At 63.8% G+C, this 56,334-nt stretch carries 53 protein-coding genes and 1 pseudogene (1 of these 54 running past the window's edge); 30 read left to right on the top strand and 24 right to left on the bottom strand.

What is annotated here, in order from left to right; translation table 11 throughout:
• The 16 genes and pseudogenes from J3474_RS10510 to J3474_RS10440 form a co-directional block, all read left to right on the top strand.
• A protein-coding gene (locus J3474_RS10510; RefSeq protein ID WP_242528339.1) for a hypothetical protein crosses the window boundary here: on the top strand, positions 1 to 386 show its 3' portion. Its footprint begins 127 nt before the window's first position; the window shows 386 of its 513 coding nt (coding positions 128–513); its start codon lies off the left edge, out of view; its stop codon occupies positions 384 to 386.
• Positions 383 to 736: a hypothetical protein gene (locus J3474_RS10505; protein WP_207094125.1), complete on the top strand. Its 354-nt coding sequence runs from the start codon at positions 383 to 385 to the stop codon at positions 734 to 736. The genes J3474_RS10510 and J3474_RS10505 overlap by 4 nt, the downstream gene beginning before the upstream one ends.
• A gap of 53 nt (positions 737 to 789) precedes the next feature.
• Positions 790 to 1,248 carry a hypothetical protein gene (locus J3474_RS10500; RefSeq protein WP_207094124.1) on the top strand — a complete coding sequence of 153 codons (459 nt, stop codon included), beginning with the start codon at positions 790 to 792 and terminating at the stop codon, positions 1,246 to 1,248.
• A pseudogene (locus J3474_RS23010) lies at positions 1,241 to 1,750 on the top strand (DNA cytosine methyltransferase); the annotation flags it as partial. The gene J3474_RS10500 and the pseudogene J3474_RS23010, both read left to right, overlap by 8 nt.
• Before the next feature lie 46 nt (positions 1,751 to 1,796).
• The gene (locus J3474_RS22710) at positions 1,797 to 2,300 is read left to right on the top strand and encodes a hypothetical protein (RefSeq protein WP_242528338.1); all 504 of its coding nucleotides are present in this window, start codon (positions 1,797 to 1,799) and stop codon (positions 2,298 to 2,300) included.
• A complete protein-coding gene (locus tag J3474_RS10490) occupies positions 2,297 to 2,662 on the top strand; it encodes a hypothetical protein (protein WP_207094122.1) in 366 nt (121 codons plus the stop codon). Before J3474_RS22710 ends, J3474_RS10490 begins: the two co-directional genes overlap by 4 nt.
• Positions 2,659 to 3,009, top strand: a complete 351-nt coding sequence (locus J3474_RS10485; RefSeq protein ID WP_207094121.1) for a hypothetical protein — start codon at positions 2,659 to 2,661, stop codon at positions 3,007 to 3,009. Before J3474_RS10490 ends, J3474_RS10485 begins: the two co-directional genes overlap by 4 nt.
• Positions 3,006 to 4,250: a DNA methyltransferase gene (locus J3474_RS10480; RefSeq protein ID WP_207094120.1), complete on the top strand. Its 1,245-nt coding sequence runs from the start codon at positions 3,006 to 3,008 to the stop codon at positions 4,248 to 4,250. Before J3474_RS10485 ends, J3474_RS10480 begins: the two co-directional genes overlap by 4 nt.
• Positions 4,247 to 4,468: a hypothetical protein gene (locus J3474_RS10475; protein WP_207094119.1), complete on the top strand. Its 222-nt coding sequence runs from the start codon at positions 4,247 to 4,249 to the stop codon at positions 4,466 to 4,468. The genes J3474_RS10480 and J3474_RS10475 overlap by 4 nt, the downstream gene beginning before the upstream one ends.
• Entirely contained in the window at positions 4,468 to 5,235 is a 768-nt protein-coding gene (locus tag J3474_RS10470) for a hypothetical protein (RefSeq protein ID WP_207094118.1), read from the top strand. Before J3474_RS10475 ends, J3474_RS10470 begins: the two co-directional genes overlap by 1 nt.
• The gene (locus J3474_RS10465) at positions 5,232 to 5,414 is read left to right on the top strand and encodes a hypothetical protein (protein ID WP_207094117.1); all 183 of its coding nucleotides are present in this window, start codon (positions 5,232 to 5,234) and stop codon (positions 5,412 to 5,414) included. Before J3474_RS10470 ends, J3474_RS10465 begins: the two co-directional genes overlap by 4 nt.
• Positions 5,411 to 5,989: a sulfotransferase gene (locus J3474_RS10460; RefSeq protein ID WP_207094116.1), complete on the top strand. Its 579-nt coding sequence runs from the start codon at positions 5,411 to 5,413 to the stop codon at positions 5,987 to 5,989. The genes J3474_RS10465 and J3474_RS10460 overlap by 4 nt, the downstream gene beginning before the upstream one ends.
• Positions 5,986 to 6,855 carry an MmcB family DNA repair protein gene (locus J3474_RS10455; protein ID WP_207094115.1) on the top strand — a complete coding sequence of 290 codons (870 nt, stop codon included), beginning with the start codon at positions 5,986 to 5,988 and terminating at the stop codon, positions 6,853 to 6,855. The genes J3474_RS10460 and J3474_RS10455 overlap by 4 nt, the downstream gene beginning before the upstream one ends.
• Positions 6,852 to 7,085: a hypothetical protein gene (locus tag J3474_RS10450; RefSeq protein ID WP_207094114.1), complete on the top strand. Its 234-nt coding sequence runs from the start codon at positions 6,852 to 6,854 to the stop codon at positions 7,083 to 7,085. The genes J3474_RS10455 and J3474_RS10450 overlap by 4 nt, the downstream gene beginning before the upstream one ends.
• Complete coding sequence (locus J3474_RS10445) at positions 7,069 to 8,094, top strand: site-specific integrase (protein WP_207094113.1); 1,026 nt, start codon at positions 7,069 to 7,071, stop codon at positions 8,092 to 8,094. The genes J3474_RS10450 and J3474_RS10445 overlap by 17 nt, the downstream gene beginning before the upstream one ends.
• 136 nt (positions 8,095 to 8,230) lie before the next feature.
• Positions 8,231 to 9,211, top strand: a complete 981-nt coding sequence (locus J3474_RS10440; RefSeq protein ID WP_207094112.1) for a GGDEF domain-containing protein — start codon at positions 8,231 to 8,233, stop codon at positions 9,209 to 9,211.
• Between the two features lie 21 nt (positions 9,212 to 9,232).
• On the opposite strand, the gene J3474_RS10435 is transcribed toward J3474_RS10440, so the two are convergent.
• The 9 genes from J3474_RS10435 to J3474_RS10395 all read right to left on the bottom strand — a co-directional run bounded on the left by J3474_RS10435 (position 9,233) and on the right by J3474_RS10395 (position 19,126).
• Positions 9,233 to 10,267, bottom strand: coding sequence for an oxidoreductase (locus J3474_RS10435; RefSeq protein ID WP_207094111.1), 1,035 nt, complete (start codon positions 10,265 to 10,267; stop codon positions 9,233 to 9,235).
• Between the two features lie 82 nt (positions 10,268 to 10,349).
• Positions 10,350 to 10,874 (bottom strand): hypothetical protein, encoded by a 525-nt coding sequence (locus tag J3474_RS10430; protein ID WP_207094110.1) that lies wholly within the window; start codon positions 10,872 to 10,874, stop codon positions 10,350 to 10,352.
• A 309-nt stretch (positions 10,875 to 11,183) separates the two neighbouring features.
• A complete protein-coding gene (katG, locus tag J3474_RS10425; RefSeq protein WP_207094109.1) occupies positions 11,184 to 13,400 on the bottom strand; it encodes a catalase/peroxidase HPI in 2,217 nt (738 codons plus the stop codon).
• Positions 13,401 to 13,494: 94 nt separating this feature from the next.
• Positions 13,495 to 14,226 (bottom strand): urea ABC transporter ATP-binding subunit UrtE, encoded by a 732-nt coding sequence (urtE, locus tag J3474_RS10420; protein WP_207094108.1) that lies wholly within the window; start codon positions 14,224 to 14,226, stop codon positions 13,495 to 13,497.
• Positions 14,226 to 14,966 (bottom strand): urea ABC transporter ATP-binding protein UrtD, encoded by a 741-nt coding sequence (gene urtD / locus J3474_RS10415; protein WP_207094107.1) that lies wholly within the window; start codon positions 14,964 to 14,966, stop codon positions 14,226 to 14,228. The genes urtE and urtD overlap by 1 nt, the downstream gene beginning before the upstream one ends.
• Entirely contained in the window at positions 14,963 to 16,111 is a 1,149-nt protein-coding gene (gene urtC, locus J3474_RS10410; protein WP_376706525.1) for an urea ABC transporter permease subunit UrtC, read from the bottom strand. Before urtC ends, urtD begins: the two co-directional genes overlap by 4 nt.
• Positions 16,101 to 16,994 (bottom strand): urea ABC transporter permease subunit UrtB, encoded by an 894-nt coding sequence (gene urtB, locus J3474_RS10405; RefSeq protein WP_007014517.1) that lies wholly within the window; start codon positions 16,992 to 16,994, stop codon positions 16,101 to 16,103. Before urtB ends, urtC begins: the two co-directional genes overlap by 11 nt.
• Before the next feature lie 126 nt (positions 16,995 to 17,120).
• Entirely contained in the window at positions 17,121 to 18,344 is a 1,224-nt protein-coding gene (urtA, locus tag J3474_RS10400; RefSeq protein ID WP_242528337.1) for an urea ABC transporter substrate-binding protein, read from the bottom strand.
• A 62-nt stretch (positions 18,345 to 18,406) separates the two neighbouring features.
• Entirely contained in the window at positions 18,407 to 19,126 is a 720-nt protein-coding gene (locus tag J3474_RS10395) for a TorF family putative porin (protein WP_207094106.1), read from the bottom strand.
• 275 nt (positions 19,127 to 19,401) lie between these two features.
• Between J3474_RS10395 and J3474_RS10390 the strand changes: the two genes are divergently transcribed.
• The 10 genes from J3474_RS10390 to J3474_RS10345 are packed head-to-tail and all read left to right on the top strand — an operon-like array spanning position 19,402 to position 29,113.
• Positions 19,402 to 20,271 carry an urease accessory protein UreD gene (locus tag J3474_RS10390; RefSeq protein ID WP_207094105.1) on the top strand — a complete coding sequence of 290 codons (870 nt, stop codon included), beginning with the start codon at positions 19,402 to 19,404 and terminating at the stop codon, positions 20,269 to 20,271.
• A gap of 1 nt (position 20,272) precedes the next feature.
• Positions 20,273 to 20,575, top strand: a complete 303-nt coding sequence (locus J3474_RS10385) for an urease subunit gamma (protein WP_007014513.1) — start codon at positions 20,273 to 20,275, stop codon at positions 20,573 to 20,575.
• Positions 20,559 to 20,900, top strand: a complete 342-nt coding sequence (locus J3474_RS10380; protein ID WP_013837125.1) for an urease subunit beta — start codon at positions 20,559 to 20,561, stop codon at positions 20,898 to 20,900. Before J3474_RS10385 ends, J3474_RS10380 begins: the two co-directional genes overlap by 17 nt.
• A complete protein-coding gene (gene ureC, locus J3474_RS10375; protein ID WP_207094104.1) occupies positions 20,900 to 22,609 on the top strand; it encodes an urease subunit alpha in 1,710 nt (569 codons plus the stop codon). Before J3474_RS10380 ends, ureC begins: the two co-directional genes overlap by 1 nt.
• Before the next feature lie 8 nt (positions 22,610 to 22,617).
• Positions 22,618 to 23,169 (top strand): urease accessory protein UreE, encoded by a 552-nt coding sequence (locus J3474_RS10370; protein WP_207094103.1) that lies wholly within the window; start codon positions 22,618 to 22,620, stop codon positions 23,167 to 23,169.
• The gene (locus tag J3474_RS10365) at positions 23,111 to 23,857 is read left to right on the top strand and encodes an urease accessory protein UreF (RefSeq protein ID WP_242528336.1); all 747 of its coding nucleotides are present in this window, start codon (positions 23,111 to 23,113) and stop codon (positions 23,855 to 23,857) included. Before J3474_RS10370 ends, J3474_RS10365 begins: the two co-directional genes overlap by 59 nt.
• A gap of 5 nt (positions 23,858 to 23,862) precedes the next feature.
• On the top strand, positions 23,863 to 24,501 hold the full coding sequence (gene ureG / locus J3474_RS10360) for an urease accessory protein UreG (RefSeq protein WP_376706524.1): 639 nt from the start codon (positions 23,863 to 23,865) through the stop codon (positions 24,499 to 24,501).
• Positions 24,498 to 25,064, top strand: coding sequence for a HupE/UreJ family protein (locus tag J3474_RS10355; RefSeq protein WP_207094101.1), 567 nt, complete (start codon positions 24,498 to 24,500; stop codon positions 25,062 to 25,064). Before ureG ends, J3474_RS10355 begins: the two co-directional genes overlap by 4 nt.
• A gap of 15 nt (positions 25,065 to 25,079) precedes the next feature.
• The gene (locus J3474_RS10350) at positions 25,080 to 28,238 is read left to right on the top strand and encodes an ATP-binding protein (RefSeq protein WP_242528335.1); all 3,159 of its coding nucleotides are present in this window, start codon (positions 25,080 to 25,082) and stop codon (positions 28,236 to 28,238) included.
• Positions 28,235 to 29,113, top strand: a complete 879-nt coding sequence (locus tag J3474_RS10345; RefSeq protein ID WP_207094100.1) for a response regulator — start codon at positions 28,235 to 28,237, stop codon at positions 29,111 to 29,113. The genes J3474_RS10350 and J3474_RS10345 overlap by 4 nt, the downstream gene beginning before the upstream one ends.
• 6 nt (positions 29,114 to 29,119) lie before the next feature.
• Here the strand turns inward: J3474_RS10345 and J3474_RS10340 are convergent, their stop codons facing one another.
• From J3474_RS10340 to J3474_RS10305, 8 genes are read right to left on the bottom strand one after another with little or no spacing between them, the layout of a single operon-like run.
• Entirely contained in the window at positions 29,120 to 31,468 is a 2,349-nt protein-coding gene (locus tag J3474_RS10340) for a TonB-dependent receptor (protein ID WP_207094099.1), read from the bottom strand.
• The gene (locus J3474_RS10335; protein WP_242528334.1) at positions 31,380 to 32,357 is read right to left on the bottom strand and encodes a FecR domain-containing protein; all 978 of its coding nucleotides are present in this window, start codon (positions 32,355 to 32,357) and stop codon (positions 31,380 to 31,382) included. The genes J3474_RS10340 and J3474_RS10335 overlap by 89 nt, the downstream gene beginning before the upstream one ends.
• Complete coding sequence (locus J3474_RS10330) at positions 32,354 to 32,998, bottom strand: RNA polymerase sigma factor (protein ID WP_242528333.1); 645 nt, start codon at positions 32,996 to 32,998, stop codon at positions 32,354 to 32,356. Before J3474_RS10330 ends, J3474_RS10335 begins: the two co-directional genes overlap by 4 nt.
• Positions 32,995 to 33,612 carry a class I SAM-dependent methyltransferase gene (locus tag J3474_RS10325; RefSeq protein ID WP_207094098.1) on the bottom strand — a complete coding sequence of 206 codons (618 nt, stop codon included), beginning with the start codon at positions 33,610 to 33,612 and terminating at the stop codon, positions 32,995 to 32,997. The genes J3474_RS10330 and J3474_RS10325 overlap by 4 nt, the downstream gene beginning before the upstream one ends.
• A gap of 20 nt (positions 33,613 to 33,632) precedes the next feature.
• The gene (locus J3474_RS10320; protein WP_041558441.1) at positions 33,633 to 34,277 is read right to left on the bottom strand and encodes a TRAP transporter TatT component family protein; all 645 of its coding nucleotides are present in this window, start codon (positions 34,275 to 34,277) and stop codon (positions 33,633 to 33,635) included.
• 38 nt (positions 34,278 to 34,315) lie between these two features.
• A complete protein-coding gene (locus J3474_RS10315) occupies positions 34,316 to 35,071 on the bottom strand; it encodes an SDR family NAD(P)-dependent oxidoreductase (RefSeq protein ID WP_013837138.1) in 756 nt (251 codons plus the stop codon).
• Positions 35,058 to 37,094: an AMP-binding protein gene (locus J3474_RS10310; RefSeq protein WP_207094097.1), complete on the bottom strand. Its 2,037-nt coding sequence runs from the start codon at positions 37,092 to 37,094 to the stop codon at positions 35,058 to 35,060. The genes J3474_RS10315 and J3474_RS10310 overlap by 14 nt, the downstream gene beginning before the upstream one ends.
• Positions 37,091 to 37,636 (bottom strand): thermostable hemolysin, encoded by a 546-nt coding sequence (locus J3474_RS10305; RefSeq protein WP_207094096.1) that lies wholly within the window; start codon positions 37,634 to 37,636, stop codon positions 37,091 to 37,093. Before J3474_RS10305 ends, J3474_RS10310 begins: the two co-directional genes overlap by 4 nt.
• 374 nt (positions 37,637 to 38,010) lie before the next feature.
• On the opposite strand from J3474_RS10305, the gene J3474_RS10300 reads away from it, so the two are divergent.
• The 3 genes from J3474_RS10300 (at position 38,011) to J3474_RS10290 (ending at position 42,316) form a co-directional block, all read left to right on the top strand.
• Positions 38,011 to 38,607, top strand: a complete 597-nt coding sequence (locus J3474_RS10300) for a (2Fe-2S)-binding protein (protein WP_207094095.1) — start codon at positions 38,011 to 38,013, stop codon at positions 38,605 to 38,607.
• Positions 38,607 to 40,886, top strand: coding sequence for a molybdopterin cofactor-binding domain-containing protein (locus tag J3474_RS10295; RefSeq protein WP_242528332.1), 2,280 nt, complete (start codon positions 38,607 to 38,609; stop codon positions 40,884 to 40,886). The genes J3474_RS10300 and J3474_RS10295 overlap by 1 nt, the downstream gene beginning before the upstream one ends.
• Positions 40,887 to 40,966: 80 nt before the next feature.
• Entirely contained in the window at positions 40,967 to 42,316 is a 1,350-nt protein-coding gene (locus tag J3474_RS10290) for a cytochrome c (RefSeq protein WP_242528331.1), read from the top strand.
• An 80-nt stretch (positions 42,317 to 42,396) separates the two neighbouring features.
• Here J3474_RS10290 and J3474_RS10285 read toward each other — a convergent pair whose 3' ends face one another.
• From J3474_RS10285 to J3474_RS10260, 6 genes are all read right to left on the bottom strand, one after another.
• Positions 42,397 to 45,612: an autotransporter outer membrane beta-barrel domain-containing protein gene (locus tag J3474_RS10285; RefSeq protein WP_207094094.1), complete on the bottom strand. Its 3,216-nt coding sequence runs from the start codon at positions 45,610 to 45,612 to the stop codon at positions 42,397 to 42,399.
• A 69-nt stretch (positions 45,613 to 45,681) separates the two neighbouring features.
• On the bottom strand, positions 45,682 to 48,030 hold the full coding sequence (locus J3474_RS10280; protein ID WP_207094093.1) for a TonB-dependent receptor: 2,349 nt from the start codon (positions 48,028 to 48,030) through the stop codon (positions 45,682 to 45,684).
• A 2-nt stretch (positions 48,031 to 48,032) separates the two neighbouring features.
• Positions 48,033 to 48,980, bottom strand: a complete 948-nt coding sequence (locus tag J3474_RS10275) for a FecR domain-containing protein (protein WP_207094092.1) — start codon at positions 48,978 to 48,980, stop codon at positions 48,033 to 48,035.
• 38 nt (positions 48,981 to 49,018) lie between these two features.
• Positions 49,019 to 49,537 carry an RNA polymerase sigma factor gene (locus J3474_RS10270; RefSeq protein WP_207094091.1) on the bottom strand — a complete coding sequence of 173 codons (519 nt, stop codon included), beginning with the start codon at positions 49,535 to 49,537 and terminating at the stop codon, positions 49,019 to 49,021.
• 170 nt (positions 49,538 to 49,707) lie between these two features.
• Positions 49,708 to 51,951, bottom strand: coding sequence for an arylsulfatase (locus J3474_RS10265; protein ID WP_207094273.1), 2,244 nt, complete (start codon positions 51,949 to 51,951; stop codon positions 49,708 to 49,710).
• A 242-nt stretch (positions 51,952 to 52,193) separates the two neighbouring features.
• Positions 52,194 to 54,647 carry a TonB-dependent receptor gene (locus tag J3474_RS10260; RefSeq protein ID WP_207094090.1) on the bottom strand — a complete coding sequence of 818 codons (2,454 nt, stop codon included), beginning with the start codon at positions 54,645 to 54,647 and terminating at the stop codon, positions 52,194 to 52,196.
• A gap of 179 nt (positions 54,648 to 54,826) precedes the next feature.
• On the opposite strand from J3474_RS10260, the gene J3474_RS10255 reads away from it, so the two are divergent.
• Complete coding sequence (locus J3474_RS10255; protein WP_013837150.1) at positions 54,827 to 55,501, top strand: TetR/AcrR family transcriptional regulator; 675 nt, start codon at positions 54,827 to 54,829, stop codon at positions 55,499 to 55,501.
• Between the two features lie 45 nt (positions 55,502 to 55,546).
• Here the strand turns inward: J3474_RS10255 and J3474_RS10250 are convergent, their stop codons facing one another.
• Positions 55,547 to 56,248 carry a methyltransferase domain-containing protein gene (locus J3474_RS10250; protein WP_207094089.1) on the bottom strand — a complete coding sequence of 234 codons (702 nt, stop codon included), beginning with the start codon at positions 56,246 to 56,248 and terminating at the stop codon, positions 55,547 to 55,549.
• Between the last annotated feature and the right edge of the window lie 86 nt (positions 56,249 to 56,334).

The following is a 56,334-nucleotide window of genomic DNA, read 5'->3' as shown; positions in this document are numbered from 1 at the left end:
TGAACGTCTACCTGCACGAGATCCGCAAGAGCGACGACGACCGCGCGTTGCACGATCATCCGTGGGCGAACACCAGCTACCTGATCTCGGGCCGCTACATCGAGCACACGCCCCAGGGCGCGACCGTCCGCAATGCCGGTGACTTCGTCGAGCGCAGTGCGATGGCGCTGCACCGCCTTGAGGTCATCCCGGGCGAACGCGCGATCTCGCTGTTCATCACGGGCCCGAAGGTCCGCGAGTGGGGCTTCGCCTGCGGCCATGGCTGGGTGCACTATCTCGATTTCGTCAACGAGGATGATCCGGGCCAGCCGGGCCGCGGCTGCGGTGAGTATGGCGACCTGTCCCCGGTCACCGAGGAAGGCCAGCCGCGCGGGGTGATGGCATGAGCGGGCACACTCCGGGGCCTTGGGATGTTGTCGAAGCAACCGAGCATCATGGCTTCTATGTCATCAGCGAGTTTGGCAACACCATTGCCGATCTTTACACGATGTCCAATCCAGACATGATTGCCACGGCGAACGGTGGGCTGAGCAAGCCGGTGCCGTTTATGCATGAAATGGATGGCCCAAACGCGCGCCTAATCGCCGCCGCGCCTGAATTGCTCGACCTCCTCGCCGAAGCTGACCGCCGCATTGCGTGGGAGAGCGTGGGGCTCACGAACACCTTCTCTGATCGTGTCGAAGCCGCCCTCGCCAAGGCGCGGGGTGAATCTCTCCCAGCCGGTTCGGAGGCCTGACGTGTGGCTCTACGTACCCGGAATATCCTCTCCCTGTGTGCAGGAGAAGCCCAATGACGAAAGCAACTGGAATCGGTCGCGGTCGATACGCGGCGAACAGCCTTCCGAAGGGGCTAAAGCAATATCCGCAAGCGATAGTGGATCGAGTGAGGACCCTCTACCTGTCGGGGCTCTCGCAGAAGGAGGTCTCCGCCGAGATGGGGATCGGCTTCAAAGTCGTCCAGCGGGTAATGATCAATCACGGAATTCCACGCAGGGCACAGGCGAAGAGGAATCAGATCGGTCCAGCGAATACCGCATGGAAGGGCGATCAGGCTCAATACCAAGCGCTCCATCTTCGTGTGGCTACGCTCAGGGGAAAACCGAGCAACTGCGAGCAATGCGGGACGAAGACTGCGAGCCGATACGAGTGGGCAAACCTGACGGGCAACTATCACGATGTGAACGACTATCGGCGGATGTGTGTCCCCTGCCACCGAACGTACGACAATCAGAGGAAGCGCGATGCGTAACATCCTCAGCTTGTGTGCGGGCGTGGGCGGATTGGAACTCGGAATCCTGCTCGGTCTTGACGCCATGGGAATGCAGGGCCGCGGCATTTGTTACGTGGAGAGGGAAGCCGCAGCAGCGGCAAGTCTGGTCGCGTCGATGGAAGCGGGGTGGCTTCATCAGGCTCCTGTCTGGTCTGACATGCTCACCTTCGATGCTCGAGCATGGCGTGGCCTCGTTCATATCCTCGCTTCGGGAGATCCCTGCCAGGACAACTCTGTCGCCGGAAAGCGGGCAGGATCGGACGGCGAACGGTTTCTCGCTCCCGAAGTCTGCCGTGTTGCCGAAGAGTGCAGGCCTGAGATTATCGTGCGTGAGAACGTCCCGGGGAACGCGGACGGACAGCTCGAAGCCATCGTCCCAGCATTGGAAGGGCTGGGCTACCGCGTTGCGGCAGGAATATTCAGCTCGGCCGAAACCGGCAACACCATGCGGCGCGAGCGACTGTTCATCATGGCCGAGCGCGCGGACCTCCGACACGAACGGGGCGGGCGAGCATGGCGACGGGGGCATGGACCTGCGGACGGCAGCGGCGGAATGGAAAGCGCCGCGGGTGGCGCGGGGCGGATATACCCGGGATCAAGGCGACCCGGACAAGGAACGGCTGACGTTGGAGGGCCAAGCTCAAGCGATGAACTGGGCCGGCCCGGCAGCGCAGAACCACAAGGGCAGCAGCGAGGGCAGCATCACACGGGCGGACGGCAAGTCAAGGGAGGACATTCTCTCGTATCAGGCCGAGCAGTTCTTCCGCCCGCCGTCATACCCGGACCAACCGATAGCCGGTGGATCGATGTCCTCGACCGATTCCCCGAACTCCAACCAGCCCTCAGTGAAGAGGAAGCTCAATCCCATCTTCGTCGAGGCGTTGATGCGCTGGCCCACCGGGTTGAGCGGCTTCGAGCGACAGGAAATGGCGTTGACCCTGTGGTGGCTGCGTATGGCTTCCTTTCTCTCGGAGCTTTGCACGGACTGTGGGGAGCCTGACCAGATGGACCTATTCGGAGCAGCAGCATGAGCGACAAGATCCTCCACATCCTGCAGCACAGCCTGGGCGTCGACCAGTTCGGGCGCGGCGAGCAGTACCGCAACCACTTCGTCACCGGCGAGGGCTCCATTGATCACCCGATCTGCATGGAAGCCGTTGAGCGCGGGCTGATGGTGATCCGCCGCGCCAAATACGAGTTGTATGGTGGCGATGACGTGTTCGCCGTGACACCCGAGGGCAAGCTGTGGATGGCCATGAACAGCCCGGCACCGCCCAAGCTCACCCGAAGCCAGCGCCGCTATAGGGCGTACCTCGATGCTGACTGGTTCGCCGGTAGCTTTCGCGAGTGGATCGACTACTGGCGCGACCAGCCGCGGGAGCGGGCGGCATGAGCGAGTATTATATCGTCGATGTGCGTCAGGAATGGCGGCACAAGCCCTACATCACCGTATGGCGTCCTGATGATGCCGGTTATGCCTATCCGCTCTCTTGGGCTGGTAGGTACAGCAAGGACCGGATCGACGCGAACCCGACCTATTACCACAAGCACCGCTGGCCTTCGCAGCGGGCGCTGGAACGCTTTCCAGTTGCCTGCGAGATCGTCGAGCGCATGGGCATTGCCCCGAACCCGCGGGAGATCGATGGCGATGCAGGCCCGGTAATCCCCAACACTGGCGCAAACCGGATAGCGCTGCGGCGCGCTCGCTACAGGCCATCCGTGCGGGAGCAGGCAGCATGACCGCTCGTGTCATCCACGGCGATTGCACTGTCGTGCTGCGCGAGATGGCGCGGGACTGCGTGCTGGTCGATTCCGTCTGCACGGATGCGCCCTATCACCTTGCCAGCATCGTTGCCCGCCTCGGCCAGCCGGACAGCGCTCCGATCCAGTCGGGCACAACTGGCGTCTATGCTCGATCCTCGCAGGGCTTCATGGGCCAGCAGTGGGACGGCGGCGATGTCGCCTTTCGTGTCGATACCTGGCGCCGCGTCTATGACGTGATGAAGCCGGGCGCCTATCTCGTCGGGTTCGCCGCGACCAAGGGCTATCACCGCATGGCCTGCGCGATCGAGGATGCCGGCTTCGAGATCCGCGACATGCTGTCTTGGCTCTACGGCACCGGGTTCCCGAAGTCGCACAACCTCGAAGGCGAGCATGATGGCTGGGGTACCGCGCTGAAACCGGCCGTCGAGCCGATCGTGTTTGCGCAGAAGCCGATCAGCGAGAGCAGTGTCGCCGCGAACGTCGCGCGCTGGGGTGTTGGTGCCATCAACATCGATGCGTGCCGGATCCATGCCGAGGACGCGCAGGGAGGAAGCTATACCGTGAAGCGCTTTGCTCCGGGTGCCGACGTCAACAAGAGCGGCGCATGGAAGCAGGAAGCGGAATTCACCGGTGAGATGAAGCCCGGCCGCTGGCCTGCGAACGTCCTGCATGACGGGAGCGAGGAAGTGCTCGAAGCATTCGCGGCCTACGGTGAGCGTGGTGCACTGGCTCCCGTCGGCATGCGTGGCGGCGACAAATGCCGAAATGTCTTTGGAGCCTTCAAGGGCAACGGCGACGATGGTGCCACCTTCCAAGGCGACACCGGTACCGCCGCGCGGTTCTTCTACTCGTCCAAAGCCACCCAGGGCGAGCGCATCTTCGAATGCCGGGAATGCGGTGCGCACACGATCGGAAAGCCCGCGTGCGGCCACGATGACATGCGCACGCACCCGACGGTCAAACCGATCTCTCTCATGCGCTGGCTGGTCGAGCTGGTCACGCCGCCGGGCGGGCTGGTCCTCGATCCGTTCGCCGGTACCGGAACGACGGCCGCAGCGGCGCGCGAGGCCGGAATGCAATCTCTCTCGATCGAGGATGACGAAAACCATGTCCGAGATATCGCGGTGCGGCTTGGCCTCGACCTCTCCCAGATCACAACCGCCGAGGTGGCTGCACTGCCAGCCGAGCACGGCAATCAAATGGATATGTTCGCATGACCGACAAGAAGCCATCGTTCTTCATCGTCTGGAACCCGGATGGACTCCGGCCACCGAAGCAACGGCATGATGAATTGTACAAAGCCCAAGCCGAGGCGTCGCGCCTGGCCATCGAGAACTCACCGCAGGAATTCTTCGTAATGGAAGCCAAGCTTGTCGCACGCGTGCGCAAGCCAGTCGAGATTGAGGAATTCTCTTCTGACGAGATTCCGTTCTGATGAGCGACAAGGGAATCATCTTCAGCGCGCCCATGATCCGCGCTCTCCTGGACGGACGGAAGACGCAGACTCGGCGGTTGCTGACCAACGCCCGAGTGTTCGCCACCCCGGAAAGCCGCGCCTTCACGCTCAAGAAGGCGGAATTGACGCGCGCACTACAGGGTGCGGATCGTTGGAGGCATCTGGGCGGAACAGGCTGGTTCTGGGAATCGGATGCTTTTGACTATCAATCACCAGCGACCAGAACCGGTTGGATGGCCCACTTACCCTACGCCCCCGGCGACCAGCTCTATGTGCGAGAGAACTTCCAGCTCCTGAGCTTCGGCGATTATCTTCCTACGAAGCAACGTCCGGCTGACGTGAGATTCGCAGCGACTGATCCGCTTGCAGATCTATCGCCTGAAGACAGAGGTTACCCCTGGCGCCCATGTATCCACATGCCCCGCTGGGCCTCGCGCATGTTCCTCACAGTCACCGATGTTCGCGTGCAACGCTTGCAGGAGATCAGCGAGGATGATGCGCGGGCTGAGGGATTGACGCCGGTTCTCAAGTCCATGCCACCTTTGCAGGGTTGTGATGGGGCGCTCCGATCACGAGAAGTCTTTGAGTGGGAAAAGGGCTGGTCTGTCAACGCCGTGCCTGCGTTCGAAGCACTCTGGAACAGCCTCCACACCGCAGAAGGTGAGCGATGGGAAGACAACCCGTGGATCGTCGCCGTCAGCTTCGACGTGCATCACGGCAACATCGATGCGGAGAAGGCGGCATGACCCACCCCACCGACGAAGCCCTCCTGCGCCACGCGGTGAAGATCGCCAAGCCGCGCAGGTCACGCGGGTACCAGCCGCGCTGGGTCGCAGTGATGGACACGTTCGGCGTGGGCTGCACCGTCGCGCAAGAGCTGTGCGTCCGCTTCGACCTCAACCCTGATGAGATGGTGCGCCAATGACCACCCCCACAATCATCGTCGCCGGCTTGGGGCGCTGCGGAACCACTATGCTGATGCGAATGCTGGACGCGGCCGGCATGCCCACGATTGGCGAAGCTCCCGACTGGGAAGACATGGGTAACACCGAACTGTGCGAGCGCGATCCGAAAGCATGGGGTGATACAGTGCAAGGCAGGGCCGTGAAGCTGCTCGATGCGCACCGCTTCAACCTTCCCGACCTCTCAGGCGCAAAGCTGATCTGGCTTGCCCGCAATCCTAACGAGCAGGCCAAGTCTATGCTCAAGCTCGTCGGCTTCATGTTCAGCACGGTGACAATCGACCGGCGGTCAGTTCGTGCGATGAAGAAGAGCATCTGTCGCGACACGACTGCGGCGGTCCGCGCGCTCGACAAAGCTGTCGGCAGCGGCGTGGGAATCGCCCTGACGTTCGAGGACATTCTCAAGGATCCAGCCGGCGCGGCGAAAGTCCTGTGCGAATACCTCGACCTGCCGACTGCAGCCACTGAAGCAATGGCTGCGCAGGTCACGCCACGAAGTGCGGCTTGCCTTCCCTATCTTGCGGAGTTTTCGGCATGAGCGACCACGGTTGGAAGCACGACGACCTCGCTGCCGATCTGGCGCAGCATTTGCTTTCGGACAAGCGCATGGTCTGGACCGACATGCAACTCGGGCCGAGCGGATCGGCGCGGCCGGACGTGTACACGCTCGAACGGTCCTACAGCCGGCCACTTCCGACTGCCTACGAGTGCAAGATCAGCCGGTCTGACCTGCGTTCCGATACGACATCGGGCAAGTGGCAGAAGTATCTGCAATTCGCGGGTGCGGTCATCTTTGCGGTCCCCGAAGGACTCTGCACCCCAGCCGAGCTTCCAACCGGATGCGGGTTGATCGTGCGGAAGGATAAGGTCTGGCGGCACATCCGGAAGGCAACGCGCCAGCCGGTCACGCTCCCGATGGACGCCTGCATGAAGCTCCTGATCGATGGCGTGTCTCGCTCTGTGCAGCGGACAATACCGCAGCCGCGTGAGATCAAGTTGTGGACCGAGCACGAAGCCGTTCGGAAGAAGTTCGGATCCGCCGTGGCGAAGGCTGCTCGCGACCTCACTGCCGCGCAGACCGAGGTAACTAACTACGAGGACCAGCGGCGGGCCATGTGGCAGCGCATCGATATCGAGACATCGGCGAGGAGGAAGTCGCTCATCGACCAAGCCATGCGCGACGCTGGCGAGTACGAGCAGGCCAAGCGCGACCTTATGGAGTGGCTCGGCTTGGAAGAGCCCGAGAGCGTCTATGGCATCCGCCGCCGCATCGCTGAATTGCAGGCCGAATGCCGGGCTGACGCGCGTGTCGAGAAGGTCGAGAGCGCGCTGTCGAATGCGCTGCGTTCCGCCCAGCAGGCAGCACGGACGCTTGAAGCCATCGCGCAGGAGAAGGCCGAATGACCCGCTGGCCCGCTATGATGAAGCGCAAGACGGCCGCAGAATACTGCGACATGACCGAGGCCGCGTTCGAGCGCGAGATCATCGCCGGTCGCTTGCCAGCCGGAATCATGTTCGGCGGGCGCGAGCACTGGCGTAAGAGTGCCCTCGATGCGGCATTCGAACGGCTGACAGGCGACGTCATGCCGGAATATCGCCGCAGATTGAGAGGCGACAATGCCCAGGCTGCCTAAGCTCGAACACGTCAAATACGTGAAGTCGAAGGGGAAGGTCTACGCCTACTTCAACACGGGCGCCAAGAAGGACGGCCGGACGATCTATGCGCGCCTCCCGCACCCCAGCGACACCGGCTTCTATGAGAGCTACGCCGGGATGTGCCGCGCCCGCAAGCGGCGCGGTGGCACGGCCTACACGGTGGCCCAGCTTGTCGCCGACTATGAGACGGCGATGGAGAGACGCATCGACCTGGCTGAGGGTAGCAAGACGCTATACCGGAAGATCAACAAGAAGGTCGTCACCTTCCTCGGGGACTTCCCCGTCAACGATCTCCAGCCCGACGATGTGCAATTCGTGCTGGACGAGAAGATCAACGGGGTAGGAGCCTACAACTCGTTCCTCTCGATGATCAGCATCCTCTACAAGCACGCGCGCAAGGCAGGCAAGACGAAGCTGGAACCGACAAAGGACATGGCGAAGCTCAAGACGGGCGAGCATGAGCCGTGGCCGGAACCCATCCTGCAGGCCGGCCTGTCCGCGAAGGACGACCAACTGCGCCTCGCTATCAGCCTGCTCTACTACACCGGGCAGCGTATCAGCGACGTGGTCAAGATGCGCTGGTCGGACATTGCAGACGGCGAGATCTTCGTCCTGCAGAAGAAGACCAGCAAGGACGTCTGCCCGCCACTGCACAGCGCGCTCGCCGCCGAACTGGCGCGCACGCCCAAGCGCGGCATGACGATTCTGTGTGACGAGATCGGGAAGCCGATGGAGGACCGGGTGATCCGCGCTCAGATCAAAGCCTTCACCAAGAAACTCGGCAAAGAGTGCATCCCGCATGGCCTGCGCAAGAATGCCGTGATCGCGCTTCTGGAAGCAGGCTGCACGGTCGCCGAAGTGTCGGCCATCACCGGCCAAACGTTCCAGGTCGTCGAGAAATACGCCAACCGCGTGAATCGCAGGCGGCTCGGTCGGGCAGCCATTCTCAAGCTGGAGAACAGTTCGGGAACAGGAAAACCCTCGTAAAAACTTTTTGGGAAATGACGGTGAAACAGTACGTTAAAGGCCATGTAAGTAAACGCGCTCTTTACTTCTTCGCCTTACGGTCTGCTTTCACCCCGCTTGCGGGACTGACAGCCTATCGTGTGCAAGATCGGGGTCGATGATTCACTTCCACGCCAACGCCGCCATCAAGGATAGCTCAAAGGTCATCAACGATGATGGCCCGGATTCGCTGAAGCTCTACGAGCGGGCGGCGGCGCTGGTCCCGATGGGGGCATGGTCATGCAATTTGCCCGGCAATGAACTGGACTGGACGGAGGGGGTTTACGATCTCTTCGGACTATCCGCGCGAAATATCCCCGATCGCCGCACGGTGCTGGAAATGTACGACGAGGAATCGCGCGAACTCCTGGAGTACAAGCGTTCGAAGGCGGTCGAGGCGTGCTCCCGCTTCACACTCGACGCCCGCATCGTCCGGCCTGACGGCATGGAGCGCTGGATCAGGATTACCGCCGCCACGCGAGCCTGCAATGGGCGAGCCGAGGCGCTCTATGGCATGAAGCAGGACATCACCGAGGACCATGCGCGCTGGGAACATCTGCGTCAGCAGGCCGAGTGCGATCCGTTGACCGGCGTCGCCAATCGCTCGCGCTTCCAGCAATTCCTCGAGCAGCCCGACACTTGTGCACTGCGCGGGCGCGTGGGCGCCTTGCTCCTGTTCGACCTCGACGGCTTCAAGAAGATCAACGACTGGTGGGGCCATGCGGCAGGCGATGCCTGCCTCGCTGCTTTCGCCGAGCGGCTTCGCAGGGCTTTTCCGCAGGCGCATCTGATCTCGCGCATCGGCGGCGATGAGTTCGCGGTCCTGCTTCCCCCGGCGCCCCTGAACTTGGCTATCGAGGGCGAAGTGCATTGCGTGATCGGCCATCTCCTGTCACCGGTGGCGTGGAACGGCGATCTGCTGCCCCTTGGCGTTTCGGTCGGCTTGGCCCATGCACCGACAGCGGCTTCGCTCAGCGCTTGCGGTGAGATCAAGCTCGATCCGCAAGCCCTGTTCATCGCTGCCGACAAGGCGCTCTACGAGGCCAAGGCAAATCCCGCGCTCGCGCTCGTCAGCGCTTCAAACCGAGACTACTCCTGAGCTTATCGCTCAACCGGACTGTTAGCGCGGGTCTGGAAGAATCGGAATTTCCCGTCTTTCTTGCGCACTCTCCTGAGCCGCCCGGAGAACTTCCATGACCGCGATCGCATGCCGGGTGGGAACGGCTGGGCTTGCGCCACCACGCAGGCAATCGCGCACGTTATCATAGAACGCCTGATAGCAGCCGCGTTTGTTCGCAATCGGCCGGGCCCCACCGTCGACGCCGGTTAGTATTCCTTCGTCGGGGTCGATCCCCCAGGCAGCTTCGCGGGGCGTCATGCCGCTACTGCCTTGCTCTTCCTGCACGTCGAGGCCGCGCTTGATGTAGCTTGCCCTGGTGCCATGCACGGCAAAACGCAGGCCATGATCGGGGACGAGCTGCGAGATGTGCAATATCGCGCGCGTTCTGGCATAGCGCAGCACGACATGCGCGAAGTCCGGCGCGTGACCTTCCCGTTTCTGGATTGCGATATCCGCCCAGACGGCCTCGGGCATGCCGAAAAGGCTCAAGGCCTGGTCGATCAGGTGCGGTCCTAGATCCTGCCAGACACCGCCAAATCGCTTGTCCTTCCAGCGCTGTCCCGCCTCGAGGCGCAGGCGGTCGAAGTGGCTTTCGAAATGCATCACCTCGCCCAGTTCGCCCGCTTCCACCAGCGACTGCAGAGTCAGGAAGTCGGCATCCCAGCGGCGGTTATGGAAGACGAAAACGTGCCGATCGCAATGCTCGGCGGTTCCGGCAATTCTGCGCGCGTCGGCGATGGTGACGGCGAAGGGCTTGTCGATGACGACATGCTTGCCTGCTGCAAGAGCCGACAGCGCCTGCGGCGCGTGCAGGTGATCCGGCGTCGCCAGGACGACAAGCTCTATCGTGGGATCTGCCAGGACGGCGTCGATCTGCGTTTCAACCTGCAGGTCGGGCCAGTCGGCATGCACTTTGGCCGGATCGCTCGACACCACTGCCGCCAGTTCCACTCCTTCGGTGACCTGGAGCAGGGGAGCGTGAAAGACCTTGCCTGCCAGACCGTAGCCGATGAGGGCAGCTCGGATGCATTCCACGGTTACTGTCCTTCTCTAGCGCATGCGATGGGGGCTGAACTAAGGCCTAAGCGCGCATGGCCTTTGATGAAAGGGGGAAGGATCAGTTGAGCGCGAGCTGGCCTTGCCGATTGTCGCGCAAGGAGCGGGATTCCCGCCGGCTCATCAGGCATCGTGCGCGCCCGGTCAGGGTATAGACGACGTGACGCTGCGCTCCGCGATTGTGGTGGTCGACCCGAAAGCCCTGATAGTGGCGGCGGATCAGCCCTTCCTTCACCAGCTCGGACACAGCCCTGCTGAGGTTGGTCTTGCCCGAGGTGCGCACACGGTCGCGCACTTCCTCGTCGATCATTGCAAGGGCCGCTTCGGGTTTGCTGGGCAGCTTGCCGGAGCGTTCCAGATCGGCGCGGATCCTTTCGGTGAGAGCCTGCCGCTTCGGATCGCGTGTTCCCATTGGAGTCAGGGCGTCGCAGAGCCAGTCGCGCAGCAGGATTGATCGTCCGTCGAAGGAAACGAACGGTCCGGCGCTTCCGTCCGGCCTGGCGATTTCGGCAATCAGCGACAGGACCATGAAGGCATAGCGCGGCCGGGAACTGGCATGGGCGACCTGGTCCAGCAGGGCGGCCATGTCACTGACCGAGGCACGCGGTGCGGATGGGGGCGGCGCAACAAACATAACGGGAAGAAATAGAGCACAAACACTGAATCATGAGAATCCCCTTTCTCAAGAGGACAACATTTTGTCGCGAATGACACTTTACCGGCGGGTAAAGTGTCGCGCGTGGCATTTGGCCGGGTCTGGATTGATCCGCCGCCCAGGATGGGGAAGCACAAGCCGTTCAATGAAAAAGCCGGCAACCCTGTCACGGGTGCCGGCTTTCAATGCAGCTTGCATCTGGACTAGAGGGAGGCTTGCCTTGCCCCCTTGTGTGGAGCCTCAGACCAGGTCGTAACGATCTGCGTTCATAACCTTGGTCCAGGCTGCAACGAAATCGTCCGCCAACTTCTTGGGGCCATCGCTCGAGGCATAGACTTCGGACAAGGCCCGAAGCTGCGAGTTCGAGCCGAAGACCAGATCGGTCCGCGTCGCCTTCCACTTTTCCTGGCCCGTCTTGCGGCAGGTTCCGACGAAGGTTTCGTCACCGCTGTCGTCAACCTGCTTCCACGCCGTTCCCATGTCGAGCAGGTTGACGAAGAAGTCATTGGTCAAGACACCGGGCCTGTCGGTCAGGACGCCGTGCATCCTGTTACCATGGTTTGCGCCAAGGACCCGCAGGCCGCCGACCAGTGCAGTCATTTCGGGGGCGCTCAACCCGAGCAGCTGGGCGCGATCGACCAGCAATTCTTCAGTCGGGACCGAAAAGCGCGTTTCCAGGTAATTGCGGAAACCGTCTGCCCGCGGTTCGAGGACGGCGAAGCCTTCAACGTCCGTCTGCTCCTGGCTGGCATCGGTGCGGCCCGGGACGAAGGGGACCTTGACCGAAGTGCCAGCAGCGGAGGCGGCCTTCTCGATCGCAGCGCAGCCGCCCAGCACGATGAGGTCGGCAAGGCTGACCTTCTTCCCGCCCGACGCAGAGCCATCGAAATCGGTCTTTATCGCCTCGAGCTTGCCAAGCACCTTGGCGAGCTGGTCGGGCTGGTTGACAGCCCAGTCCTTTTGCGGGGCAAGTCGGATCCGCGCGCCATTGGCGCCGCCACGATGGTCCGAGCCGCGCCAGGTCGAAGCCGAAGCCCAGGCCGTCGTCACCAGTTCGGCGATCGAGAGACCCGAGCCCAGGATCCTGTCCTTGAGCGAGGCAATGTCGGCATCGTCGACGAGCGCATGGTCGAGCGCTGGTATCGGGTCCTGCCAGATCAGGTCTTCGGCAGGGACTTCGGGGCCGAGGTAGCGTGCCTTGGGTCCCATGTCGCGGTGGCACAGCTTGAACCATGCGCGGGCAAAAGCATCACTGAACTTCTCAGGATTGTCGCGGAAGTACTCGGAAATCTTGCGATATTCCGGGTCCATCTTCATCGCCATGTCGGCGGTGGTCATCATCGTCGGAAGCCGCTTGTCCGGGCTGTGCGCGCCGGGCGCCATGTCTTCCGGCCTCTGATCGATCGGTTGCCACTGGTGGGCGCCGGCCGGGCTCTTGACCAGTTCGTACTCGTAGTCGAGCAGCATGTGGAAGTAGCCCATGTCCCAGGTCGTCGGGCGAGGCGTCCAGGCGCCTTCGAGGCCGCTGGTGATCGTATCGTCGCCCATTCCGCTGGCATGCGTGCTGGTCCAGCCAAGGCCCTGTTGGGCGATGTCCGCACCCTCCGGTTCCGCGCCGACCAGCGCGGCATCGCCCGCCCCGTGACATTTGCCGAAGGTGTGGCCGCCAGCGGTGAGCGCGACGGTTTCCTCGTCATTCATGCCCATGCGGGCGAAAGTCTCGCGAATGTCGCGTCCCGACTGGACCGGGTCCGGATTGCCGCCGGGCCCTTCCGGGTTGACGTAGATGAGCCCCATCTGGATCGCGGCGAGCGGGTCTTCGAGATCGAGTTGCTTGTCCGGATCGATGCGGGTCTGACCGAGCCATTCCTCCTCGGTGCCCCAGTAGACGTCCTTTTCCGGCTCGAACACGTCCGCGCGTCCACCGCCGAAACCAAAGACCGGTCCGCCCATCGATTCAATGGCGACATTGCCGGCAAGGATCAACAGGTCCGCCCAGCTCAGGTTGGCGCCGTACTTCTGCTTGATTGGCCAGAGCAGGCGGCGCGCCTTGTCGAGGTTCGCGTTGTCCGGCCAGGAATTGAGCGGGGCAAACCGCTGCTGGCCCGAATTCGCCCCGCCGCGCCCGTCGCCGGTGCGATAGGTGCCGGCACTGTGCCAGGCCATGCGGATGAAGAAGGGACCATAGTGACCATAGTCGGCCGGCCACCAGGGCTGGCTGTCGGTCATGAGCGCATGGAGATCCTTCTTCACCGCATCGTAATCGAGCGCCTTGAAGGCCTTTGCGTAATCGAAATCCGGGCCGAGCGGGCTGGGCGATCTGCCGCCCTGGTGCAGGATGTCGAGGGAGAGCTGGTTGGGCCACCAGTCCCGGTTCGTCCGACCGAGCAGCGAGCGAAGATCTCCATGCTTCACGGGGCAGCCCCCGCTTACCGTTTCACCTGTCTTGGCGTCCATGATGCTCTCCTGGTCCTGATCTTGCTCCCCGCTCCCGAGTGGATCAGACCATGCCAGTGCTACGATTGCAAGACGCTCCAATCATGGCGAAAGGTCAGACATGGATCAGCGCGGCGACCTCGTCGGGCGGGGCCGTTTCAGTGCGGCCTTCCTTCACGATCCTGCCGCGCTGCATCACGAAGAAGCGGTCGGCGAAAGACCATGCAAAGTCGAGGTTCTGTTCGACGATCAGGATCGCCACGCCCAGTTCCTTGCGCACCCGCAGCAAGGCGTCCTCGATCTGCTGGACGATGTTGGGCTGGATGCCTTCGGTCGGCTCGTCGAGCAGGAGCAGCTCCGGTTGGCCGGCCAGGGCGCGCCCGATGGCAAGCTGCTGCTGCTCACCGCCGGAAAGGACTCCGGCCTTGCGGTCCGCGATCTGGGTCAGTTTGGGGAACAGCTCGAAGACCATTTCCGGCACTTTCTTCGCACCTGAAATGCCCTTGCGTGTCAGGGCGGACAGGCCGACCTCCAGGTTTTCGCGAACGCTGAGGTGGGGGAAGACGTGGCGACCCTGCGGAACGAAGCCGATCCCCGCGCGCGAACGTTGGTGAGCCTGCATCTCGGTCACTTCATGGCCGTGCCAATAGATATGGCCGCCTGTACACGGGATCTGGCCCATGATCGTCTTGAGCAGGGTGGTCTTGCCCACGCCGTTGCGGCCCAGCACGGTCGCGCAATCGCCTTTCCTGAGGTCGAACGCGACATCCCAGAGCACCTGGCTCTTGCCGTAAGCGGAGCTGACTGTGCGCAAGTTGAGCAGCTGGTCTGCGTCTTCGATCGCCATCAGGCCCTCCCGAGATAGATTGCCGCGACTTCCTCGTCGGCGCGGATTTGCTCCAGCGTGCCTTCGCGCAGAAGCTGGCCCTCGTGAAGCACGACGACGTGGCCGCCCAGTTGCGAGACGAAGTCGATATCATGGTCGATGACCAGAACCGCGTGCTTGCCGACCAGGGCTTTCACGATCTCTGCCGTCTGGGTGCTTTCCGCCGCGCCCATACCCGCAGTCGGCTCGTCGAGCAGGAGCAGTTCGGCATCGGTGGCAACGACCATGCCGATCTCCAGCCATTGCTTCTCGCCATGGGAGAGATTGCCGGCGAGCGCATCGCGGCGCGGTGACAGGCCGACCGTCTCAAGGATTTCCTCGGCTCTGCTGCGGGCTTCGGCTTCGCCCTTGCGGCCGAACTTGGTCCACCACCGGCGGTCGCGGGTGGCCGCGATCGTCAGGTTATCGATCACCGAGAGCGCGACCAGCACGCCGGGCGTCTGGAACTTGCGGCAGATCCCCAGGCCGACGATGGAATGCTCTGCTTCGGCCTGGATTTCCCTGCCGTGGAACAGGACCTTCCCCGAGGTCGGCCGCACCCGGCCGATGATGGAATCGCACATGGTCGACTTGCCCGCGCCATTGGGGCCGATGACCACCGTCATCGAGCCGCTTTCGATGGAGAGCGAGAGGTCGTTGATGGCCTTGAAGCCATCGAAATCGACGATGACATTGCGCATTTCGAGCATGGGAGCGGTCATGCGGGGATCTCCTTCGCGTTCGGGGCGCTGGCGGTTCCGGCGGCATTGGCCTCGGCGCGATCCTTGCGCCAGCGGGCGAAGAGGTCGCCCTTGCGCGAAGCCCGGAACGGGCGATCCTCTCCGAACAGCCCGGCAAGGCCGCGCGGCAGGACGGTGACGGCAAGAATGAACATGAGGCCCAGGAAGTAGAGCCACATTTCGGGCAGGGCGGTGGAGATCTTGTCCTTGGCGAAGTTCACCAGCAAGGCCCCGGCAAGCGCACCGGCGACGCTGTGGCGGCCACCGATTGCGGCCCAGATCACCATTTCGATCGAAGGCACAACGCCCACGAGGGCCGGCGAGATCACGCCGGAATGCAGCGTGAACAGTGCACCCGAAAGACTGGCGAGCAGGGCGCCCACGGCAAAGGCGATCACCTTGTAGGGCGTTGGGTCGTAGCCCAGGAAGCGCAGGCGATTGGTCCCGTCGCGGCTCGCCCGCAGGAGCTTGCCGAACCGCGAGGCGATCAGCCAGCGCAGGCCGAAGAAGGCCGCGGCGACGGTTGCGAGCGTGACGAAGTAGATGCCCGTCGCGGTTTGGGGAAGGTTGAGGTTGAAGCCCAGCAGCGTGCTGTAATTGGTGAGGCCGTTGAAGCCCCCTGTCATGTCCTGCTTGCTGATCAGGAGCGTGGCGAAGGCAAGCGCGAGGGCCTGCGTGATGAGGGCGAAATAGACGCCGCCGATCCTGCGGCGAAAGATCGCCCAGCCCACGAGACCCGCCAGCGCGGGGGCGACGACGAAGACCGCGATGACAGCGAACAGGGCGCTGCCGAACGGTGCCCACCACCAGGGCAGTTTCTCGATCCCGCTCCAGACCATGAAGTCGGGCACTTCGCCGCTGCCCAGTTCGACGAGCTTGAGGTGCATGGCGATGGCATAGCCGCCGATACCGAAGAACACCCCTTGGCCGAGGCTGAGGATACCGCCTTCGCCCCACAGCAGCACCAGTCCCATGGCCGTCAGCGACAGGGCGAGGAAACGCCCGAGCAGGTTGAGGTCGTAGCCGCTCAACACCCACGGGGCGGCCAGTGCGAGTAGAAAGGCCGCCAGTCCGGAGGCCAGTGGCAGGGAAAGTCTTGCGGGCATCGCCTCGCTCCTATTCTGCATCGAGTGCGCGGGACTTGACGGCAATCACGCCCTGCGGCCGGAACTGGAGGAAAAGGATGACGAAAAGCAGGGTAAGGACCTGCGCAAAGCTGACATCGACGAAAATCTGCGAGAGGGCGGTGATCAGGCCGATTATCAGCGCGGCAACGGTGGTGCCGACGATCGATCCCAGACCGCCGAGAATGACGACGAGGAAGGCCGTGACGATGTAGCCCTGGCCCACATTCGGGGTGACCGGACCCAGCAGGGCCAGCACGACGCCGCCGAGGCCTGCGACACCTGCGCCCAGCGCGAAGATGAAGCAATCGACGAGGCGCACATTGACGCCCATGGCTGCGGCCGTTGGGCGGTCCTGGTTGACCGCGCGCACGAGCAGGCCGATGCGCGTGAAACTGAGGATCGCGGCGAGGCCCAGCAGCACGGCGACGGCCACTATGAGGATGAAGATCCGCAGGGTCGGAAGCTGCAGCCCGGCGATGGTGAGGCCGCCATCGAGCCAGGCGGGCGCCGTCACCGAAACACCGGTCGCGCCGAACAGGTCGCGCGCGGCCTGCTGCATGATGAGGCTGACGCCCCAGGTGGCAAGCAGTGTGTCGAGCGGCCGCGCCGTCAGCCGGCTGACCAGAGCCACCTCCAGAAAACCGCCGAAGATGCCCGCGCCAAGCAGGGCGAAGGCAAGCGCAACGAGCAGGCCGAGCGGCCCCGGCACGATCGTCATCGCCATCCAGGCGAGATAGCCGCCCAGCATCAGGATTTCGCCGTGGGCCATGTTGATGACCCGCATCAGCCCGAAGCTGAGCGCAAGGCCGAGCGCCGCCAGCACGTAGAGTGAGGCGACGGAGAAGCCGTTGAAGAGCTGGCCGGTCAGAAATACCGCGTCCATGTCCTGCCTCCTTTCGCTTGTTGGACTGTCTGCGTTATTCCGGCCCCTGTCCCGGGCAGGGGATCGTTGCCCGGGACAGGGTGGGCGGTGAGGGCCGCCCAGCGGAAAACGGCAGAAGTCAGGTCATCAGATCTTGCAGGACTTGCCCGGGAAGGTGACCGGGTCATACGGGTCCGGGTCGATCGGGGCGGGCGATTTCCAGAGGATCTTGAACTGGCCGTCCGGTTGCGACTGGCCGATGTAGGCGGTCTGGATCAGGCTGTTGTTGTTCATGAACTTCGCATCGCCGAGCGGGGTCGGGATCGTGTCGAGCGTGACGGCGGCAGCGCGCACCTTTTCGGGATCGGTGCTCTTCGCCTTTTCGACCGCAGCCTTCCAGACATAGACATCTAGATAGCCATGGATCATCGGATCGGTGATCACCGCGTCGGCGCCGTACTTCGCCTTGTAGGCTTCGATGAACTTCTTGTTGATGTCATTGTCGAGGCTCTGGAAGTAGTTCCAGGCTGCGTATCCACCCTCGACCAGCGATGGCCCCATCGCCATGGCTTCCTGCTCGCCGATCGAGAAGGACATGACCGGAATGACCTTGGGGCCCATGCCCGCCGCGGCCATCTGCTTGAAGAACGCGACGTTGCTGTCGCCGTTCAGGGTGTTGATGATGATGTCGGGCTTGGCAGCCTTGATCTTGCCCACCACGCCCGAGAACTCGGTTCCACCCAGCGGCTGATATTCCTCGCCGGAGAGTGTGAGCCCGTCCTTCGCGATGTGCTTCTTGAGGATCAGGTTGGCAGTGCGGGGATAGACGTAGTCCGAACCGACGAGGAAGAACTTCTTGTAGCCCTGCTCCTTGGCCCAGTCGTAGGCAGGCAGTGCCTGCTGGTTGGGCTGCGCGCCCGAGTACATGATGTTGGGCGAACATTCGTTGCCTTCGAACTGGACCGGGTACCAAAGCAGGCTGTGGTCCTTTTCGAAGACGGGAAGCATGGCCTTGCGGCTTGCCGAGGTCCAGCCGCCGAAAACGGTGGTCACGCCGTCGCCCTCGATCAACTTGGAAGCCTTCTGCGCGAAGATGGCCGGGTCCGAGGCGCCGTCTTCGACTACGGGCAGGATCTGCTTGCCCATGACCCCACCGGCGGCGTTGATCTCGTCGATCGCTAGCTGGGTGGCGTTCTTCACGGTCACTTCGCTGATCGCCATGGTGCCGGAAAGCGAGTGCAGCACGCCGACCTTGATTGCGTCCGCATCGGCTGCAGACGCGCCCTCGTCGGCGCCCTTGCTGCAGGCGCCGAGCATGGCGGTGCAGGCCAGTGCAGTGGCAAGGAAAGCTCTCTTTTTCATGAATGCCATTGTCTATCCCCTTGGATGCCGGCCTGCGCACCAGGCCGGTCGTCTGCGAATGAATGGAAAGGTCAGAAGCGCGCGCCGATGTATCCGACGACGGTCGCGCCGGCGCGGTTGTCGCCGTTGGACGCGGCGGAGAACTTGTTGGTATCGATGTAGTCGGCGCCGATCAGAAAGTGTCCACGGGCATAGCTGACGCCCAGCTGCCAGTTGACCTTGTCGTTCCACCTCGTGCCGTCTTCGTATCCGACGAGGCCCTTCACGGCGAAACCGGTATTGTCGATCGGCAGCGTGGCGCTGGTGTAGGTGTAGGTGCTGTGCCCGGTGAAATGGTATTCGTCATGGATGACGCCCGCACCCAGCGTGACGGGCCCGACCGGCCCGCTGACGCCTACTTCGTACTGGTCGAAATCGATGTTCTCGGCGTCGTGGAAGACGAGGCGCAGGTAGCGGGCCCGGACCTTCACCCCGGAGATCGTGCCCTGCATGCCGGCATAGAGGTCGGTTTCCATCGCACCAGCGCCTGCATCCTTGTCGAGGCTCGAGGCCCAGACGCCCGCAAATGCGCTGACGTTCTCGGCAATCGGCACACCTGCCTCGACCGAGCCCTGGATGACCGGCTTGGTATCGCTCAGCGACGCACCGCGCAGGCGATAGTCGTTCAGGAACGTGACCCCGCCGTTGAAGGTGAACGGCAACTCGTCGTCGGCCATGGCCGGACTGGCAAAGGCTGCCGAAGCCGCGGTGAGGGTAAGGGCGCCAAGCGCAGCCTGCTTCCATCGTGTCATTCTAGATTTCCCTCCACATTGAACCCTGACGCCGGACCCTGAAGCCCTGACGCAGCTGGAGGTTGTGCAGTGCAGCACGAACGCGCCATGGGGTATTTGACGTATGCGCCGGACCGGCTGACGCGGCGCTGCGGCCCTTGGCCGAGTCCATACGTCAAATGCCCCATATGATCGGGCCCGCCATGCGCCGATTGTGCACTTGCAAACAGACGGGCGCGACCAACTCGCCGCTCCATCGACGAAGGACACTGCCAAGCGTGCACCGGGCATTTGCCATGAGTGACGATCAGACTATCCCGCCCACGGCGGCTTGCGCGCCCGCGCGGGCGGATGCGGTTCCCGCCAGCCTGCGCAGCGTCGGTGAGATCGACCTTGCCTTCATCGACAGGTCTGGGGTCGCCGCCGTTTCGCGCGCCTTTCAGTCGGGTTGCCTGCGCATGCGCATGCCGCGCACTTCGGGTGAGGAGCCCTGCGCGGTGCTTATCAACACCGCGGGCGGCCTTGCCGAGGGCGATCGCCTCGTCCAGGGCGTGACATGGGCACAGGGCGTGCGATCTGCCGTGGCGACCCAGGCGGCAGAGAAAGTCTACCGGGCCCTTGACCAAGGTTCGCAAATAGCAACGCGCCTGCACGTGGAACAAGGCGCCCAGGCAGAATGGCTGCCGCAGGAAACCATCCTGTTCGACGAGGCCCGATTGGTGCGCGATACGCAGATCGCGCTGGCGCAGGATTCAAGTTTTCTGGGCGTGGAAGCACTTGTGCTGGGCCGCGAGGCGATGGGTGAGAGCGTCACGCGGGGAGCCTTGCGCGACCGCCTGCGGATCTGGCGGGGCGGCAAACTGATCTATGCCGATACCCTGGCGCTTGAGGGCGATATCGCGGACCTCATGGCTCATGCCGCAGTGGGCGGCCGAGCGCGAGCCATGGCAGTCATCGTCCATGTGGCGAATGAAGCCGCCGACTTGCTCGAACCGGTGCGCAGCGCGCTGGAGACTGCCCGGGGACAGGCAGCCGCGAGCGCCTGGAATGGCATCCTGGCGGTTCGCCTGATTGCGTCCGATGGAGAAATCCTGCGCCGCGACATCGCGGCCGCACTTGAAGTCATGCGCAAGGGGCGTGCCTTGCCCCGCGTCTGGAGATGCTGAAATGAACCTCACACCTCGCGAGAAGGACAAGCTGATGCTCTCGCTGGCCGCCATGGTGGCGCGCCGCCGGCTCGAGCGCGGCGTGTCGCTGAATTACCCCGAGGCCATCGCGCTGATTTCCGACTTCGTTCTCGAAGGTGCGCGCGACGGCCGCTCGGTGGCCGATCTGATGGAGGCGGGGGCTCATGTCATCACACGCGAGCAGGTCATGCCCGGTGTCGCCGACATGATCCACGACGTGCAGGTCGAGGCCACCTTTCCCGATGGCACCAAGCTGGTGAGCGTTCATGACCCGATCCGCTGATCCGTTCATTCCCGGAGAGATCCTTGCCGCGCCGGGAGAGCACGAGCTCAATGCCGGGCAGCCGGTCACAGCGATCCGCGTCGCCAACAGCGGCGACCGGCCGGTGCAGGTAGGCAGCCACTACCACTTCGCCGAAGCAAACGACGGTCTCGTGTTCGATCGCGATGCGGCACTTGGCAAGCGGCTCGATATTCCTGCCGGCACCGCTGTGCGCTTCGAACCCGGTCAGGCGCGCGAGGTCTCGCTCGTTCCGCTGCGGGGAGATCGGCAGGTCTTCGGTTTCCAGGGCAAGGTCATGGGCCCGCTCGAAGCGGGAGACGCCTGATGGCCTATCGCATGTCCCGCGCCGCCTATGCCGACATGTTCGGGCCAACCACCGGGGACCGGATGCGCCTCGGCGACACCAATATCCTCATCCGCATCGAGAGCGACGCCACGATCCTGGGGGAAGAAGTCAAGTTCGGCGGCGGCAAGGTGATCCGCGACGGCATGGGGCAGAGCCAGCGCACCAATGCGCAAGGCGCTGCAGATACCGTCATCACCAATGCCGTTATCCTGGACTGGACCGGCATCTACAAGGCGGACATCGCGCTCAGGGCCGGGCGCATCGCTGCCATCGGCAAGGCGGGCAACCCCGATATCCAGCCCGGTGTCGAGATCGTGATCGGCCCGGGGACCGAGATTATCGCAGGCGAAGGCAAGATCGTCACCGCCGGCGGCATCGACGCGCATATCCATTACATCTGCCCCCAGCAGGTGGAGGAGGCGCTGGCGAGCGGGGTGACCACCTTTGCAGGCGGTGGCACCGGCCCTTCGACCGGAACAAATGCGACCACCTGCACGCCGGGCCCGTGGCACATCAAGCGCATGCTCATGGCGGCCGAGGGGTTGCCGGTGAACCTGGCATTCGCGGGCAAGGGCAATGCCAGCGACCCGGCTGCTCTGGAGGAAATGGTCCGCGCCGGCGCCGCCGCTCTCAAGCTGCACGAGGACTGGGGCACGACCCCGGCTGCCATCGACTGCTGCCTGTCGGTAGCCGACCGGATGGACGTGCAGGTCATGATCCATACCGACACGCTCAACGAAAGCGGGTTCGTCGAGGATACGATCGCTGCCTTCAAGGGCCGCACGATACACGCCTTCCATACCGAGGGTGCGGGCGGCGGACATGCGCCCGACATCCTCAAGCTGGCAGGCTTTGCCAATGTCATCCCGTCCTCGACCAATCCGACGATGCCTTTCACCGTGAACACGATCGAGGAGCACCTCGACATGCTTATGGTGTGCCACCACCTCGATCCATCGATACCCGAGGACCTGGCCTTCGCCGAAAGCCGGATCCGCAAGGAGACCATTGCGGCCGAGGACATCCTGCATGACATGGGCGCGCTCTCGATCATTTCCTCGGACAGCCAGGCGATGGGCCGTGTGGGCGAAGTCATTTCCCGCACCTGGCAGACCGCCCACAAGATGAAGGCCCAGCGCGGCGCCCTGGAAGGTGACTGCGCCGAGGCAGACAACGAGCGCGCCAAGCGCTATGTCGCCAAGTACACGATCAACCCGGCCATCGCGCAGGGCATGGCCCGCGAGATCGGCTCGATCGAGGTCGGCAAGCTGGCCGATCTGGTCATCTGGGACCCGGCGTTCTTTGGCGCAAAGCCCGATCTCGTGCTCAAGGGCGGCATGATCGTGTGTGCCATGATGGGTGACCCCAATGCCTCGATCCCGACGCCGCAGCCGGTCCATTCGCGCCCGATGTTCGGCCAGTTCGGCAAGGCCATGGCGGCAAGCTGCATAACCTTTGTCAGCAATGCGGCCTATGAGGCTGATATTACGGGAGAGCTTGGTCTCGCCCGCACTGTGATGCCGGTCAGTCAGACGCGCGGCATCGGCAAGGCGCAGATGAAGTGCAACGACGCGCTGCCCGATATTCGCATCGATCCCGAGACTTACGAAGTCCACGCCGACGGGGAATTGCTTGCCTGCGAGCCGGCCACCGAGCTGCCACTGGCGCAGCGCTATTTCATGTACTGAGGATTACCATGAGAAGAATTATCAGGATCGAGAGTGAAGCGGTTGAAAAAGCTGCAGATGCGGTCCGCCTGGATTTCGACCAGCGTAATCGCCGCCGGATCGTCTTCACCACGAATGGCGGGGCTTCGATCCTGCTGGACATGGCACGCCCGGTACACTTGCGCGACGGTGACATGCTGCGCCTCGACGATGACAGCATGGTGCGCGTGGAGGCTCTTTGCGAGCCACTGATCGAGATCGCTGCGCATTCGAGCGCCGAGCTGGTCCGCATTTCCTGGCATCTGGGCAACCGTCATCTGCCGACGCAACTTCTGCCCGGCGATAGCGGCGGAACCCTGCGCATTCGCCACGATCACGTGATTGCCGAAATGGTGGTCGGACTGGGCGGCCACTGCCAGCCCGTCCTTGCGCCTTTCGACCCCGAGGGCGGGGCCTATTCGGGCACTGGCGGACATCACCACGGACACGGTCATGACCATGAGCATGAGCATGAGCATGAGCATGGCCAAGCGCACAATCACGCTCACAGCCACGGACAAGAGCATCACGCCCATGGCTGACGCCGAGCTCTTCGACCTGATGAGCTGGATGTCGCCGGCTTGGCCGATCGGTGCCTTTGCCCATTCCAGCGGACTGGAATGGGCGGTGGAGGCCGGCCACGTCACCGATCGCAGCAGCACCCGGGACTGGATCGTCGCGCTTGTCGAGCATGGCGCGATCCACAATGACCTCGTGCTGTTCACGCACGCCTGGCGGGCGTCCCGCCTCGGCGATGCGGGGCGCTTCGACGAAGTGGCGCAGCTCGCGCTGGCCAGTCAGATCGGTCACGAACGCTATGTCGAGAGCACCGCGCAGGGCAGCGCTTTCGTACGCATTTCGCGCGCGGCCTCGGGCGTCGCCGATTTTACGAAGCAACTTGCCGGTCTCGAGCGCACGGACATCGCCTATCCCGTTGCGGCGGCGGCACTTTTCGCGCTTCGCGGCATTGCACTGGAACGCGCGCTGACGGCCTGGCTGCACGGCGCGGTGTCCAATCTCGTCTCGGCAGCGCAGCGCCTCGTGCCGCTCGGGCAGACAGACGGCCAGCTCGTCCTTCATGACTGCCGCGAGGTCGTCATGGCCGCGGTCAAGCACATGGCCAGCCTGCCGGACGGCGATCCTTTCGATGCCCTGGGCGGCTGCACGCTCGTCGCCGACCTCGGCTGCATGGCTCACGAAACCCAATACACAAGGCTATTCAGGACATGAACCAGATGGCAACTCCCCTCCCGGCTTCGGGCCCCTTGCGCGTCGGCATCGGCGGCCCCGTAGGCTCGGGCAAGACCGCGCTCATGGACGCACTTTGCAAATACCTGCGTGAGAGCTACCAGATCGCCGCGATCACCAACGACATTTACACGCGCGAGGACGCCGAGTTCCTCACCCGTGCCGGTTCGCTCGATCCTGACCGGATCCTGGGCGTCGAGACCGGTGGCTGCCCGCATACCGCGATCCGCGAGGATGCCTCGATGAATCTCGCTGCGGTCGATGTGCTGGAGCAGCGCTTCCCGGGCCTCGACCTCATCCTGATCGAAAGCGGCGGCGACAATCTGGCGGCCACCTTCAGCCCGGAACTGGCCGACATCACCATCTATGTCATCGACGTTTCGGCAGGCGACAAGATCCCGCGCAAGGGCGGGCCGGGCATCACCCGAAGCGATCTGCTGGTGATCAACAAGATCGATCTTGCGCCGCTCGTCGGCGCCAGCCTTGAAGTCATGGACCGCGACGCGAAGAAGATGCGCGGCGCGCGGCCGTTCGAATTCGCCAACATGCGCGCCGGCAAGGGTCTCGAAGAGATCGCCGGCTTCATCATCAAGGCAGGCGGACTGCCGGAAAGGATTGCTGCATGAAGCGGCTCGTCTCCACTCTTGCCCTTGCAGGCCTTAGCCTCGCTCCCGAATTGGCCCTGGCCCACCCCGGACACGGCAACGGCGCATTCGCATCGGGTCTGCTCCATCCCCTGACCGGCGCCGACCACCTCGCCGCAATGCTGCTGGTGGGCCTTGGCGCTGCAGTGTTCCTGAAGCGGTCGGGCTGGGTACTTCCGCTCGCTTTCCTGGGCGGTCTGACCTTCGGATTCGTGACCGGAACCTGGCTGCCCGGTTCGGCCGCGGAAGCCGGGATCATGGCCTCGCTCGTCGTGCTTGGCCTTGCTGCGGCATTCCAGGTCCGCACGCCGGCTGCCATCGCGGCCTTTCTCGTCGCCGCTTTCGGTTATGCGCATGGCGCCAGCCATGGCATCGAGATGCCGCACGATGCCTCTCCGCCACTGTTTGCCGGTGGGTTTCTGGCGACCAGTGCCTTGCTCCACTTCGGCGGTTATGCTCTTGCCCGGGTGTTGCCGAACCCGGCTTTGCGCCTGATCGGGGCTGGCAGCGCGGGTTTCGGCCTCGTTCTGGCCGGGATTTCATGATGGAGCGCAACCGGATTGGCAAAATCGGAACCTGATCGGGCGCGGGCGGGCACTGTGTCGGACGTCGCGGTCAAGCGCCAGGTCATCGTCGGCACGCGCCGGCGCTACAACCAGTGGGTCAACAACCAGACGCTGGAAGACTATGCCCTGCGCTTCACCGCGACGCGCGCGCGCAGGAGCTCGCCTGCCTGGGTTGCCAATACTGCACTCGGTTCGATCGCTTTCCTTGCCTGCGAGGCGCTGGGCGCGACGGTCACCATCGGTTACGGCTTCGAAAGCATGGCCTGGGCGCTGGGCGTGGCGGCGGCGATTTTCCTGATTTCCGGCATACCGATCTGCTATTACGGCGCCCGCTATGGCGTCGACATGGACCTGCTCACGCGCGGATCGGGCTTCGGCTATCTTGGCTCGACGATCACTTCGGCGGTCTACGCCTCCTTCACCTTCATCCTGTTCTCGATCGAAGCGGTGATCCTGTCGGCAGCGCTTCAGTTGTGTTTCGGCATACCACTGCCGATCGGGCACATGATCAGCGCAATGGTGGTCATTCCCATCGTCGCCTACGGCTTTCACCGCATCAGCCAGTGGCAGAACTGGACGCAGCCGATCTGGTTCATCCTGCAGGTTGCGCCTATCCTGTTCCTCGTCGAGCAGGGCAGCGATGGGCTTGCCCTTTGGACCGGTTTCGAAGGCGCAGAGAAAGTCGGCTCGATGGCGAGTTTTGCGGTTGCGCTCGCCGTCTTCCTCTCACTGCTGCCGCAGATCGGAGAGCAGGTCGATTACCTGCGTTTCCTGCCCGAGCAGGAGAAAGTCGGCAAGCTGCGCTGGTGGTCGGCGTTGCTGGCGACCGGCCCGGGCTGGATTCTCGTGGGCGGCGTCAAGATTGCCCTGGGGTCCTTCCTTGCCGTCATCGCGCTGTCCTCCGGCATGAGCGCGAATGATGCGGCCAATCCGGCCATGCTCTATTTCATGACCTTCGGCGGCCTCGTCGCCAACCCGACGGGCGCAGTGATACTGACCACGGTCTTCGTTGCGCTGTGTCAGATCAAGATCAACGTCACCAATGCCTATGCCGGCTCCATAGCGTCCTCGAATTTCTTCTCGCGCCTGACCCACCGGCATCCCGGCCGCGTCGTATGGCTCGTGTTCAATACCCTGATCGCGCTGATGCTGATGGAGGGCGGCATCCAGACCGTCGTCGAGCGGGTGCTGACGCTCTATTCCAACTTCGCGGTCGCGTGGTTCGGTGCGGTGATCGCCGACCTCATGATCAACAAGCCGCTCGGCCTCAGCCCGCCGGGCATCGAGTTTCGCCGCGCCTACCTTTATGACCTCAACCCGGTCGGGGTCGGCGCCATGGCAATCTCGATCCTGTGTTCGACACTTTGCTTCGCAGGGCTTCTGGGAGAGGTGGCGCAGATGCTCTCCCCGGTAATCGGGCTGAGCGTATCGTTCATCTTCGCCCCGATCATCGCTGCCGCCACCCGGGGGCGCTATTACATTGCCCGTCCGCAGGACAAATTCGAAACCGCCGAATGCACCTGCAAGGTCTGCGAGAACACCTTCGAAGCACCGGACATGGCGGTCTGCCCGGTTTACGACGGCGCGGTCTGTTCACTGTGCTGTACGCTGGAGGCACGCTGCCACGATGCCTGCAAGGTCAGGCCGGAGGCCGGGGTCAACCTCTCCGCATTGCTCGAGCGCCTCCTGCCGGGCTCGATCACCGACGTGACCTATGCGCGCATCGCCCGCTTCCTCGTGGCCTACTGCGTCTGCCTTGCCATCGCCGGCGTGGTGCTGCTGTTGATCTTCTATCAGCGTGAAGTTGCCGGGGACGACCCGCTGGTCCTTGCCAGCATTCTCAAGACCGTTTTCGTCGGTTTCATGGCGATTTCAGGTTTCGGCGCCTGGTATTTCGTTCTCTCGCGGGAAAGCCAGCGGGCGGCAGAGCAGGAAACGGAACGCCAGACCGTGTCACTCATGGAAGAAATCGAGGCGCACGCGCGTACCGATGCCGAACTGCAGCGGGCCAAGACGGCGGCGGAGAATGCCAACCTTGCCAAGAGCCGCTACATCATCGGTATGAGCCACGAGATCCGCACGCCGCTCAACGCAATCTCTGGCTATGCACAGTTGCTGGAGCGCGACGAAAGCGTACCGGTCGCCGACGCTGTGCGCGTCATCCGGCGCAGCGCCACCCACTTGTCCGATCTCGTCGACGGTCTCGTCGATGTATCACGGATCGAGAACGGTTCGGTCCGGATCGCCCGCGAGCGTGTGAACCTCGTCGATCTGCTCAACCAGATCGTGGACATGTTCCGTATTCAGGCCGCCGCGCGGGGAATCCAGTTCGACCATAGCCGGCCGAACCATTTGCCGCACTGGATCTATGCCGACCAGAAGCGGCTGCGGCAGGTGCTCATCAATCTCATTTCCAACGCGATCAAGTATACGCCTGCCGGGTCCGCGGCGCTCAACGTCTATTGGCGCAATCCGGTCGCCGAATTCGAAGTGGTCGATACCGGAGTCGGTATCGAAGCAAGCAGTCTGGAACGCATCTTCGAACCATTCGAGCGGATCGGCACGGTCCGCGGACAGCAGGGCGTAGGCCTGGGCCTGACGATCGCACGCATGCTTGTCGATGTCATGGGCGGGCAGCTTACCGTGAAGAGTACGCCGGGCCTGGGCAGCACCTTTACCGTGAAGATGTTCTTCTCCGAGGCGCCCGTGCCGGAAAAAGGGCCGTCGGAGCCTGCTCCCCAACTGTCCTTTGCCGGGCCGCAGCGGCGCATTCTGGTCGTCGACGACGATTCCGCGCACCTCGAACTGACCCGGGACCTTTTGACCCCGATTGGATTCGATCTCGAGTTTGCCGAGAACGGGCGCGCTGCGATCGAGGCCTATCGCCGCAAACGGCCCGATCTCGTCATCATGGATGTCGCCATGCCCGAGATGAGCGGATGGCAAGCTGCGCATGCGATCAGGGAGCTCGATGGCGACAGCGTTCCGATCCTGATGGTCTCTGCCAATGTCCACGAGTTCCAGCGGCCGCGCAGGCCCGACGATCCGCATGACGATTACATCGCCAAGCCCTACGAACTCGACGTTCTGATCGATCGGATCTCGGTCCTGCTCGACCTCGAACCCGCCGAACGACCGGAGTCCGCGCGATGACGGCCCGCATCCTCGTCGTCGATGACGATCCCGAAACGCGCGGGATGATCGAAGCATTTCTGCGCAGCGAAGGGCACGATCCGATCCTTGCTGCCGATGGTGCGATCGCGCTTGGGCTGCTGGACGAGGCGCGACCGGACCTCGTGCTGCTCGACGCGGTGATGCCGGGGCTGGACGGATTCGAGACATGCCGCCTGCTCAAGTCCGACCCGCGCGCCAGCGATGTGCCCGTCATATTCATGACCGGGCTCTCCGATAGCGACCATGTCGTGCGTGGACTGGAAGCGGGCGGGGTGGACTATGTAACCAAACCCGTGGTTCTGAACGTGTTGAGTGCGCGCATCCGCGTCCATCTCGGCAATTCCAGCGGCGCGCGCAAGGCGATGACCGGGCTTGATGGGATGGGCGCGCAGTTGGTCAGCTGCGATGCGCGCGGCCACATTGGCTGGACTACACCTGCCGCGCAGCGCGTGCTTGACGGATTTTCACCGGACAAGCGAACCGCATTGCAATCGCTTCTCGCTGAACTGATCGTTGAAGCCTCGCAGCGCACAGTCACTGTCGTCCTGGGGGCGGAACGGTTCGATGTCACCCTGGTCGGCGAAGCAGGCAGCGCCGAGCACATGTTCCGCATCGCTCTCTCGCGCGAGGGGCGCGAGGGCGACATGCTGCGCGATGCCTTCGGCCTGACCCCGCGCGAAGCGGACGTCCTCTTGTGGACCGCGCGCGGCAAGTCGAACAAGGACATGAGCGAGATCCTCAACATCAGCGCGCGTACGGTGAACAAGCACCTCGAACAGATCTTCGTGAAGATCGGCGTCGAAAACCGCGCTTCCGCTGCCGCTGCCGCGACGCGGGTGATCTACGAGACCTGACGCAGTCTAGAAATGGACCGACCCGTTCAGGGAAAGCGTCGTGGGCTGCTGCGGCGTGAATTGCGGCATGGAGCGGTAGCGAAGGGCATTGCCGAAGGCGAAGACGTCGCCCTTGTCAGCGAACAGGTTCTGCACGTTCAGGCCCACTTGCCAGATGCCGTCGCTGACCTGAACTTCGAAATCGCTCTCGATCAGGTCGCCCATCCTGCGGTCAAGGTCAGGATCGAAGCTCATGCGGGCCGGGCCGACATAACGCAGGCTCAGCTTGGCGCGCGCATTCAGTTGTCCTAGTGTGAAATCGCGGCGCAGGCCGGCGCGTACGGTATATTCGGGAACGACCGGCAAGTGCCTGTCTTCAAGTTCGAAACCCAGATCATTGCGGATCAGGCGCGCATCGGTGAAATTGCCGCCGGCCTCTGCCTGCCAGCCTTCGCCCAGCGGCAGTTCGAGGCTGCCTTCGATGCCGAAGATGCGGGCGTTTCCGGCATTGACCGTCTCGACCAGGCCATTGTCCTCCAGCACGTCGGATTGCAGGTCGTGCCAGTTGGAGAACCATGCGCCCAGATCGAGCTTGCCCCCGCCGGACAGCCGCTGGCGCCAGCCCAGTTCGATGGAGGCCAGTTCATCGCTGCCCAGCGTGTCGATGCTGCCGCTGGACGTAATATCCGATCCGCCTTGCCTGAAGGCCGATCCGTAGCGCACGTAGACGAGGCTGGACGAGCCGGGCTGCCAGGACAAAGCGACACTGGGTGTTACGCCGGACTTGTCACGCTCACGCGAGACGGGGCCGGCCTGCAACATGCGCGTCTCGCGGATCGACGAGCGGAAAAGCCGCGCCCCGGCATCGATCGAGATCGTGCCGGATACCGGAACAGTCGCGTCGAAATAAGCGGCATTGTCGTGACTGGTCCGGCGATCGTCGTCGAGCGTCGCCATGGCGCCTGCACTATCTTCAAGCGAAGTCGCCAGTCTCTGGCGCGCCACAAGGCGCGAGATGCCCGCAAGCCAGGTTACACCGCCAAGGTGACCGCGCAGGCGCAGCTCGGAATCCCATATGCGGAAATGGCGCTTGTCGAGCAGGCTCTTCGGATTGGCGAGCCCGAAGCCATCCGCGCCGAGCGATGCATCGAGCGTGTTGTCGACATCGTGCCAGGTCATGGCGCTGGCGAACGTCACATCGATGCTGCCGGCCGTGCCGTTCAGCCGTCCGGCGAAGTGGATGAGGTCGTTGTCGTGCGGCTCGGGCGATTGTGTGTCGCGTGAATAGCTGCGCGGGGTATAGACATAGCGCGTGTCGCTCGAGCGCAACCACTGGCCGAAGCCGGTGAGGTCCAGACGCCAGTCGTTGGCCGGAATGAAGGCGAGCCCGGCGCGCGCGCCCGACACGCGCGTCCAGTTCGCGTCGTTGCGTTGACCGGTATCGATCCAGCCCGGCTCCTTGGCCCCATAGCCAACGAGGCGCAGGGCGGCCCTCTCGCCCACCAGGGGCAGGTTGGCCACGGCGGAGCCCGAATAGCCGGTATTGCCGTGCGCCACGAGTGAGGTTCCCGCAGTAACGTCGAGGCTGGTCCGATCGAGTTCGGGAGCGTGGGACACCATGCGGTAAATGCCGCCGAGCGCACCGGTCCCGTAAAGCGAGCCTTGCGGCCCCTTAAGCACTTCGACGCGCTCGATGTCGACGAGGCGGATATCCGGGTCCGGCGCAGCATAAGTGAGGCGCGCTTCGTCTAATACGACGGCCACCGTCGACTGGCTTTCGCCGCTGAAGGCGCTGTCGGCAACGCCGCGCAGGAACATGCGATTGCGCCCTGGCCCCAGTGACGTCAGTGAAAGCCCTTCGATCTGCGAGGCAACCGTGGCGCTGGCGCGGGTAGGGATGCCGTGGATTTCGTCCGCAAGGGCGACCACCGAAACCGCGGCAGGAACCGAGAGCAATTCCAGCGGTTGCTTGGTGGTCGTGACGACGATGGGCTGGGGCGGCGGCGGTGAAACAGGACTGGGCGGGGGCACTGCAGGCCCGATGGCGGCGGCCGGTTCGATGCGCCAGGCCGTCTCGCTTACCTGCCTTGCGACGAAACCGCTTCCGGACAGAAGCTGTGAGAGCGCCTCGCCGACCGAATAGTTTCCCCTTACGCGTCTTGTGCGCAGGCGGGGCAGTGCACCCTGCGTACCGATGGAAACCCGAGTTTCGCGGGCAAGCTCGGCAATGGCTTCGGGCAGTGTGCTCGCAGCTATGTCGATGCCGCGGCGCGCTGCTTCGCGCGCCTCAGCCGCCGGGCTGCTCCAGACGCCAAGCGCCAGCGTGGCCGCTGAGACGCAGGCCCATGAGCTGCACCAGATCGCGTAACGCCGCATCCCCATCGTCGACAATCAGCGTCCCCGAAAACCGCCGGTCGCGCAAGGACGCCGGCACTTCCACCGAGACACCCGCATAGCGATGCAGATCGGCGGCGACCAGCACAAGTCGCGCATTTTCGTAGGAAAGTCTGCCTTCCTGCCATGAACCGACATCGACGGGCTTGATCGATGCAATCGTCGCGGTGCCCTTTGCGCCGTCGAAATCGAGACCGCTGCCGGCGGCCAGCTTCACCGGAGCGTCGAGCGCCTGCGAACTGACCTGCACTTTACCCTCGACGACGGCGACGCGCACCGTGTCCTTCTGTTCCTGTACGTCGAAGCGCGTGCCGATGTCGCTGATCGCAAGATCGCCGGCGGTGATCGTGAGGCGGCGCGAGGGATCGTGGCGGATGTCGAACAGGGCGCCGCCGGAAAGGGCCATGCGATCCCGATTGCGGCCCTCGATGGTCAGGTGGCTGCGCGGGGCGAGCAGGATCGTCGAGCCATCCTCAAGCGCGATGCGCTGCGATGCCGCTGCGGTCTCGTAAAGCTCTGGAGCGGGGCCCATGAACTGGGGAACCGCCAGAACCGCAGTCAGGGCCGCGGCAACGGCAAATCCAGCCCAGCGCAGCCGCTTCCCGAAGACCGGACGCACGACGCGATCGTTCGCAGCCTCGGCATAGGTGGCTTCCATCGGGGTTTCGAACTCGGGCGCCGCGGGCTCTGCCAGTTCCTCGCGATGCTCGCCGAGCATCATGTCCGTCAGGGCAATCTCATCGAACGCCTTGCGGTGTGCAGGGTCTGCTTCCAGCCAGAGGGTGAACGCATCCCAGTCCATGGCATCGTCGCCGCTGGCGAGGTGCCAGCGAACGGCTTCGGCCAGGATCGGATCGTCTTCGCGTTTCATTGTCCCTGTTCCATCTGCGGTCGTTCCCCGCTGTCAGCCCCTCGATCTGAAGACGTCGCCGTGTCGAAACATCCACAGTCGGACAGTGCCGCGCGCAGGCGTTTCATGGCGAGTGCGAGGTGCTTTTCCACTCCGCTGCGGCTAATTCCCATGACTTCGGCGATTTCTCCCTGCCCCATTCCCTCGAAGCGATAGAGCCGCAAGGCCCGGCCAGCGCCTTCGGGAAGGGCGTCGATGGCGTCGCGCAGGATCTGCGCTTCCTGCTTGCGGGCCAGCGCTTCGTCGGCAGGTTCGCCGGGGTCTGTTCTGTCTTCCGGCGACATGGCGACACCGCCGCTCTCGGCCTCAAGCCAGTTGCGCTCACGCCGCATGGCGCGTTGTCGCCCGCGCAGCCGATCCAGAACGAGATTGTTGGCCATCCGAAACAGATAGGCGCGTGGATTGGCGACGGGCCCTGCGGGCTGCGCGCCGACCTTGATCCAGAGATCCTGCAGCAAGTCCTGCGCGTCGTCCGCCGAAGCGCAACGGGCAGTGAGGAATTGCAGCAAGGGACCGCGTTCGTCTTCGAGTACGCGGGCGAGCCCCGAGGCTCGCGCTTGCTGCGGCATCGGCTCCATGTCGATCTCCGCCAAGAACTTCATGATCGCCAGGCCCTTGCGAGCAAACCGGTGACCGATCGGGTGATCGCCACTTCATGCACTTCGATCCGCTCTTGTGCAAACCCTGCATCTGCAAACGCTGCGCAAAGCGCGTCTCTATCGAAAAGCCGATGAAAGCCCTCGCGGGTAAAGGACCAGTTTTCCATGCTCTGCCTGTCGGTGACGTAGGCCACAATTCGCCCGCCAGTCTTCAGCAGCCGATGCATCCTGTGCAGCATGGCGTGGTTGGAATCTTCAAAATACAGGACATTGAGAGCAAGTACTGCATCGAAGGTCGCGTCTGGCAATGCCAGATCTTCCAGTCTCGCCTCGAGATAGGAAGCACGCGCGCCAATGCGCTGCCGCGCGGCTTCCAGCATGGTCGCGGAAGCGTCGGCCCCGGTGACGAGGCAATCGGTACGCGCCAGCAGTTCGGCCATCGCCGCGCCGGTGCCGCATCCGGCGTCGAGCACCGCTTCTCCCTCGCCCGGCGCCAGGAGATCGACCGCAAGGCGGGTAGGCTTTCGGTTGACCACATCCATGGCATTGCCCAGCAGGCGGCCGGGCAGGCCACTGGGATGGGCAAGCTGCCGCGCAAGCCGGTGAGCCAGCATCATGGGCACGTGCTTGCGGTCAATCAGCCCGCCTTGGCCAGCAGGGCCCGGACTTCGCGTCGGCGGCCTGCGTCCCACACCGGGCGGGCAGGATCGTGCGGAGCCTGCAGGGCTTTTTGAAGATAGGTCTTCGCTCCCGCCTTGTCTCCCTGATCCAGCAGGTAGTCGCCATAGAAGTAGTTGGAATCCAGGCCGTTGGGATCAACTGCCAGCGCCTGCTTGAGCAGCTTTTGTGCCCGCTCGTCGTCCCCCCATCCGATCGGCGATCCCGGAACCTTGTAGTAGAGTACTCCGAGGCTGAGCGCGGCTCCGCCGTCCGCCGCGCGCGGATCGAGCGAATAGGCCTTGGCGATCAGGTCGCGGGCCCGCGTCGCCAGGCTCATCTTGTGAAAGATATTGGCACGATTGGCCTGCTCGCTGGTGATGATGCCCTGCCAGAGCAGCGGTTCGGCCTTGCCCGGATAGCGCGCGACGATGGTCGCGGCCTGCTTGGCCAGCTGGTCCAGCGCCTTGGTCTGCGTGCTTGAACCCTTCACTTCGTACGTGATGTGGGCCCAGCCATCGTTCACGGCCTTAACGTCGCTCGCCATGTCGGCGAAGGCGGCCGAGGGCAGGGCGCAGGCCAGCAGCGGGGCGGCCAGAAACGTGAGGACACTGCGTTTGATCATCGGATGGATCTCCTGTCTCTTTATCGTGTCGGGCTGGTTCAGCAGAACTCGGCGCGGGCCTTGCGGATCTGTCCGGCAAGTCCGTTGTCGATCAAGCGGGGGGAAATGGCATTGAGGGCGGCATAAAAGCGTTCGAGTGCGCCGATCGAGACGGTCTCGCGTCTTTCGACGATGGCCGAGACGATCCGCCGGGCCACCCAGTCGGGTGCATCGGCCTTCATTCCCGTCACTTCGAGGAAGCGATTGACCTCACCGTTGTTGAATGCGGTGCGCGCGGCCCGCGGATTGATGTGGGTGACTGTGACGCCGCTGCCCATCAGCTCGCGCCGCAAGCCTTGGCTGAGGGCGGCGAGACCCGCCTTGCTGCTCGAATAGGCGGCGAACCAGGGATAGGGAATCGCGCCCAGGACCGAGCCGATATTGACGATCTGCCCGCTCCCTCGCGCCTGCATCGGCGCCGCCACTGCGCGGGCGAGGACGGCCGGCACCAGCAGGTTGATGCGATAGCACAGTGACAGCGCCTCGATCGGCTGGCTCTGATGCAGGCCGAAACGCATGACCCCGGCGATGTTGACGAGGATATCCGGGCAATCGCCGGCAAGCCGCTCTGCAAGCCGGGCAAGGGCGGTCTCATCCGAGAGGTCGGTGACGATACTGGCGTTGCAGGCCGCGCTTTCTGTGCGATCGATCCCGATGACATGGGCTCCGGCCTCGCGAAGCAGCGTGGCCACGGGCGTGCCGATGCCCCCGGCAGCGCCGGTGACGGCTATGCGTTTGCCTTCAAGCGGCAACATCCTGGTCCTCCATGGCAATCGCGGCGAACATGCCCCCGAAGAGGGCGAACATTTCGCGCGCCATCCTGGTGATGGCCTCGCGGTCCTCCGGCGTGTCCAACCGGTTCACGAGCGCGGCGAAAAAGGCCATGTGGTCCTGATCGAGCGCGCCATGCGAGGTCAGGTAGGTGAAGGCTTCCGGCGGCAGTCCAAGATTCGCGGCGACTGCACTGGCACCGCGCTGGGCTAGGGCGACGCTTACGCTTTCCAGCACATAGACCATGCCGAAAAAGCAGGCGGCATTGCCTTCCCCGATCCGGGCATAGGCATGGTCGACCATGGCCTGCGTTGCCGGATTGGGCCTGCAGGTGCGCGCCTTGTCGGCATCGCCGCCGGCCGCAGCGATATCCGCCAGGATCCATTCCTCGTGGCCGGTCTCTTCCTCGATATATTCATCGAGCGCGGCGACGAGTTCGGGCCGGTCCAGCAACCGAGCACGCGCCGCCTGCATCAGCGGAACCGTATGGCGCACATGGTGATAGGCCTGAATGAGGTAATCGAGGTAGGTGCGGCGCGAGATCGTTCCGGCAAGTCCGGCGCGCACTTGCGGGATCGTCAGGAAGCGCAGTCGATCGCGCCAGGTTGCAGCTTCCAGCTCATCGAAAAAGGCCGGCTTGCCCTCGAGCCATGTCCGGGCGATGGCCTTGCGGCGCAGGCGTCCGTTGCCGGTGAGCATACCGTTGGCTGGCGTGAACGGCGCCGCTTCACGCCAGGCGGCCACGCGTGCATAGGCGGGCAACGTCCGGTTTGCCGCCGCAAGGGCCTTGACGATATCCGCGTCTGGCGATGCCGGGACGAGCAGCGCTTCGGGTGCCGGGCGGCCGTCGCCATGGACCAGGGCCTGGGCGATTTCGGGCTGTAGCAGCAGTGCGGCCTCTACCCATTCCGGCGAAATATTGCGGCCATAGCTGGTGACGATCATGGCCGTCTTGCGGCCTTCCACCCAGAGGCGGCCATGTTCGTCGATGCGACCGATGTCGCCGGTGGCCAGAGGTCCCGGCGTACGCGGCTCGCCAATGGTGCCAAGGTACATTTCTCCCTCGAGCAGGATTTCGCCATCGGAGGCGATCGTCGCCCGGACGTGGCCGAGCGGGCGCCCGACCGAGCCTTCCACGCTTTCGTCCGCGCATTCCAGCGATACGACCGAGCCGCATTCGGTCAGGCCGTAACCCTGCCTGACCGGCAAACCGAGGTCGCGGGCTCTTTGCAGGAGTTCAACGGGCACCCGTGCCCCGCCGACAGCCACCAGCGTCAGGTCCGGTAGGCGTTGGCCGGTGCGTTCGAGAACCGCGACCATCCCTGCGAGATATTCCGGAACGAGGATCAGCGACGTGATCCGCCACACCGCAAGGCGTGAGACCATCGCTCCGAAATCGGGACGGAAGGGGTCACCCAGCCCGACCTCGCGCTGCGGCGGGCAGATATAAGTCCCCCCGGCCAACATGGTGGCGAAGAAACCGGCGACCGTTTCCAGCAGGATTCCGGGGGGCAGCAGGGCGCAGTGTCGGCCGGCATGGGCGGTTCCCAGCGCTTCAACGACCGATGCGGCGACAGTGAGCATGTGGCTCTGCGACAGGCACACGCCCTTTGGCGTGCCGGTCGATCCGGAGGTAAAGGTAACCCGCGCCGTCAGACGGGGCAGTAATGACGGCGCGGGGTGCGGTGTGGAGGGACATTCGCCCCCCGCACCGCAGGCGGAAACGGCGTGACGGACCTGTTCGTCGGTAAAGAAAGCAGGAAGCGACAGGACCGGAATACCGGCATCGAGAAGCGCCAGCTCGAGAACGGCTGCTTCGACACCATGATCGAGGCGCAGGACATAGGGCTTGCCACTCTGCGCATCGCCGCGCAATTCGGCGACCGCCTGCGCCACGCGGACGGCCAGGTCCCGCCACGTCACGCAATCCGATACGACCGGGTCGAGCGCGATGCCGAGCGGGTTGTGCTCGGCATGGGCACGGATCGTCTCCAGCAGACCGGTCACGCGGCAAATTTCCGGCGACGGGCAAGGAAGGTGGAAATGGCGCGCTGGCCCTGCGCAATCAGGCCGGCGCAGACCATTGGGTCATTGGCGTAGTAGTTGCCCCAGGCGACCGGATCGTCGGCGCGCTGCGAATCGGCCTTGGCAAGAACGTGCAGGGTCACGCCCAGTCTCTCGAACATGCGGCGCAGCGGTGCGGTGAGCGTTGCCACCGCCACTTCGCAATCGGCACCAAGGTCATTCGCCGCCATGCCCCAGAGGGTGACCATGGCAAAGGCATCGTCGGCGGCCAGATTGCCGAGTTCGATCACGCTGGAACGTTCGACGGCATGACCCAGCACATCAGTCAGGCATTGCTCCACCGGACGGTCGAGATAGCGTTCGAGAAAAAGAGTTTCTTCACCGGCGCGGCGATAGCCTAGCGCGGCATGAGCCGTGTTCTGGTACGAGACGTGGAGGATCGCGCCATATCCGGCCTGCACGTTTGCCCCATGCGCCTCAAGATAGCGCCTGCGGACCAGATCAATCGACGATGTCTCTGACATCCCAGTCTCCTCGGTGTTCGAGGAAATGACGGCACGCCTCTCGGCCTTCCGCAGTCGGACCACTCGTCCTTCGACAAGATTCCCTTGGCGCACGACGAATCGATCGAGGCCCGCACCATGACCGAAGCCGCATGATCGCTCTGGCAGGCCACTTGCACGAGTTTCATCCCCGCGAATCGTGGATCCTGGGCTATGGCGGTCCATTCGCACTGCAGTTGCGTGAGGTGATTTGCCTCCCTGTCTCTTCAACAGGTGACAAGAAGGCATTCGTCCACCATGTTCGAAACGCAGGATAATGCCCTAATGCTTTGCGGTCACGGCGCAGTACATCGCGCTGCGCAAGGCAGACGGGCAACTTGACTCACGAGGGCGGCATGAAACTTCGAATCAACGACAAGGAAATGGACGTCGAGGCCGACGGCGACACACCGCTTCTGTGGGTGCTGCGTGACGACCTCGGAATGACCGGCACGAAATATGGCTGCGGTCTTGCGCAGTGCGGAGCCTGTTCGGTTCTTGTCGACGGGGTCGTCACCCGTTCATGCGTGACCCCTCTCGATGCCGTGGCGTTGAGCGCCATCACCACGATCGAAGCGATCGAGGAAACGGCTCTCGGAAAGCGGGTGGTCGAGGCCTGGGTGCGCCACCAGGTGCCCCAGTGCGGCTATTGCCAGTCGGGACAGGTCATGGCGGCGACTTCGCTGCTCAAGGAAACCGCGACACCCACGGACGATGAGATCCGTGGAGCGATGATCAACTTGTGCCGCTGCGGCACCTACAACGCGATCAAGGCGGCGATGAAGGACCTTGCCGGTACGTCGGAGACTGCGGACAGCGAAGATGGCCGCCACCTCGGGGCTGCAGGGATGGTCGCAGGCGGCGCGGCCGTGGCGGCGGTGGCCGCAGCCGGCACGGCAGCGGTTCGATCCAAGGCCCGAAGCGAAAAGACCGGCAGCGAAGGGGACGCGTGATGGACATGATCGCAGATGCACCCCGGGGCGGGAACGATGACCTGCAGCAACTTGCGGATGGCGAGCCCTCAAACATTTCGCGTCGGCGCTTCTTGCTGGCTTCGGCCGGGGTAAGTGCGGGGGCCCTCGTCCTCGGCTTCGGTATCCCGCTGGGCAAGGCGCGGGCGCAGGAGGGCAAGTCCGCGATCCCCGAGGCGGCGGCGCACCTAAAAGTGCCCGCCTTCCTCGAAATTCGCCCGGACAACACCGTGCGGCTGCAAAGCCCGTTCATCGAGGGCGGGCAGGGCGTATTCACAGCCATGGCCCAGATCGTCGCCGAAGAACTCGACATCGATCCGTCAGCCTTTACCGTGGAGAGCGCGCCGGCGGGCAGCGAATACCTGATCGTCCCGGGCGCAGGCCGGATTACCGGTGGCAGCATGTCGGTGCGCACCAGCTACATGACGATGCGCAAGATCGGTGCATCGGCCCGGCTGATGCTGATGCAGGCGGCTTCGCGAAAGCTCGGCGTACCGTTCAGCTCGCTTGCGACGCAGCCGGGCCGTGTGGTCCATGAAGCCTCCGGACGTTCGCTGGCTTACGGCGAAGTGGCTTCCGGCGCACTCGACATGCCGGTGCCCCCGCAGGATAGCCTCAAGCTGCGCGATCCCAAGACGTTCCGCTGGATCGGCAAACCGGTCGCGCGCATCGACATGCACGAAAAGGCGACCGGCAAGGCGCAATTCACGATCGACGTGGTGGTCGAGGACATGGTCCATGCAGCCATTCAGCATGCGCCGCGCCTCGGTCTCGAGGTGGGCTCGATCCGCAACGAGGACCAGGTCAAGGCGATGCGCGGCGTCGAATCGATCCATCGCCTCGACGGCGCCGTCGCAGTCGTCGCCAAGCGTTGGTGGCATGCGCGCCAGGCTGTCGAGGCCCTGCTGGTCGACTGGGCAGAACCCGGCGACAAGTCCGGCATCCGCTATATGCCGGGCGACTTCGACAGCGAGGCATTCTCGCAGCAACTGGGCGCCAACTCCGAAGCGGGCAACGAGGCTGAGGCCCGGGGCGATTTCGCCAAGGGCTTCGACGATGCGGCGACAAAGGTAGAAGCCACGTATTTCAGCCAGTACCTGCACCATGCCCAGCTTGAGCCACCTTCCAGCCTGGCGCGGTTCAATTCCGATGGCACGCTGGATCTGTGGGTTCCCAATCAGGCGCCCGAAATGTTCCAGGCGGATGCTGCAAAGATAGCCGGAATGGAGCCGGGCAAGATCAAGATCCACTCACAGATGCTGGGGGGCTTTTTCGGTCGGCATTTCCTGTATGGACCGGGATGCTGCTATCCGCAGGCGATCAAGTTGGCCAAGGCCGTGGGCAAGCCGGTCAAGGTGATCTGGAGCCGCGAGGAAGAATTCCTGCGCGATCCCCTGCGCCCGATGGCAGCGGTGCGCTTTCGTGGCGGCCTTGACAGCAACGGCATGCCCATCGCGATCGAGGCGATCAGTGCCTGCGAGGGACCGGGCGAAGGCATTGCCAACAAGCGAGCCGAGGGCGTGGATGGGATGGCCGTCGAGGGATTGACCGGCAAATCCTACGCCATTCCCCATTCCCGCATCGCGCAGGCTTACGTCAAGAACCCTGTCACGCTTGCCTACTGGCGGTCGGTCGGCAACTCGATGAACGATTTCTTCTACGAGACCTTCCTCGACGAGCTGGCGGACAAGGGCGGTCTCGATCCGTTCGAGATGCGTCTGCGCCTGCTCAGGGACAACAAGCGCCTGACCACCTTGCTTCAAGCTGTCGGCGATCTGGCGGGAGGCTGGAAGCGCGGTCCGTTCAGTGCAGCCGACGGCACCCGGCGTGCGCGCGGCGTGGCCATGGCGTCACCCTTCGGATCGCACGCTGCGGCCATTGCCGAAGTTTCGATCAAGGACGGACAGGTCGTCGTCCATGAACTCTGGGAAGCGATCGATCCGGGCAGCATCGTCAATCCGGCGATTGTCGAGGCGCAAGTCAACTCGGCCATTGCACTGGGTCTTTCGCAGGTTCTGCTGGAGGAAGCCGTCTACAAGGATGGGCAGCCGGTCGCGCGCAATTACGATCTCTATCCGATCCTGCCGCCCGATCGCATGCCGCGCGTTCACGTCAAGATCGTCGAGAGCGGCGCACAAATGGGCGGTATCGGCGAACCACCACTGCCGGCCGTGCCGCCTGCAGTGGCCAATGCGGTCTCCGCGCTGACCGGAAAGCGGGTGCGCAGCATGCCGCTTTCGCGGATCAAGTTCGACACCTGAGGCGAACCTGCAAGCTCCTGTTCTCCTGTCCGCGAACCTTACCGGTTGCGGACAGGCCCCCCAGTGAACGGAACGAAACCTTGAAGAAGATTCTCACGATCCTGCTGGCCCTCGTGGTGATCGTCGGCCTGGCTATCGCATGGTTCGTCAATCGCACACCGGCTTCGCCTTTCGATGGTGCGGCCAGCGGCACGCCGAGTGCCGATCTGGTCAAGCGCGGCGAATACGTGGCCCGGGCGGCAGACTGCGTCGCTTGCCATGGCCTGCCGGGCAAGCCTGCGTTTACCGGCGGACTGGAGATGGCGACCCCCATGGGTTCGATCTTCGCCACGAACATCACGCCCGACTTGGAGACCGGAATCGGCGCCTATTCACTGGCCGATTTCGACCGGGCAATCCGCCAGGGCATCGCGCCGGGCGGCGAGTGGCTCTATCCGGCCATGCCCTACCCTTCCTACGCCAAGCTAAGCGACGATGACGTGAAGGCGCTCTACGCCTTTTTCATGACCGCAGTGCCGGCAACCAGGCAGGAGAACCGCCAAAGCGAAATACCCTGGCCGCTCAACATGCGTTGGCCGCTCGCGCTTTGGAAAGCCGTCTTCACGGACGGAGGAACCTACGAGAACAAGGCCGGCCGCGACGCGCAGTGGAACAGGGGTGCCTATCTCGTGCAGGCTGCGGGCCATTGCGGCGCCTGTCATACCCCGCGCGGCCTTGCCATGAACGAAAAGGCGCTGGACGAAGAGAGCGACCGGTTCCTGGCCGGAGCGGTACTCGATGGCTGGTACGCTCCCAGCCTGAGAGGCGACGGCAATATAGGTCTGGGCCGGTGGAGCGAGGACGAGATCTGGCAGTTCCTCAAGACCGGTCGCAATCGCCACGCTGTCGTCTATGGTTCGATGACAGAGGCTTTCAACAATTCCCTGCAGTTCATGCGCGACGAAGACCTTCGCGCCATGGCCCATTATCTCAAGTCCTTACCGGGTAATCCTCGCAAGGAGGGTGAGCCCTGGCAGTACGATGCTTCATCCAACCAGGCGCTGGCGATTGCCAATCGCATGGATCATCCCGGCGCGCAGACCTACATGGCCAAGTGCAGCTTCTGCCATGGCGCCGATGGACGAGGGCAGGGCCAATGGATACCGCCCTTGTCAGGCTCGGCTTCGGCGATGACGAGCGACGGTGCGCCTTCGGCGATCAACATCACGCTCAACGGATCGCAGAGGGTGGTGGCTCAAGGCGTTCCCGATGCCTACCGCATGCCACCCTACCGCAACCAGTTGTCCGACAGCGAGATCGCCGATGCGCTCAGCTTCGTGCGCACGGCCTGGGGCAATCGCGGAGGGACGGTTTCGCCCGATGATGTAGCTGACTTGCGCAAGCGCACCGATCCCGCCAGCAGCCAGGTGATCATCCTGCAGATGCGCTGAAAGCCGAATGCCGGAAATAAGGAGAAGGGGGCATGGATGCACGCCCCCTTCGTTGTTTCGGGATCAGCAGACGGGGCGGCCTACCAGGCCACCTTCACGCTGCCGCGCAAGGCCAGGTTGACATGGTCATGACGATCTTCGGCCGACAGTTCGCCGCCCAGTACGAAACCGGCCGATCCGCCAAAGGCGCGCAGGCGGGCGAACCAGCCTCCGGTGGCCGTCTCACCGTCGAGCGAGAACGGGGTGCCGTCCTCGAAGTGGGCCGTCGTCGTTCCCAGGCCGCCGCTCAGGATCTCGCGCCAGCCGCCTTCGGTCTCGATGCGGAACCAGTTTTCGTCGCGTGCGCCCATGCCCATGAGGTCGGCGCCGAGCGTGAGGCCGCCATTGAGGCCAAGCTCGTCGCTCTTGCGTGAACTGACCGTCAGGTCGAGCGCTTCGCCGCCGCCGGCCTCGGTGTAGCCGCCTTCCTTGAGGCGGACGTAGTCGACGGTAACCGCCGGACGGAAATAGAGATAGCGGCTGCCACCCTCGGCCGACGCGCCTGCCGAGAACGTGACGAAGTTGCCGTTCCAGTCTCCCTCGATCTTGCGCTTTATGTCTTCCTGGCCGGCCACGCCGACGAAGTTGCGGGTGCTGTCGAAGTCGGCATGGCCATAAGATGCGCGGGTGAAGCCGCTGAACGCGCCCCAGTTGCCGCGCCAGTGCGCCGCCAGTTCATAGGAACCGGACTTGACCTCGCTTGCCGTACCGTTGGTGTGACGGTTCCACAGATAGGCGGCGGTCGCACCGAAGCGGCCGATGCCGGTTTCGTACTCACCGGTCAGCGACCAGGCATAGCCATTGAGATCGTAGGCCGCACTGCCTGCGGTGTCCTTGTCGCTACCCCAGAAGGCAAGGTTGACGTTTACGCTGATCGGGCCGCTGGCAACCAGCGGACCTTGCGGGTCCATCAGTTGCCGTCCGATGGTCCGCGCACCCAGGCTGATCCCTTCGAAGGATCCTCCTGCATGGTCTGGCAGCATCATGCCGACCGTCTGGCGGAAAAGGTCGCCATCGGCGATGCCGAGGAATACGTCCTCAACTTCCTGATCGCGTCCGAGTGCCGCAAAGACTGCGTCGTAGGCGGATGACTGCGAACGGTTCAGGCCAAGCTCCTGCTTGGAGCGGCGGGCGACGTCGACAACGATGGTGTTCGCTGCTGCATCCTCGTCGAGCGAGGCCTTGAACATGAAGGGGACAAGGTTGGTGGCGGTTTCAAGTCCGTCCAGGCCCTCGATTGCCCCGGCGGTGAGCACCTGGTAGCTGCCTTCGGCAGTCGACACGTCGGCAAGGCGGATGGAAAGCTTCGCGCCTTCCTCGAAGGAGGCCGTACCGGCAACGGTGTAGGCACTTCCCAATCCGGCTTCCTTGTTGAGCGTGACAGCCAGCACACCGTCCTTGCCCACGTCGAGCGAGCCGATCTGCGTGGGCGTGCGCACATCCAGCAGGCCGCCCTGGACGCTGACTGCAAGGTTCCCCGCATTGGCGAAGCTGCCCGAGAAGCGCGAGGTGCCGGCAAGCGTGAGGACATCGGCGCCCCCGCCGAAATCGACGGTGCCCAGGAATGCGGAGTTGCCGGCCAGGCTCATCGTGTCGCTTCCGCCGCCGAAGGCAACATTGCCGGTCTGCGCGGCGTCTCCCGAAAGCGCCATCGTGTTGCTGCCGGTGCCGAAGGAAACGTTTCCGTTCAGCGAACCATCCGCCAAGTCGAAGCGATCGTCGCCGCTTCCCAGCTTGACGTCGCCCACGATCGAAGGCGCATCATAACCCGATGCGACCTGCGTCTGCTTCACCGTCACGCCGCTCGTTGCGGAGGACAGGTCGATGGCGATGTTGCGGCCGGAATCGGCCTTGGCACCGCTGGCCACGATGCTGCCGCTGTTCTCGACAAGTGTGACCGTGCCGCTCTTGTCGACGATAGCGCTGGCCGAGCCGTTCTCACCTGCCGCCGTCGCCTTGATCGCTCCGCTGTTGCGGATGGTGGGGAGGCTGGCGCCTTCGGCGATGTGAATGGCGGTGGTTTGCGCATCTGCGGCATTGCCGCCGCTTGCCGCGACACTGCCGGAGATGCGCAGCTGCGGAGTCGAAGTGCCAGCGCCGATGCTCAAGGCCGTCGCATTGCCGCCATTGGACACGGCTGCAATGCCGCCGGAAATGCCGATGCCATTGGCGATCGTGACCGCGCCGCCGCGTCCACCGATGGCCAGGCCGGTGGCATCGACGCCGGAATAGAGGCCGCGACCTTCGACAGTGCCCTCGATCTGCAGGCCGTACTGGCTCGCCGTACCCGAGACGGGGCCGATGGCAATGTCACGGTCAGCCGCGCCGAGGACCATGGCCGGTGCCTCGCCGTAGGAAACGATTTTGGCGGAGCCTTCCTTTGCATCCTCGATCCCGTCGCCGTCCTCGTCGGCATTGTCGGGGTCGGAGTTCTTGGGCGCCACGGCAAGGACGATGCCGCCTGAGACATTGCCCTCGATTACGAGCGCCGATCCGCCTTGAAGCAGGTCATCCGCGTCGAGCTTGGAGGTATCCGAAGGCACGGTGGTGTAACGGTAGCCGGTCGAGGCTACGGTCCCCTGGACAACCATCGCGCCATCGACGTCGCCACCGAAGTGCGCACCGACCGAATCCTCGCCCTGGACCGACACGGAGCCGGCCAATCGCACATTGCCGCCGATGTCGCCCGCTTCGATGCCGGTAGCGCGGTCGCCCAGCACCGTTGTTTGCCCATCATGCACGAAATCCCCGGTCAGTGGCCCGCCCAGCGCGATACCCGCAGAATCGTTGCCTTCGACCACGATCTTGCCGCTGTTGACGATCTTGCCGGTATGGGCGCCCGTGGTGCGGATGCCGTAGCGGTTGGAGCCGAGCGCGAAGGGGCCGTCGAGGTCGCCGTCCTTGTCCTCATCGGTCGGTTCATGAGGTTCGTCGATGGTGATCGTGCCGGAATTGACAATGTCGCCACTGGTTCCGGCCGATGCGGCAATACCGACCGCGCCGCTCGCATTGCTGACGCTGATCGCGCCGGCATTGGTCACCTTGTGGTCGCTGTCCATAGTCACGGCGGTGCCCGCGGTCAGGACGACCGAGCCGTCCTTGGTGATGTTGATCGCATCGGCGGCGCCGTTCTTGATCGTCGAGGTACGCAGCGGCGAGGTTTTCTTGGTGGTAACGTCCTCGGCATGGGCGGCCGTGGTCTGGGCCGCCGCGGCAAGAGCAAGCAGTGCAGTAGAGGCAAGCAGGTAGCGCGACATCTCAATCCCTTCAGGTCGGTTTCGACCCTTGAGACGGAGACCTTCGCGGCCAGCCTTGAAGAAATTTTTTTAGAAACGGGTATCTACGCCCACGCGCAGGGTTCGCGGGCGCAGCGGCGTGACCTGTTCGCGCCCGATGCCGAAGGGCGTTCCCAGCGAAAACCGGTTGCCGCGCGAATTGGCGATGTTGGTCAGCCCGACCGTCACGCCGAGCCTGTCGGAGCCCAGCCGCAGGCTCGCGCCGCTGTCGAGATAGTCGCCCTGCGGTGCGCCCAGTTCAGGACCGATCCCGAGGCGCGATTGGCCCACGTAGCTTGCCCAGCCATTGCCGGTGAACCGTAGCCCGTGCCCGACTTCGCGTTCCCAGGTCAGGCCCACGCGTCCGGCAACATGGGCAATGTTGGGCACCTGCATTGAGCGCGCGGCGAGGAACAACGGCGGAGTGTCGACCTTGCTGCGGTTCCAGGTCACACCGGCTTCCACGCGCAGACCCGGGGTCAGCGCGACGCCGCCCGATACGCTGGCCGACCAGACGCGGCCGTCGCCGATATTGGCGGTGCTGGGCAGGCCGGAGCCATCGATGAAGTCCGCCTGGATGTCCTGCCAGCGCGTATAGGAAAGGCTAAGCGCCAGATCGAAGGGGCCTGTGCCCGCGCGGCCGTGGCGGGCGCCAAACTCGAATGTCTCGGTCCGGTCGTTGCGGAAGCGGCGGACGAACTCGCTCTCGATGGCGAAGCCGCCCGGACGGAAGCCCTCCTGGTAGCGCATGTACAGCGCCGTCCCGGGCGCAACTTCGGCGTGAAGCGCAAGGGAAGGCAGGAACGTCTCGAGCGAGCGCTTCGCAGTGACCTGGGCAAGCGCCATGGCCAGTTCGCGCGAGACGTCCTCTCCCGAGCCGCCGAGGCGCGAGTAGGTGAAGCGCCCACCGGCCGTGGCCACGAGGCCTTGCATGATTCGCAGGCTTGCCTCGCCATACAGGGTCGCTTCATCGATGGTGTTGCGCACGCCTGTCGTGGAACTGCGCAGCAATTCGCTTTCGAAGCGGCGCTTGAGGACCGTTGCATTATGGGTGAAGCTGGTCCCCACCAGCCAGCTTACGCCATGCCTTTCGGGCATCCACATGCGCGTCTCATTGGCGATCATGCGTGTCCGGTTGGCCTGCTCGAACAGGCGCGGCGCGCCTTCGGGCAGGCTGGCGTCGTAGCGTTCTCTCAGTCGCTGGCGCACGAGGCCGGTGGTGGAGCGCAGGCGCAAGTCGCCGATGCGGCCGGAAAGCACGAACTGACCCATCGCATAGTCTGCGTCGGAACCTTCGGTGACTCGGGCGGAGCTTTCCAGCGAGGGGCCGTTGCGATCGGCATACTGGCTGTCCGCCGCATCGGTCGTCTGGCCAAGCGCGATAAGATCGACGGACCATCCGGGCGAAATCTCGAAGCGGGCGCTGATCCGTCCACCGAGAATGTCGGTGCGATTGACATTGTTTCGGCCCAGGACCGGCTTGTCGATATAGCCGCCCTGTTGCACGGCATCGAGCGTCGCGCGCAAGGCCGCACTCTCGCCGCGGAGTGGCAGATTGACCGTCGCGCTGGCATCACCGCCGAAATCCCCGCCCTGCGTCAACGAACCGCCTAGAGTGCCGGAAAGCGTGGCCGCTCCCATAGCCGGGGCATTGGGCACGATGCGGATGATGCCGCCCAGCGATCCTGCGCCGTAAAGGGTGCCCTGTGGGCCTTCGAGGACTTCCACGCGCGCCATGTCGGAGAGGCGCAAGTCGGGGTCGGGCGCATTGTAGGCGAGCCGCAGGTCGCCAAGGTATTGGCCGACCGTCGCCTGGGTCGGTCCGGTGAAGCTGGAATCGGCAATGCCGCGAATGAACAACTTGTTGCGCCCGCTGCCCAGGTGGGTGGAGGTCACGGTTGCAAGGCGCTGCGTGATCTTTTCCGTACCGCCGATACCTCCGGCTTCAAGCGCCTCGCCGTCGAGGATCGCAACTTGCCCCGGCACCTGATCGATACGCAAGTCGCGCTTGGAGGCGATGACCACGATCGGTTCGGGCGGCGCGATCCGCTGCGGTGCGGCGATGGGGAGCGACGTCCGGGCCGAAGTTGCGGACTTGCGGCTTGGCTTCGGCGCCGCTTCGAGGCGCCATGCTGAGGGCGCAACTTCGACAGCATGAGCGCCAGCAGCGCGTGCCAATCGCCGAACGGCCTCGTCCGCCTTCATGCGTCCGCGCATGGAGGAGATGGATCTGCGGGCGATCTCCGGATCGGCAACGACGATGCTGGTCCCGGTCTGCCTGGCGAGGTCGCCGACCGCATCGCCCACGTTCCCGGCGCGCGTCGAAACCATGGCTTCACGCGCCAGCGCCGGGGCGGGCAGAGCCAGAATGGCCGCCAGAAGCCAGGTCGCAGCCTTCACGTTCAGCGTTCGCCGATTATCCAGCGATCGCCTTCCTGGCGCACGTCGAGACCGAGCAGAGCGGCCAGCGAGCGGGGGTCCTTGCGGATGGGATCAAGGCGCAGGGAACCCGAAACCGATCCGGGCGATGACCCGGGGGCAGCGGCAAAGGCAATACCGGTGCTGTTCGTCAGATCCATGGCTACCTGCTCAAGCGATGCGGCACTGAAGGTCAGCCGGCCTTCGCGCCATTCGCCAACCTGATCGGGCGAGATGGCCTCCAGCGTGATCCGACCGTCCTGCCCATTCTTGCGCAGGATCTGGCCGGGCGAAATGCGCTGGTTCTGGTCCTTGGGATTGAACTGCACCGCGCCTTCCGACACGGCGACGCTCATATCCGCACCGCGGTGGCGCACGTCGAAAATCGTGCCGACATCGACCAGCGTGTCGTCTCCCACCTTGAGGTGGAAGGGCCGCTGCGCATCGTGCCGGATGGTGAACAGGGCCTGTCCCTTTGCCAGATGGGCATAGCGCGGATCGTCGCGGTCGAGTTCGATGATCGTTTCGCCGGCCAGATCGATCTGACTGCCGGGATCGAGTGCGACTGTCCGCATCGCGCCCGGCGCGACTTCGATGCGGTAGAGGTCGCGCGAGTTCGCCTGCCAGAGAGTGAATCCGCCGACAAGCGCCAGCGAGGCAGCGAGCGCGCCGCCGATCCAGCGGCGCCGGGTGGTGCGCAAGGTCGCAGCGTCCGGTTGTGCAGCCGCCAGTCCATCGTCGTTCGCCGCACCCGCGCCGATCACCAGCTGCGATGCGTCGGCGACGGCGGCGGCGATAGCGTCATAGGCATGGCCATGGGCGGGATCGGCCTCCAGCCACAGGGTGAAGGCCTCCCAATCCTCGAACTGCGGGTCACCGGCCCGCACTGCCCAGTCGAGGGCTTGCTGCCGGATCGTCTCGTCAAACGTCATTACGCCCTCCTCTTGCCCGGAAGACGGAGACGATGGGCTCAAGCCTCATCGCGGGTTTCCTTCCATTCGCTGATCGCCCGATAGGCCCCGCGCAAATCGCTCTCCACGGTGCTGAGGCTCACGCCCAGATCCCGGGCGATGTCCTTCTGCGCCGCGCCATCGATGCGGTGCCGGCGAAATACCGTCGCCACGCGCGGGCCCAGCCCTTCGAGCATGCGCATGATCATTCCCGCCTCCTGCGCCGCGGCGACACGTTGCTCGGCGGAAGGTTCTGCCGGCGGATGGCCGGAATGCGCCTCGCTCCAGTCGCGATCGCGCTTCTCGGCCTGTCGGCGCGAGCGGTAGCGGTCGATCATCAGCAGGTCGGCGGTGCGGTAAAGATAGGATAGGGGCGATGCGACGGGGCCGGGGCGGCTCGACGAGAGCTTCACCCAGATTTCCTGCACGATATCCTCGGCCGCATCACCTGCCCCGCGCGCGCGCAAGAAGTTCAGCAGCTTCTCCCTGTTTTCCAGGAATGCCGATTCAAGACCCGAACGGAAAGGTTGCGAAGTCACATACAGCCGGAATGATTCTGGTTCTTGCGAGCCAGATAGACTGCCTGTTCCTCAAGGGAAAGGGGCCGACCGCGATCAATTGATCGCGGTCGGCGGATTGGCGGGCGGGTGCATGGGCTTGTCTGGGCGCGCTGCCCGGTCCCGGCTCTGCGGACAGCGCGCGCAAGTCTTCAGGGTGCGATGGTCACCACGACCTGCGACAGGGTGCCGGAGAAGGCGCTGTCAGCGACCGTGTAATCCGGATCGACCGGCGTGATCGTGTCGCGCCCGATGTCGAGGCCTTCGGTATGCGACATCCAGCCTGCGACCGTCCTGCCGATGCGCCCGCTTGCGATTTCCTTGCCGTCAAGCTGGATTGCAAGCGTTCCCGCGGTACCCGGCTTCGGTGCGTCGGCAGTAAAGCGCGCGGTCAGCTTGTGCTCGCCCGCGCCCACGGCCACGTCGCTGCGAACCGTGAACTGGTCATCGCCCACGGCATTGTAGTGGAACACCGGCTTGCCGTCTTTGAGGTAGAAGGCATAGCCGCCGAACCGTCCGCCCTGGGTGATGATCACGCCATTGGCGCCGCCTTCGGGGATGTTCGCATCGGCCTCGATGGTGAAGCTGTGCCCGATGGTATGCGGCGCTGCGTCCTCCTGAATGCGGGTGAGGCCCGGGGTATAGACGAAGCGCTTGCGGTGCCCGCCCACCGTCGGGCGGCCCTCGGTTCCCTGGCTGTAGTCGTGGATCGGCAGGATGTTGTTCTTCGCCGCTTCATCCCAGAACAGGTTCTGGAGTTCCTTGAGCTTGGCCGGGTTCTTCCTGGAAAGGTCGACTGCGGTCGTGAAATCCTTGTCGAGATTGAACAGGGTCCACACGCGCTGGTCGGGGCCGATGTCGAGCCGGCGATCGCCCGATGCACCGGCTTCCCATGCCGCGCGCTTGGGCAGGGTTCCGGCCATCCAGCCATCCCTGTAGATGCCGAAGTTTTCCATCATCTCGTAGATCTGGGTCCGCCGCGCGGATGGCGCCTTCGGCTGGGTGAAGCTGTACTTGAGACTGATGCCGTCGATCGGCTTCTGCTTGACGCCGTCGAGCACTTCGGGAGCCTTGACGCCCACCGCGTCGAGAACCGTTGGCATGATGTCGCTGACATGAGCATACTGCGTGCGCCATACCTTGCTGTCGGTAATGTGCCCCGGCCACGAGATGACCATGCCATTGCGCACGCCGCCGGCCTGCGATGCAACCTGCTTCCACCAGGGGAAGGGCGCATTGAGGGCCCAGGCCCACTGGGCCGGGAAGTGGTTGTAGACTTCCGGTCCGCCGAAGTCGTCGTAATGGCGCGCCAGTTCCTCGAAGCTTTCCGAACGCCCGGTGATCGTCGACTGTTCGAAGGCGAGGCCCTGCAGGCCTCCCTCGGCGCTGCTGCCGTTGTCACCCTCGATGTAGACGATCATGGTGTTGTCGAGTTGGCCTGAGCGGCGCAGTTCGTCGATCACCCGGCCGGTCTGGTAGTCCGAATAGGCGACGGTCGCCGCGAAGACCTCCATCAGCCGGGCGTAAACCTTCCGGTGCCTGGCATCGAGCGAGGACCAGGCCGGCATCGAATCCGGTCGCGGGCTTATCTTCGCATCGGCAGGAACAATGCCCAGCTTCTTCTGGCGCTCGAAGATCTGCTGGCGCAGCACGTCCCAGCCTTGGTCGAACTGCCCTGCGAACTTGTCGATCCACTCCTTGGGCGCATGATGCGGGGTGTGCGACAGGCCGGGCGCATAGTAGATGAAGAAAGGCTTGTCGGGCGCCACCGCATTCTGCTTGCGAATCCAGTTGATCGCATGATCGGCCATGTCGGCTTCGAAATGATAGCCGGGCCTGTTGTGCGGCGGCTCGAGCGGTGTCGTGTTCTCGACGATGCTGGGATTCCACATCGACGTGTCGGCCGAGAGGAAGCCGTAAAAGTATTCAAAGCCGAGGCCTACCGGCCAGCGGTCGTATGGCCCTGCCATGCTCATTTCCCATTCGGGAGTCAGGTGGCCCTTGCCGAACATGGCGGTGTTGAAGCCGTTCTCCTTGAGGATCTGCGCCATTGTCCCGCCGGACTTGGGAATGACTGTCGTATAGCCGTCATACCCGGTCGGCAGGTTGGTGACGTTGCCCATGTTCACGTTCTGCGGCAGCCGTCCGGTAAGCAGCGAAGCGCGCGTGGGCGAACACAGTGCGGTCGTGTTGAAGCGGGTGTATTTCGCCCCGTTTTGCGAGAGCGCCTCGAAGGTGGGGGTTGGAACCGGTCCGCCGAACGTGCTGGTGACGCCGAAGCCGACGTCGTCGGTCATGATGACAAGGACATTGGGCGCATTCTTCGGCGCTCTGGGTTCGGAAGGCCATTGCGGAGCATGGGTTTCGGCGACCGTCCGCCCGACCTTGCCCGCCATCGGGTCCGCCGCCTGGGCGAGAGCGAGTCCGGGAACGACCGCGACTGCCAGGGCCGTGGCACCGATCCAGCGCAGTCGCCGGCGCATTTGTCCGGGATTTCGGTTCGATTGGTTCATCGCTCAGGTCCTCTCTTCATGTTTTGCCATGGGATCGGAGCTCCGGCCGATCACCGGTGTAGAAGGCTGGGGAGATGAGGAACCGGCCAGTGCGGCAGGACTGCGGTTCCTCACCGGCCGCCCCCTCAGTACTTGAACGTGATCTGCGCGGTGACCGTACGCGGATCGGCAACATATCCGATTTGGTCGGCGTGGAAACCTCCCGCCGTCCCGGTGCCGCCACCCGAGCTCGGGGCGTCCTGCGCGCCGTTGACATAGAACGTGTTGGTCAGGTTCTTGCCAATGATGGCGAACTGCAGGTGGTCGTCCTTGGTCGAAAGGCGGATCTGCGCATCCAGAACGCCGTAGCTCTTCTGGCGCGAGTAAGGATTGCCGAAGGCCGTGGGCAGGTAGCTGCTCTTGAAGCGTCCGTCGGCGGACAGGTTGATCTTCAAGCTCTCGCTGACGTCGGTCTCATAGCTGGCGCCAAGCGCGCCGGTCCACTTGGGCGCATTGGCCAGTTCCACGCCGCTGAGATCCTGCGCGGCCCGCGGGGTTGTCGTATAGCAGCCCTGGGCGATGGTCTGGCCGGTCCAGCACGGAGCGCCATCGTACTTGTCGTAAGCGGCCTTGTTGTAGTTGAGCGAGCCGTGAAGTTCGAAACCCGGCAGGGCATAGGGCGCGAACTGGAAGTCGCTTTCGATGCCCTTCGTAATGGCCGAACCGGCATTGTAGGTGGTGAAGGCAAAGACCGGCGAATTGAAGAAGTCGATCTGCAGGTCCTTGTACTTGTACCAGAAGGCACCGAGGTTGAACCGCAACTGGCGGTCGAACAACTGCGTCTTGATACCGCCTTCGAAGCCTCGCGCCGTCTCGGGTCCGAAGGTGAAATCGTCGACCGATGCCAGCGGTCCGTAGATGCCCGAGTTCGAGAAGCCGCCCGACTTGTACGCCGACTTGTAGCCGGCATAGACGGTCACGGCATCGCTGGGCTCCCAGGTCACGGTAAATTCGGGCGACCAGTTGTCGAACGATTGGCTGGCGGTGAGGGTCACGCCGGGCGAGAAGACGCCGAGCCCCACGAGGGCGGGATTGGAGTAAGGCTGGAGGAACGAACTGTCCTTGGTCTCATGCGTGTAGCGCACGCCGCCGGCCAGTTCGACCTTGGGAATCGGGCGGAAGATGGCCTGACCGAAAAACGCAAGCGTTTCGCCCTTGGTGGTTGAATCCTTGGAGTTTCCGACAAAGCGGAAACCGTCTGGTGCATCAGAGTTCTCAAGCCCGGCCTGCGCCGTCCATGCCAGATAATTGCGCTTTGTGGTCTGGTAGAGGCCGCCCACCATGAAGTCGAACATGCCACCGAAATCCGAAGTGGCGCGCAGTTCGTCCGAAAAACTGTGGTAGTTTGTATCCTCGGTGGCGTAGAGCCCCACGGGCGATGCCGCTATCACATTGGCATCGATCTTGAAGATATTCCTGTTCCAGTTGTAGTTCGTGACATTGGTCAGCGTGATATTATTGTCCAGTTCGTAGTTGATCGTCCCTGTCGCGCCCCAGGACTTGTACTTGTTGCCGGGTGTGCCATCGTCATTGCCGTGGGGAATGTCTTGGGCCACCTCGATCGGCGCGGAGCCCTGGTACGTCCGGAACTTCTTCTCGCACGGCACATTGGCGTTGAGCTGCGCATGGCCGCCATTGCAGTTGTAGAATGCATAGTTCGAAAGTGGATTGTCCGAGCGCGCGTCGTTGAAGCTGGCTTTCAGGTTCGCTGTCAGGCGGCTGTCAGGCTTCCAGACGAGGGTGATGCGGCCGAGCAGATCGCGCGTACCCTGCTTGCGAATCGGATCGGCACCGGGCAGGAACCGGGTGTCACCGGTAGCAACATCGGTCAGGCGCCAGGTTTCCGCCTCTCCGCGATTGGGAAACAGGGAACCGTACTGCTTGCTGGCCCGCACTGCGAGGCGGGCCCCGAAAGTATCGCTCAGGGGCCCTGAGGCGATGGCTTCACCGGTCAACTGCTTGGCATTGGCCTCATAGCCCACCCTGGCGAGAAATTCAGGCGTGTCTCCGGGATCCTTCGTTGCCATGGAGACCACGCCGGCGGTCGCGTTCTTGCCGAAGAACAGCGCCTGTGGACCCTTGAGTATTTCTATCTGGCCGAGGTCGAAGAAGCCTTCGTTGATCGTGCGGCCCTGACCGTAATAGACCGAATCCACGACGACGGCGACCGACTGTTCGAGGCCGATCGAAGTGGTGTTCGAGCCGATGCCCCGCAGCACCAGGGTAGCGCCCGAGCCCGTGCCCGCGCGGCCGACGGAGAACTGCGGGGTCGAAGCCGAAAGCCGCTCGAGGCTCGTCAGGTCGTACTTTTCGATTGTCTTGGCATCGACGGCGGTAATCGCGACCGGAACGTCCTGCGTCGATTCTGCACGCTTGCGCGCCATGACAACGATTTCGCCGATCCCGCCCCGGGGTTCGTTGTTCTCGGCTCCGCTGGCCGCGGACTGATCCTGCGCGTGGGCCGGAATGCCCGCCAGCAGACCCGCAGCGGTCCCTGCAAGCAGCAGATTTCGAACGTGCTTGTAGTGTGATTTGCCCAAGTTCTCTCTCCCTCGTTCGCTTCGCCTTTGGCGAGGCGTTCCCTCAGCGGTGAGTTCCCCGCTTGCCCCCGGACAATGATGGAGAGCCAAGTTTAAATCACCTGTTTGTTTAATTAGTGTGTTTGAAATTTGCCTGAAAGCCTATACCCTCCGTCCCGGTCCTGTGGCAGAGGCAAGAAATGCAAAGCAAAAACAGCGAGAGGGCCAGGGCCAACGAGCGCACGCCAAGGACGAAGCGGTCGGAGGTCACGCGCCAGGTCATCCTGGAAGCGGCTGAAAATCTCTTCGCCAACGACGGCATCGAAGCTACCTCGATGCGCGCGGTCGCTTTGGCTGCGGGGCAGTCCAACGTCGCGGCCGTGCAGTATCACTTCGGCGACAAGCAGACCTTGCTCGCCGAGATCTTCGAATGGCGCGTGCAGCTGATGGAACCGCGCCGCCAGGACATGATCAGGCAGTTCGGCTCAATCGAAGGCTGCACGATGAGCGAGCTGCTCTCGGTCATTTTCCTGCCCTATCTCGACATGTGCAATGCGGCCGGCGCCCACGTCTATGCGCGCCTGCTGCTCGAATATCTCACGCTCTACGGTCGCTTCGCCCTGCAGCACCCGGCCGAAGATCCGCAGCGCCCGGATCTCGCCATTGCCCGGGCCATCAACGAATTCGATCGGCGCATGGATGCCCATCCCGCGGTGGCCCGGCGCCTGCACCTGACCATGATCACGACAGGATTCCTCGGCGTGATCAGCGAGTACGACCTGCTCAAGGCAAAGGGCCGGGCAGAAGTGCCCCTGGAAGACCTGGTCGCCCAGATGATAGAATTCTCCGCTGTCGGGCTCGAACACCTGAAATAGACAATCGACTTACCCGACCATCCGGGCACCCAAGATCGTCCGGCGCTAGCTGCCTTTCAGGCATTCCACCGAAAGGCGAAAGGCGAAGCGCCTTGCTATCCCGACACGTTCGGGATCGATGCCCGCGCCGGTCAGGATCTCGATCCAGTCCTCCTTGCGGAAGGACCGGGCGATCGAGAGCTGGCCGTCTTCGCGCACGATGCGGTGGACCCCCATTGCGCGGGCGAGCCATGGATAACCGTGATAGGCGAACCAATGGCGGTGCAGGTCGCTGATGAGCCAGCCTCGACGTGCGCGGCTGTCCATGTGGTGCAGGAAGGCCGTCAGCTGCGCATCGCTCATGTGATGAGCGACCTGGCTGCTGACGATGTAGTCGAACGCTTCGGGCTGGTCGCCATAGTCGCCGGTTCGAAAATCGATGTCGAGACCGTCCGGGGTCGCGGCGCGGGCGATCGGCTCGCTCCGGGGGTTGATGTCGACACCGACGAGCCGCGCCGAGATCCCTTGCCTTCGCGCCCATCGCGCAATCGCGCGAAGCAGGTCGCCGTGCCCGAATCCGACATCGAGCAGGCTGAAAGCGCTAGCCCCCCTCGTGGCCTTGCGCAGATATGCCAGGGCGGGGTGGGCCGTGAAGGTCCAGCGATTGACCCGGGCCAGATCGCGCAGGACCTGCGCATAAGTCTGAGAGTCCAGATCAAGCGCATCCATCTGTTCTTCCTGTCGGGATCGCACTGCAAGTGACGCCATCGGCATTCCCTTTTCATCGGACGCAAATCGGGGCCCTCGGCCCAAGCGCAACAATCTGGCGTTCCTGTGCGTTTCACGATTAATTG

The organism is Novosphingobium sp. PY1, assembly GCF_017312445.1.
In the GTDB taxonomy this organism is placed as follows: Bacteria; Pseudomonadota; Alphaproteobacteria; order Sphingomonadales; family Sphingomonadaceae; genus Novosphingobium.
The sequence above is the reverse complement of the archived record's forward strand: the minus strand, read 5'-3'. Positions and strand labels throughout refer to the sequence as shown.

Excerpts from the sequence above, each read along its gene's own strand:
- J3474_RS10505 (WP_207094125.1), top strand. The coding sequence starts at position 383 with ATGAGCGGGCACACTCCGGGGCCTTGGGATGTTGTCGAAGCAACCGAG.
- J3474_RS10500 (WP_207094124.1), top strand. The coding sequence starts at position 790 with ATGACGAAAGCAACTGGAATCGGTCGCGGTCGATACGCGGCGAACAGC.
- J3474_RS22710 (WP_242528338.1), top strand. The coding sequence starts at position 1,797 with ATGGACCTGCGGACGGCAGCGGCGGAATGGAAAGCGCCGCGGGTGGCG.
- J3474_RS10490 (WP_207094122.1), top strand. The coding sequence starts at position 2,297 with ATGAGCGACAAGATCCTCCACATCCTGCAGCACAGCCTGGGCGTCGAC.
- J3474_RS10485 (WP_207094121.1), top strand. The coding sequence starts at position 2,659 with ATGAGCGAGTATTATATCGTCGATGTGCGTCAGGAATGGCGGCACAAG.
- J3474_RS10480 (WP_207094120.1), top strand. The coding sequence starts at position 3,006 with ATGACCGCTCGTGTCATCCACGGCGATTGCACTGTCGTGCTGCGCGAG.
- J3474_RS10475 (WP_207094119.1), top strand. The coding sequence starts at position 4,247 with ATGACCGACAAGAAGCCATCGTTCTTCATCGTCTGGAACCCGGATGGA.
- J3474_RS10470 (WP_207094118.1), top strand. The coding sequence starts at position 4,468 with ATGAGCGACAAGGGAATCATCTTCAGCGCGCCCATGATCCGCGCTCTC.
- J3474_RS10465 (WP_207094117.1), top strand. The coding sequence starts at position 5,232 with ATGACCCACCCCACCGACGAAGCCCTCCTGCGCCACGCGGTGAAGATC.
- J3474_RS10460 (WP_207094116.1), top strand. The coding sequence starts at position 5,411 with ATGACCACCCCCACAATCATCGTCGCCGGCTTGGGGCGCTGCGGAACC.
- J3474_RS10455 (WP_207094115.1), top strand. The coding sequence starts at position 5,986 with ATGAGCGACCACGGTTGGAAGCACGACGACCTCGCTGCCGATCTGGCG.
- J3474_RS10450 (WP_207094114.1), top strand. The coding sequence starts at position 6,852 with ATGACCCGCTGGCCCGCTATGATGAAGCGCAAGACGGCCGCAGAATAC.
- J3474_RS10445 (WP_207094113.1), top strand. The coding sequence starts at position 7,069 with ATGCCCAGGCTGCCTAAGCTCGAACACGTCAAATACGTGAAGTCGAAG.
- J3474_RS10440 (WP_207094112.1), top strand. The coding sequence starts at position 8,231 with ATGATTCACTTCCACGCCAACGCCGCCATCAAGGATAGCTCAAAGGTC.
- J3474_RS10430 (WP_207094110.1), bottom strand. The coding sequence starts at position 10,874 with ATGGCCGCCCTGCTGGACCAGGTCGCCCATGCCAGTTCCCGGCCGCGC.
- katG (WP_207094109.1), bottom strand. The coding sequence starts at position 13,400 with ATGGACGCCAAGACAGGTGAAACGGTAAGCGGGGGCTGCCCCGTGAAG.
- urtE (WP_207094108.1), bottom strand. The coding sequence starts at position 14,226 with ATGGCGATCGAAGACGCAGACCAGCTGCTCAACTTGCGCACAGTCAGC.
- urtD (WP_207094107.1), bottom strand. The coding sequence starts at position 14,966 with ATGACCGCTCCCATGCTCGAAATGCGCAATGTCATCGTCGATTTCGAT.
- urtC (WP_376706525.1), bottom strand. The coding sequence starts at position 16,111 with ATGCAGAATAGGAGCGAGGCGATGCCCGCAAGACTTTCCCTGCCACTG.
- urtB (WP_007014517.1), bottom strand. The coding sequence starts at position 16,994 with ATGGACGCGGTATTTCTGACCGGCCAGCTCTTCAACGGCTTCTCCGTC.
- urtA (WP_242528337.1), bottom strand. The coding sequence starts at position 18,344 with ATGGCATTCATGAAAAAGAGAGCTTTCCTTGCCACTGCACTGGCCTGC.
- J3474_RS10395 (WP_207094106.1), bottom strand. The coding sequence starts at position 19,126 with ATGACACGATGGAAGCAGGCTGCGCTTGGCGCCCTTACCCTCACCGCG.
- J3474_RS10390 (WP_207094105.1), top strand. The coding sequence starts at position 19,402 with ATGAGTGACGATCAGACTATCCCGCCCACGGCGGCTTGCGCGCCCGCG.
- J3474_RS10385 (WP_007014513.1), top strand. The coding sequence starts at position 20,273 with ATGAACCTCACACCTCGCGAGAAGGACAAGCTGATGCTCTCGCTGGCC.
- J3474_RS10380 (WP_013837125.1), top strand. The coding sequence starts at position 20,559 with ATGACCCGATCCGCTGATCCGTTCATTCCCGGAGAGATCCTTGCCGCG.
- ureC (WP_207094104.1), top strand. The coding sequence starts at position 20,900 with ATGGCCTATCGCATGTCCCGCGCCGCCTATGCCGACATGTTCGGGCCA.
- J3474_RS10370 (WP_207094103.1), top strand. The coding sequence starts at position 22,618 with ATGAGAAGAATTATCAGGATCGAGAGTGAAGCGGTTGAAAAAGCTGCA.
- J3474_RS10365 (WP_242528336.1), top strand. The coding sequence starts at position 23,111 with ATGGCCAAGCGCACAATCACGCTCACAGCCACGGACAAGAGCATCACG.
- ureG (WP_376706524.1), top strand. The coding sequence starts at position 23,863 with ATGGCAACTCCCCTCCCGGCTTCGGGCCCCTTGCGCGTCGGCATCGGC.
- J3474_RS10355 (WP_207094101.1), top strand. The coding sequence starts at position 24,498 with ATGAAGCGGCTCGTCTCCACTCTTGCCCTTGCAGGCCTTAGCCTCGCT.
- J3474_RS10345 (WP_207094100.1), top strand. The coding sequence starts at position 28,235 with ATGACGGCCCGCATCCTCGTCGTCGATGACGATCCCGAAACGCGCGGG.
- J3474_RS10340 (WP_207094099.1), bottom strand. The coding sequence starts at position 31,468 with ATGCGGCGTTACGCGATCTGGTGCAGCTCATGGGCCTGCGTCTCAGCG.
- J3474_RS10335 (WP_242528334.1), bottom strand. The coding sequence starts at position 32,357 with ATGAAACGCGAAGACGATCCGATCCTGGCCGAAGCCGTTCGCTGGCAC.
- J3474_RS10330 (WP_242528333.1), bottom strand. The coding sequence starts at position 32,998 with ATGAAGTTCTTGGCGGAGATCGACATGGAGCCGATGCCGCAGCAAGCG.
- J3474_RS10325 (WP_207094098.1), bottom strand. The coding sequence starts at position 33,612 with ATGATGCTGGCTCACCGGCTTGCGCGGCAGCTTGCCCATCCCAGTGGC.
- J3474_RS10320 (WP_041558441.1), bottom strand. The coding sequence starts at position 34,277 with ATGATCAAACGCAGTGTCCTCACGTTTCTGGCCGCCCCGCTGCTGGCC.
- J3474_RS10315 (WP_013837138.1), bottom strand. The coding sequence starts at position 35,071 with ATGTTGCCGCTTGAAGGCAAACGCATAGCCGTCACCGGCGCTGCCGGG.
- J3474_RS10305 (WP_207094096.1), bottom strand. The coding sequence starts at position 37,636 with ATGTCAGAGACATCGTCGATTGATCTGGTCCGCAGGCGCTATCTTGAG.
- J3474_RS10300 (WP_207094095.1), top strand. The coding sequence starts at position 38,011 with ATGAAACTTCGAATCAACGACAAGGAAATGGACGTCGAGGCCGACGGC.
- J3474_RS10295 (WP_242528332.1), top strand. The coding sequence starts at position 38,607 with ATGGACATGATCGCAGATGCACCCCGGGGCGGGAACGATGACCTGCAG.
- J3474_RS10285 (WP_207094094.1), bottom strand. The coding sequence starts at position 45,612 with ATGTCGCGCTACCTGCTTGCCTCTACTGCACTGCTTGCTCTTGCCGCG.
- J3474_RS10275 (WP_207094092.1), bottom strand. The coding sequence starts at position 48,980 with ATGACGTTTGACGAGACGATCCGGCAGCAAGCCCTCGACTGGGCAGTG.
- J3474_RS10265 (WP_207094273.1), bottom strand. The coding sequence starts at position 51,951 with ATGGCGGGCAAGGTCGGGCGGACGGTCGCCGAAACCCATGCTCCGCAA.
- J3474_RS10255 (WP_013837150.1), top strand. The coding sequence starts at position 54,827 with ATGCAAAGCAAAAACAGCGAGAGGGCCAGGGCCAACGAGCGCACGCCA.
- J3474_RS10250 (WP_207094089.1), bottom strand. The coding sequence starts at position 56,248 with ATGGCGTCACTTGCAGTGCGATCCCGACAGGAAGAACAGATGGATGCG.